A 55,733-nucleotide genomic window follows, 5' to 3' on the forward strand; every position below is an offset into this window, starting at 1 on the left:
GGGGTGCCGTCGCTGGCCGCGTGCACGGACGCCCACACGAACAGCGCGGTCTCCAGGCCCTCCCGGCCCACGGCGAGGAACGCGGTGGCGACCAGGGCGCCGGTGCCCATCGCGAGGGCCGCGTCGAGCTTGCCGTGCAGCTCCGACTTCAGGTGCCGGGCGGTGCGCCGCATCCAGAACACCATCCACGTCACCAGGCCGACCGCGATGACGGACAGCGACCCGCCGAGCGCCTCCTGCGCCTCGAACGTGAGCTCCTGGGAGCCGAATTCGAGCGCGCACCCGAAGCCCATGGCGATGAGCACGGCCACGCCGATACCGATCCAGATCGGCTTCAGGGCGTCCGTCCGCCCGGTCTTGACCAGGTAGGCGATGAGGATGCAGACGACGAGCGAGGCCTCAAGGCCCTCCCGCAGACCGATCAGGTAGTTGGAGAACACGGATCACGCCCCCTTGGCGGAATCGGAAGACACGGAAGACCTGGCGGACCCGGAAACCCCGGAAGACCCGGCGAACAGCGTCCGGCCCCACCAGTCGTGCTCGTCCCGGACGCCGGGCGGAACCGCGAAGACCGCCGAACCCACGTGCTGGATGTACTCGTTGAGCGCGTCGGAGGCGGACAGCTTGCGCTGCAGCGGGATGAACCCCTTGCGCACGTCACGCATGTAGGCGAGGAAGAACAGCCCGGCGTCCAGCCGCCCGAGCCCGTCGGTGCCGTCGGTGAACGAGTAGCCCCGGCGCAGGATGGTGATCCCGCCGTTGGAGTCGGGGTGCGCGAGGCGCACGTGGGCGTCGGGCTTCATCGCCTTCAGGAACGGCTCGTCGTGCTCCTTGGCCTTGCCGACCGGCGCGCCTTCGCCCTTGTCCCGCCCGAACACGTCCTCCTGCTCCTGGAGCGAAGCGCGGTCCCAGGTCTCGATGTTCATGCGGATGCGCCGGGCGACCAGGTACGACCCGCCGGTCATCCAGGCCGGGCCGTCCCCCTCCGCCGCCCAGACGAACTTGTCCAGCCGGTCGGTCTCGGTGCCCGCGATGTTGCGGGTGCCGTCCTTGAACCCCATGAGGTTGCGCGGGGTCTGCGCGTCCGGGGTGGTCGACGACGTCTTCCCGAAGCCGAGTTGGGACCAGCGGACGGCGACCTTGCCGAAGCCGATCCGGGCGAGGTTGCGGATGGCGTGCACGGCGACCTGCGGATCGTCGGCGCAGGCCTGGATGCACAGGTCGCCACCGGTCCGGGCCCTGTCGAGGTTGTCCCCGGGGAACTTCGGCAGGTCGACGAGGGCGGCCGGGCGCTGCCCGGCGAGCCCGAACTTCTCGAACAGGGAAGGGCCGAAGCCGATCGTCAGCGTCAGCCGGGACGGCTGGAGCCCGAGCGCCTCACCGGTGTCGTCCGGCGGCGCCTCGGCGAGCCCGCCGTACGCCCCCTCGCCGACCGCCTTCCCGGCGGTCATCCGGCGGGCCGCCGCGGTCCAGTCCTTCAGCAGCTGGACGAACGCGTCCCGGTCGTCGGTCTTCACGTCGAACGCGGCGAAGTGCAGCCGGTCCTGGACGGGCGTGGCGATGCCGGCCTGGTGGGCGCCGTGGAACCGCACCGCGCCCCCGCTCCCGGCGGCGCCCGCCGGGGCCGTGTCCTGGCCGGCCTCGGCCATCGTCACCGCGCCCCCGGCCACCGCCGCGCCGAGCGCGAGCCCGGCACCGCCCCAGCCGATGAGCGCCCGTCGTGAGGGGTTCGTCTTCTCGGTCGTCATGTCCGGCCCCTTACTTGACGACGGCCGCGGCGAGCTTGGACAGCGGCTCGGCGAGGGCGTTGACCGCGTCGGACAGCTCCTTGCGCTGGTCCTTGGTGACCTTGTCGTAGGAGACGAAGTCGTAGGACGTCCTGTCGGACCGGTACCTGTCGAGCAGCGTGTCCAGGGCGGCGAACTGCCGGTCGAGTTCGGCGGTCAGCGCCCGGTCGTTCTTCGCGGCGACCGGCTTGAGCAGCTCGTACGCCTTCTGGGCGCCCTCGACGTTGGCCTTGAAGTCGACCAGGTCGGTGTGGGAGTAGCGGTCCTCCTCGCCGGTGACCTTGCCGGTGGCGACCTCGTCGAGGAGCTCCTTGGCGCCGTTGGCCATGGAGGTCGGGGTGATCTCGGCCTTGCCGACCCGCTTCTGCCAGTCCGTCAGGTCGGCGACGAGCTGGTCGGCGAGCGCCGCCTCGGTGGCGCCGCTCTTCTTGTCGGCCCACAGGGACTTCTCGAGCCGGTGCCAGCCGGTCCACTTCTGGCCCTCTTCCAGGCCGTCGGCGCGGGTGTCGGTCTTCGGGTCGATGTCACCGAAGGACTCGGCGATCGGCTCGGTGCGCTCCCAGCCGAGCCGCGAGGGGGAGTACGCCTTCCGGGCGGCCTCCAGGTCCCCGGCCTTGACGGCGTCGGCGAAGGTCCGCGCGAGCGGCACGGTGGCGTCGGCCTGCTCCTGGGCGTACGCGCGGTAGTCGGCGACGGCCTTGTCGAGCGCCGGGTCGCGCTCGGCGACCGTGCCGGAGCCGGTGACGGTGAGCTTCTGCCGGATGCCGTGCCCCTTCATCCCGGGCCGGCAGGCTATCTCGTACGACCCGGCCTTCACCTCGGCGGTCAGCGTGTACTTGGTTCCCGGCCCGATGTTCTCCTTCTCGGAGACGATCCGGTCGTCGGGGAAGAGGATCTCGACCTCGGTGGCCTTGGAGCCCTTGTTCTCGATGGCGAGGGCGACGTGGCCGGCGGGCACCGACGTCGCCGAGGTCTCGCAGGTGGAGTCGGCGGCGGTCACCCGGATCGCGTCACTGCCCTTGGCGTCGCTCTTCGCCGTGCAGGCCGCAAGGGCGGTCAGAGCCGCCGCGGTGGCGGCGGCGGTGACGGTGAGTCGGACGGCACGCATGCAGGCTCCCGGCGAGACGGTGTGGTGAGGCTGCCCTAACTTACCTGAGGCTTACCTCACTCATACCCATGCGGGGTGTGATTCGCCAGACACAGGAAAATCACAGGCACGGCTTGATCTCGGCGGCCCCAAAGAGACGTCAAGCAATGGTAAAGGGGAGGTCAAGCGACTCCGGATGCTTCAATTCCGGAGTGACTGACTACGACGTGCTGCGTGTCTTCTGCGCGGCGAACGGCGGATACGGCAACGAACTCGGCGTCGTCCGCGACGGCTCGGCACTGCCCGAGCGCGAGGAGCGGCAGGCGCTGGCCGGGAAACTCGGGTTCAGCGAGACCGTGTTCGTGGACGACCCGGAGCGCGGGGTCGTCGACATCTACACCCCCACCCTGCGCCTGCCCTTCGCCGGGCACCCGTGCGTCGGCACGGCCTGGCTGCTGGACGTACCCGAACTGGTCACCCCCGCCGGGGTGGTCGGTGCCCGGCTGGACGGGGAGTTCAGCTGGATCGAGGCGCTCCCGGAGTGGGTCCCGCCGCGCACCCTGCGCCAGTACGCCACGGCCGCCGAGGTGGACGCGCTGCCGGTGCCGCCGCCGGGGGAGTGGGTCTACGCCTGGGCCTGGGAGGACGAGTCGGCCGGCCGGGTCCGCGCCCGCGGCTTCCCCGGCCGCGACGACGGGATCCAGGAGGACGAGGCGACCGGGGCCGCGGCACTGCTGCTCACCGACCGGCTGGGCCGCGCCCTGAACATCACCCAGGGCAAGGGCTCGCAGATCCTCACGGCACCGCAGCCGTACGGCTGGGTCGAGATCGGCGGGCGGGTCCTCCTGGAGGGCCCGGAGAAGCAGCCGGGGGCTCAGCCGGCGGTCGGCTTCCCGCCCCGGCCGCGCCGCGCGTAGTACCAGGCCATGTTGGACGACACACCCGTCAGCAGCACCCAGACCACGCCGACCGGCCAGCTGCCCTGGACGAAGGAGACGACGGCGGCGACGACGGCGAGGGCGCAGACGGCCAGGGCGTAAAGGGCGAGGCGGGGCATGGGGTCGCTTTCCTGACGGGCGCGGGATCGGGCGCGGGGACACTGCTGGCGTCCACCAGTGTCCCCCATCCGCTCACACGTCCGTGACGCGGAGCCCGGCGTGTGCCTTGTAGCGGCGGTTGACCGAGATCAGGTTCGCGACCAGCGACTCCACCTGGTGGGCGTTGCGCAGCCGCCCCGCGAAGACGCCCCGCATCCCGGCGATCCGCCCGGCCAGCGCCTGCACGGTCTCCACGTCGGCGCGCGCCTCGCCCAGCACCATCACATCGGTGTCGATCTCCTCGATCTCCGGGTCCTGGAGCAGCACGGCCGACAGGTGGTGGAAGGCCGCCGTGACCCGCGAGTCGGGCAGCAGCGCCGCCGCCTGCTCGGCCGCGCTGCCCTCCTCCGGCTTGAGCGCGTACGCGCCCTTCTTGTCGAAGCCGAGCGGGTTGACGCAGTCCACGACCAGCTTCCCGGCCAGTTCCCCGCGCAGCGACTCCAGCGTCTTGCCGTGCCCGTCCCACGGCACGGCGACGATCACGATGTCGCTGCGGCGCGCGCACTCGGCGTTGTCGGCGCCCTCGACGCCGTGCCCGAGCTCCTCGGCGGCGGCCCGCGCGCGCTCCGCGGCCCGGGAACCGATGATCACCTTCTGGCCGGCCCGGGCCAGCCGGTAGGCGAGGCCCTTGCCCTGCGGCCCGGTGCCGCCGAGCACACCCACGACCAGGCCGGAGACGTCGGGCAGGTCCCAGGGGTCCTTGGCGGGGGCCGGCTGCTGTGCACTGTCGGTAGAGGTCATGGGGCCGACTCTACGTCCGTGCGGGCGGCCGTACCCGGCCAGGTGAGCCGGTTCACCGGCACCCGGCGGAACGTGATCGTCGTGTACGCGCTGAAGTCACCGGTCTCGTAGAGCAGTCCGACGGCGTCCGGGTCGACGCGGGCCAGATCGGAGTAGGCCGCGGGCAGCCCGTCCACGGTGTACGCGGACCGCCAGGTGGTGCCGCCGTCGGCGGAGGCGCGGATCGTCATCAGGGCGCGGGCGGCCGGATCGGCGGGCCCGGAGTACAGCAGCAGGTCCGGGTCGCGGAGTTGGAGCACACTGGCCTCGCAGACGGGGGCGGTGAGTCCGGCCTGCGGCCGGAACGGCCGGACCAGGGTCCGCCCGCCGTCCTCCGAGTGCGCGTCGGCGCGGTTCCCGGGCGCCGGCGAGTCGTTGCGGGTGTTGAAGTAGACGCGCCCGTCGGGGAGTTCGGCGGCGGTGGTCTCGTTCACGTTGATGTAGCCGTCGGTGTTCTCGTCGACGTAGCCGAGGTACCACGTCGCACCGCGGTCGTCGCTGAGCAGGCAGTGCCCGCTGTTGTACTTCGCCTCGGTCCCGTCGTCGCCGCCCGTGGGCGGGACGGTGTGGTTGGCGGGTACGACGACCCGTCCCGAGCGCAGTTGGACGGCGTGTCCGGGGGTGGTCGCGTACCACCGCCACCCCGGCTTCTTCACGGACCCGGTGATCTCGACCGGGTCGGACCACGTCACCCCGTCGTCGTCGCTGTGCTGCACCCACACCCGCCGCCCGTCCGCGTCGGACACCTGCCCGCGCAGGACGGCGTCCTCGGTGGCGGAGGCGGCGCTGCGGACGTGCACCAGCAGGATCCGGCCGGTGTCCAGGACGACTGGGGCCGGGTTGCCGGCCAGATCGCTCCCGTTGCGCGCGGCGACCTGGAGCGCTCCCCAGGTACGGCCGCCGTCGCCCGACCTCTTCAGCACGATGTCGATGTGCCCGTGGTCGGCGGCGGAGTCCGCTCTCCCCTCGCAGAAGGCGAGCACCGTACCCGCCCGGGACACCACCACCGCGGGGATCCGGAAACTGGTGTAACCCTCGGTGCCCGCGTGAAAGGGGATGCTTGCCGCTGCGTCGCTCATGGGGCGCCTCCTCCCCGGGTCGGGCGAACTCGGGGTGAACACCGCGTCACGAGTGACCGATTGCGGCAGTATGCGGGGACATGGACGCCGTACGGGTCGCGTTGCTGCGCGAAGTGCTCGCCGGGACCGAGTGGTTGCAGGCCACGCGGAGATTCGCGGGGGTGCTGCGCGGCTCGGTGGTGGCCCACGGCGGCGGCCTGCTGCTGACCGGCACCCCCGGTCACGAGCCGTGGCATCTCGCGGCACACCTGGTGGACGAGGCGGCCTGGTCCGGTACGCCGGAACTGGCGCCGACCCTGGTACGGCACGACGCGCGCCCCACCGACCCCGCGCACCTCGCGGTCGGGCCCGGCCGCATCGAGGCCGCCCGCCGCGGCGAGACGCTGCTGCTGGTGACGCGGGGGGAGAGCCAGGCCCTGCTGGAACGGGTCCACACGGCCCGCCGCGCCGGCGTCACGGTCCTGACCCTGTCCACCACCGTCGGCGACGCGCTGACCGCGATGGCGCACGAGGCCCTCGTCGTCCCCGAGGGCGCGGAACTGGACCTCGACACGGTCCAGCACCTGGTCAGCGCGGCGACCGGCGAGAACGTGCCGTCCCCACGGGGGCGCCGCTTCCGGGACCGCCTGGCGAGGCTGGCGGAAACGCTGCTGGCCCCGCCGCCGGCTCCCTGATGTCAGGCCTCGTCCGAGGAGTCACCGGCCGGCGCGTCGTGCCACCGCGGGTCGTTCTCCCACTGGAGGTTGCGTTCGCGGGCGGTCTCCATGGCGTGCTCCGCCTCGGCCCTGGTGGCGTAGGGGCCGAACCGGTCCTTCGCGGGGCAGTCCGGTCCCTCCTCGACCTTCTTGTGCTCCAGGCAGTAGTACCACTCGCCCGCCTTAGCGACGGTCCGTTTCTTGAACAAGGCCATGACCGGCTCCTTTCGCCATCCACATGTTCCCGCATGTCCGCTGGTTAGACTCGCTGACATGTCTGGCCAGTCGCTGCTCGTACCAGGGGAGCTCTCTCCCACCCGTTCGGTACCCGGAAACATCCGCCGACCCGAGTACGTCGGCAAACCCGCGCCGACCCCGTACACCGGGTCCGAGGTACAGACCCCGGAGACCATCGAGGCGATGCGGATCGCCGGTCGTATCGCCGCGCAGGCGATGGAGGAGGCCGCGAAGATCATCGCTCCGGGGGTGACCACCGACGAACTGGACAAGGTCGCGCACGAGTACATGTGCGACCACGGGGCCTACCCCTCCACACTCGGCTACCGGGGCTTCCCCAAGTCGCTGTGCACCAGCGTCAACGAGGTGATCTGCCACGGCATCCCGGACTCGACCGTGCTCCAGGACGGCGACATCGTCAACCTGGACGTGACGGCGTACATCGGCGGGGTGCACGGCGACAACAACGCGACCTACCTGGTCGGGGACGTCGACGAGGAGAGCCGGCTGCTGGTCGAGCGCACCCGGGAGTCCCTGAACCGGGCGATCAAGGCGGTCCGGCCGGGCCGCCAGATCAACATCATCGGCCGGGTCATCGAGTCGTACGCCAAGCGCTTCGGCTACGGGGTGGTCCGCGACTTCACCGGGCACGGCATCAGCTCGTCGTTCCACTCCGGGCTGATCATCCCGCACTACGACAGCCCGCACGCGACGACCGTGATGCAGCCCGGGATGACCTTCACCATCGAGCCGATGCTGACGCTCGGGACGCACGAGTACGACATGTGGGAGGACGGCTGGACCGTCGTCACCAAGGACCGCAGGCGCACCGCGCAGTTCGAGCACACGCTGGTGGTGACCGACACCGGCGCGGACATCCTCACCCTGCCGTAGCGCCCCTCCGGCACCCCGCCCCGCACCGGGGCGGGGTGCCGGTCAGCCGGTGGCGGAGCAGTACTCGTTCGTGCCCTGCCAGAACCGGTACAGCTCCTGGCCGCAGTACTGCGAGAAGCCGTCGACGCCCAGGTGGCGCAGCAGCGCGTCGATCACGTCGAAGAACGCGCTGTTGATCGACGGCACCCACAGCAGCGCGAACACGAACAGCAGGCCGAACGGCGCGAAGGGCTCCACCTGCCGCTTCACGCCGTACGACAGCCAGGGCTCGATCACGCCGTAGCCGTCCAGGCCGGGCACCGGCAGGAAGTTCAGGATCGCGGCGGTGACCTGGAGCAGGGCGAGGAAGGCGAGGGCGTACCGGAAGTCGGGCGGCACGCCGTCCAGGGCGTCCAGCCAGAAGGGGGCGGTGCAGACGGCGGCGAACAGCACGTTCGTCAGCGGGCCGGCCGCCGAGACGAGGCTGTGCCGCCAGCGGCCGTGGATCCGGCCGCGCTCGATGAAGACCGCACCGCCGGGCAGACCGATCCCGCCCATGATCACGAACACCACCGGCAGCACGATGCTCAGCAGCGCGTGCGTGTACTTGAGCGGGTTCAGGGTCAGATAGCCCTTCGCGCCCACCGTGATGTCGCCGCTGTGCAGGGCGGTACGGGCGTGCGCGTACTCGTGCAGGCAGAGGGAGACGATCCACGCCGCCGTCACGAAGAGGAACACGGCGACGCCGGGCTGCTCGGCGAAACCGGACCAGGTGGCCCACCCGGTCACCGCGGTGACGGCCATGATCCCGACGAACACGGGACTGATCCGCCGGTCGCTGGGGCGGGTGGTGGTGGCGGTCATGGCGGGGGACTCCCGGGTCGCGTCGGTGGACGTGGCGGTGGCGGTAGCGTGCGGGGTCGACCGTACAGGTGACGTGGGAAGAACGTCATGCGCAGGGCCGCGGGTTCCGGCTCGCCGGTACGCATCCGAAACCCACGGGCGCCGCGGGGGCGTCCCCGGGGACAATGAACCCCGTGCGCTATCGGATCCTCGGCACCACCCAGGTACTCCGCCCCGACGGTACGGCCGTCCCCGTGGGCGGGGCGCGGCTGCGTGCCCTGCTGGCCGTGCTGGCGCTGCGGGCCGGCCGCCCGGTGCCCGCCGGGCTGCTCGTCGACGAGGTCTGGTGCGACGACCCGCCCGCCGACGCGAACGGTGCGCTCCAGGCGCTGGTCGGCCGGCTGCGACGGGTCCTCGGCGCGGACGCGATCGTGTCCGACGGCGGCGGCTACCGCCTCGCCGCCGCCCCCGACGACGTCGACCTGCACCGTTTCGAGCGGCTCACCGGCGAGGGCCTGCGCGCCCTCGCCGACGGCGACCCGGCCAAGGCGGCGACCGCCCTCGACGACGCCCTCGCCCTCTGGTACGGCCCGGCCCTCGCCGACCTGCCCGACCGCACCGCCGAGGCGGCCCGTGCCGACGTCCGCCGCCTGGACGCGCTGCGCGCCCGGCACACCGCCGCCCTCGCCCTCGGGCAGGCCGAGCAGTCCCTGCCCGAGCTGACCGCCCTGTGCGACGCCCACCCGCTCGACGAACCGCTCCAGGCCCTGCGCCTGCGCGCGCTGGCCGCCACCGGCCGCACCGCCGAGGCGCTGGCCGCCTACGACGGCGTACGGCACCTGCTCGCCGACCGCCTCGGCACCGACCCGGGACCCGAACTGCGCGCCCTGCACGCCGAGTTGCTGGACCCGATACCGGCGCCGACGGCACCGGCGCCGCGCCCGGGCAACCTGCGGGCCCGGCTCACCTCCTTCGTCGGACGCGAGGCCGACATCGAGACCATCCGCCGCGACCTCCGCGTCGCCCGGCTGGTCACCCTGCTCGGGCCCGGCGGGGCCGGCAAGACCCGGCTGTCGCAGGAGGCCGCCGAGACCGTGCGGTCCGCCGCCCCGGACGGGGTCTGGCTCGCCGAGCTGGCCCCGGTCGACGATCCCGCCGCCGTACCCGAGGCGGTGCTCAGCGCGCTCGGCGCCCGCGAGACCGTGCTGTACGGCGCGGGCGCCGAGGGCATGCGGGCCGCCGCCGACCGGCACGACGACCCGGTCGAGCGGCTCGTCGAGCACTGCGCCCGGCGCCGGCTGCTGATCATCCTCGACAACTGCGAGCACGTCGTCGACGCGGCCGCCGACCTCGCGGCCCGCCTCCTGGAGCGCTGCCCGGACCTGACCGTGCTGGCCACCAGCCGCGAACCGCTCGGCGTGCCGGGGGAGTTGCTGCGCCCGGTGGAACCGCTGCCCGATCCGGTGGCGCTGCGGCTGTTCGCCGACCGGGGCGCCGCGGCCCGCCCGGGGTTCACGGTGGACGCCGACGCGGGGACCGCGGCGGCCTGCGCCGAGATCTGCCGCCGCCTGGACGGACTGCCCCTCGCCATCGAACTGGCCGCCGCCCGGCTCCGGATGCTCACCCCGCGCCAGATCGCCGACCGGCTGGACGACCGCTTCCGCCTGCTCACCTCCGGCAGTCGTACCGTGCTGCCCCGCCAGCAGACCCTGCGCGCGGTCGTGGACTGGTCCTGGGACCTGCTCGACGCCGGTGAACGGGACGTCCTCGGCCGGCTCTCGGTCTTCGCGGGCGGCTGCGACCTGACCGCCGCCGAGGCCGTCTGCGGACCCGCCGCCCTCGACGCGCTCGGCTCCCTCGTCGACAAGTCCCTGGTGGTGGCGGCCCCTTCGACGGTGGACGGCGGGATGCGCTACCGGCTCCTGGAGACCGTCGCCGAGTACGCGGGCGAACGCCTCGACGAGAGCGGCGAACGGGCCGCCGCCGAACGCGCCCACCTGACGTACTACCGCGAACTCGCCCGCACCACCGACCCGTTGTTGCGCGGCTCCGGCCAGCGCGGCGCGCTGGCCCGGTTCGGGCTGGAGTACGAGAACCTGCGCACCGCCCTGCGGCACGCCGTCGCCGCCCGCGACGAGCAGGAGGCGCTGTGCCTCGCGCACTCCCTGATCTGGTACTGGCAGATGCGCGACCAGCGGATCGAGACCCGCACCTGGTGCGGCGAGATCATGGCCCTCGGCCCGGATCCCTTCGCCGAACCGGTCACCCCCGCAGAACCGGTCTGGCAGCGTCTGACCGCCGCCCCGCCGCCGTACACCGGCGAGGTGCTCACCGAGGCCCGGCGCGGCGTCCACGTGGCGCACATGGCCTGCATGGACACCGAGCTGGACGTCTGGCAGACCCCGGCCGCGCAGGCCAAACTGCGCGCCGTCACCCAGGTCTACCGTCCCGGTCTGCCGCAGACCTCCCGCGCCCCCGGCATGTTCTGGTTCTACGCCGTGATGCTGACCGGCGGCATGGACCGGCTGCGCACCATCGTGGACGACGGTGTCGACGTCTGCCGCCGCACACCCGACTACGAGTGGGAGCTGGCCGCCGCCCTCCAGATGCGGGCCAACGTGCTGGCCAACCGCGCCGCCTGGGCCGGTGGCGCCACCCGCGACGCCGACGAGTCGCTGGAGATCTTCCGCCGTCTCGGGGACGACTGGGGCACCGCCGAGGCCCTCTCCGCGCGCGCCGAGTCACTGGAGCGCAAGGGGGAGTTCCAGGCGGCCGCCGCCGACTACCGGGCCGCCGTCGAGCACGCCACCCGGCTCGGCGCCCACGCCCAGGTCAACGTGCTCCAGGCCCGCCTCGGCACCGTGCTGCTGGAGGCCGGCGACGCCGAGGGCGGCGAGCGGCTGCTGCGCGAGGTCCTCGAGCGTGCCGACGGCCCGACCAACGAGGCGAGGCCCGCCGCGCGGCTCTTCCTGTCCGGCTGGCTCATGCTGGACGGCCGGCTCACCGAAGCCCGCGAGCAACTCCGGCTGCTGCGCGAGGAGTTCAAGATCGCGCACTTCGTCGTCTTCGACGCCCTGATCCTCACCCAGGAGGGCTGGGTGGACGCCCTGGAGGGCTTCCACGCCGAGTCCCTGAGCCGGCTCCGGCAGGCGTTCCGGCACATCGCGGATCCGCTGACCGAGGCCATCGCCCCGCATCTGCGGTCCGTCTGCCTGACCGCCGCCGCGCTCGCCCTGGCCGGGCTCGACGGCGGTGCCCGCGCCGCGGACGCGGCCCGCTGCCTGGGTGCCGCCGAAGCCCTGCTGCCGCCCGGACACGTGCCGACCGGCAGCGAACGCACGACGCGCGAGCGGACGGAGGCCAGGGTCCGGGCCGCGGTCGGCGACGAGCGGGTCTACGCGTCGGCGTACGCCGAGGGCGGTGGCCTCTCCCTCGCGGAGGCCACCGCCCTGGTCTGAGGCCCTCCGGCGGACCTCAGCTCTTCGTGCGGAACCTGTGGATCGCGTACGGCGCCGCCACCGCGGTGATCCCGGCCGACCAGGCCAGCGTCACCCACAGGTCGTGCGCCACCGGTCCGCCGACCATCAGGCCCCGCGCGGCGTCGGCGAGCGTGGACAGCGGGTTGTAGTCGGTGAAGGACTGCAACCAGCCCGGCATCGAGTTCGTCGGCGCGAAGATCGACGAACCGAACTGGAGCGGGAACAGCACCAGGAACCCCATGGCCTGCACGGACTGGGCGTTCTTCAGGATCACGCCCAGGGTGAGGAACACCCACATGATCGAGGAGGCGAACACCGCGGACAGCCCCACGGCGGCCAGCAGCCCGGCCCAGTGGTGGATGTGGAACCCGACGAGCACGGAGACGATCATCAGCACGGCGGTCGCGAACAGCATCCGCACCAGTTCCACCGAGATCTTCGCGAACAGCACCGAGCCGCGCCCGATCGGCAGCGACCGGAACCGGTCCATCACACCGGAGTTGAAGTCCTGGCTGAACCCGGTGCCGACGCCCTGCGAGAGCGTCATGCTCATCATCGCGATCATGCCCGGGATGACGTACTGGACGTAACCCTCCTGGCCGCCGCCGAGGGCCTGCCCGATCGAGCCGCCGAAGACGTACACGAACAGCAGCGTGAAGACGACCGGCATCAGCAGCGCGTCGAACATCGACTCCGGGTCCTGCCGGATCCACAGCAGGTTGCGGCGGACCAGCGCTCCGGTGTGGCGCAGATGGGCGCGCAGCGGGATCGGGGCGTCGTCGGTGGGGACGGTGGTGGCGCTCATACGGCGACCTCCTGACGGTCGTCGGTGGGCTCGGGGTCCTGCGGGGCACTCGCCCGGTGGCCGGTGAGGGACAGGAACACCTCGTCCAGGCTGGGCAGTTCGGTGGCGATGGAGCTGATGGTGATACCGCGCGCGGTGACGGCGCCGACCACCGCGGTCAGCTGCTCGTCGCTGAGGATCGGCACCAGCAGGGTGCCGTTCTCCGTGTCCACGGTCGTCGAGGCGAGCCCGGTGATGCCCAGCTCGTCGATCATCTCGGCGAGCGGCCGCACCTGCAGCGGGTCGACGGGCCGCACCCGCAGCGTCCGGCCGCCGACCTTCGCCTTCAGCTCCTCCACCCGGCCGTTCGCGATGACCTTCCCGCGGTCCACGACGGTCAGTTCGGAGGCGAGCTGCTCGGCCTCCTCCATGTACTGGGTGGTCAGCAGCACGGTCACGCCGTCGCCGACCATGGCCTTGACCTCGGCCCACACCTCGTTGCGGGTGCGCGGGTCGAGACCGGTGGTGGGCTCGTCCAGGAAGAGCACCTGGGGGTGGCCGATCATCGAGGCGGCGAGGTCGAGGCGGCGCCGCATACCGCCGGAGTAGGTGGCGGCGGGCCGGCGCGCGGCCTCGGTCAGCGAGAACCGCTCCAGCAGTTCGTCGGCCCGGGCCCGCGCGTCCTTGCGGGACAGGTCCAGCAGCCGTCCGATCAGGTACAGGTTCTCCCAGCCCGGCAGCTTCTCGTCCACCGAGGCGTACTGACCGGTCAGCCCGATCACCCGGCGCAGCCGGCGGGGCTGGCGCAGCACGTCGTACCCGGCGACGACCGCCTCCCCGGCGTCGGGCCGCAACAGCGTGGACAGGATGCGTACGAGGGTCGTCTTGCCGGCCCCGTTCGGCCCGAGCACACCCATCACGGTGCCCTCGCGGACGTCCAGATCAACTCCGTCGAGTGCCTTGGTGTCGCCGTAGTGCTTCACCAGCCCCCGGACGGACACGGCGGTGTCGTCGATTCGCGTCATGGGAAGAACCGTGCCAGGCGCCACCGACAAACCACCGACAGCCCACCGACACGACCCGACACCCCGCCGACACACCCCACAGGACAGCCCGCCGACGGGGGAAGATCGGCGGGCTGTCCTCGGTGTTTCCGCAGTGGCTCTCTAGTGGACGGAGTGCTCCTCCAGGGGGAACGTTCCGCCGACCACGTCCTCGGCGTAGGCGCGCGCCGCGTCGCCCATGACCGTGCGCAGGTCCGCGTACTTCTTCACGAACTTCGGCATCCGGCCCGGGGTCAGGCCCAGCATGTCCGTCCACACCAGGACCTGCGCGTCGGTCTCGGGACCCGCGCCGATGCCGACCGTCGGGATGTGCAGCACCCGGGTCACCTCGGCCGCCAGCTCCGCCGGGACCAGTTCGAGGACGACCGCGAAGGCGCCCGCGTCCTGCACCGACTTGGCGTCCCGCAGCAGCTGCTGGGCCGCCTCCTCGCCGCGGCCCTGCACCCGGTAGCCCATCGCGTTCACGGACTGCGGGGTCAGGCCGATGTGCGCCATCACCGGGATGCCGGACTCGACGAGCAGCCGGATCTGGTCGTGCGAGCGCTCGCCGCCCTCCAGCTTGACCGCGCCGACGCCCGCCTCCTTCACGAGCCGGGTCGCCGAGCGCAGCGCCTGCACCGGGCCCTCCTGGTAGGAGCCGAAGGGGAGGTCGCCGACGATCAGGGCGCGCTGCGTGCCGCGCACGACCGCCGCCGACAGCATCGTCATCTGGTCGAGCGTGACGGGCACCGTCGACTCGTACCCGAGGTGGCAGTTGCCCGCCGAGTCACCGACCAGGAGGACCGGGATCCCGGCCTCGTCGAAGACGGAGGCGGTCATCGCGTCGTACGCGGTGAGCATCGGCCACTTCTCGCCGCGTTCCTTGGCGAGGGCGATGTCGCGGACCGTGATGCGGCGGGTGCCCTTACCCCCGTACAGCGTCCTGCTGCCGTCGGAGGAGTTGTGCTGCACAGTCTGGGCAGCCGGAAGCTGCGTCATGACAACGGCTCCTTCAAGTCATCTCGAGGCACCCTGACGGTGTCCCCGGACCGCTTCCATGGTGGCACCTCGTGCCGTCCGCGGCCAGGGGACCCCCGTGTGATCCATCGAGCACCGTGATCCACCGGCGCCGCCGCGTGTCCGGGTCGTCTGTCCGGGCCGCGCGTTGGGTAAGGCCTGGGTAAAGGAATTAAGATACGAGACGGTGCCGTATTGAAATGGGCCTAGGCTCGACGGCATGACAACTCCTGCCGACCACGCTCCACCCGGCCCCCGGATACCCGAGGCCGTGCACCGCCGCCGCTGGGCCATCCTCGGCGTCCTGATGCTCAGCCTGCTGATCGTGGTGCTCGACAACTCGATCCTCAACGTCGCCGTCAAGACCATCTCCACCCCGGCCCCGACCGGCCTCGGCGCCACCCAGAGCCAGCTGGAGTGGGCGATCAACGCCTACACCCTGGTCTTCGCCGGACTCCTGTTCAGCGCCGGTCTCGTCGGCGACCGGCTCGGCCGCAAGAAGGTGCTGATCGCCGGCATCGTCGTGTTCGGCATCGGATCCGCGCTGGCCGCCGAGTCCGGCTCACCGGGCGAGCTGATCGCCTTCCGCGCGCTGATGGCCCTCGGTGCCGCCTTCGTGATGCCCGCCACCCTCGCCGTCCTGATGAACGTCTTCGAGCGCCAGGAACAGCCCAAGGCCATCGGCATCTGGGCCGGCGGCGTCGGCCTCGCCATCGCCATCGGCCCGATCACCGGCGGTCTGCTGCTCGACCACTTCTGGTGGGGCTCGGTCTTCCTCGTCAACGTGCCCATCGTGATCATCGCGCTCGTCCTGATGGTGTGGCTGGTGCCCGACTCCCGCGACCCGCGGCCCGGCAGGATCGACCCGGTCGGCGTGCTGCTGTCCGTCGTCGGCCTGGTCCTGCTCGTCTACGGCATCATCAAGGGCGGCGAGCTCGCCGACTTCACCGACGCCAAGGTGCTCGCCACCATCGCCGCCGGACTCGTGGTGCTCACCGCCTTCGTGCTCTTCGAGAAGCGCAGCGACCACCCGTCCCTGGACGTCACCTACTTCAAGAACAAGGTCTTCTCGGCCGCCATGGCCGCCATCGCGCTGGTGTTCTTCGCGCTGATGGGCGTCACCTTCTTCTCCGTCTTCTACACCCAGAGCGTGCGCGGCTACTCGCCGTTGCAGTCCGGTCTGCTGATGCTGCCGCTGGCCGCCGCACAGATGATCTTCGCGCCGCGGGCCCGGCTGGTCGTCGAGCGCCTGGGCAACAAGGTCACGACCGGCGGCGGTCTGGTGCTGCTCGCCGGCACCCTGGCCGCGTTCGCCACCTTCCAGGCCGACACCCCCATCTGGCTCCTCGAAGTCGTCTTCTTCCTGATGGGCCTCGGCATGGCGCACGTCATGACGCCGACCTCGGTCGTCATCATGCAGGCGCTGCCCCGCGAGAAGGCCGGTTCCGCCTCCGCGCTCAGCAACACCTTCCGCCAGGTCGGCGGCGCCCTCGGCATCGCCGTCCTCGGCTCGGTGCTCTCGACGTCGTACCGCAACGGCATCGAGGGCAAGCTCGACGCGCTCCCGCCCGGGCTGCGCGCGACCGCCGGCGAGTCCATCGAGGCCACCCTGGGCGTCGCCCAGAAGCTCGGGGCGCAGGGCAGGGCCCTGGTCACCCCGGCCAACGACGCCTTCCTGCACGCCATGCACCTCACCGCCCTGTGCGGCGCGGGTGTCGCACTCATCGGTGCCCTGGTCACGGCCCTGTACCTGCCGGGCAGGCCGCCGGCCGGTCAGCAGGGCGACCGGGAGCAGGAGTTGGTCGTCGCGGGGGAGTGAACGACCGGACACGACAGAGGGGGAACCACGGGTGAGGCTTCGGCTGCGGGAGAATTCCCGCAGCCAGTGAGAGGACGGTACGACGTGACACTTGCCGACAGCGGTCCCCGGTCCGCGGGCCCGGCCAGGGGACGCCCCCGCAGCGAAGCGGTGGAGAGCGCCATCCTGGAGGGCGTGATGAAGCTCCTGGAGGACGGCGTTCCGCTCGCCGAGCTGTCCATCGAGCGGATCGCGCGCACCGCGGGCGTCGGCAAGGCCACCATCTACCGCCGCTGGAACGGCAAGGAGGAGCTCTTCGTCGACGTGATGCGGGCCGCCGAGCCCCCCGACCCCGAACTCCCCGGCACCTCCATGCGCGACGACCTCGTGGTCCTCCTCGAATCGGTGCGCCGACGCGGCCTGCGCAACCGTTCGTCGGCGATCCTGCACAACGTGTACGCCCAGATGAAGAGCAGCCCCCGGCTCTGGGACGCCTATCACTCCAGTGTGGTGAAACCCCGCCGTGAACTCGGCAAGCGGGTGCTGCGCCGCGGCCAGCGCAACGGCGAACTCCGCGCCGACATCGACATCGACCTGGCCAACGACCTGTTCACCGGCCCCATGCTGCTCAGGGCCGTCTGGCGTCAGGACGCGGAACTCCCCGAGGGCCTCGCCGAACAGATCGTCGACCAGGTGCTGGCCGGCCTACGGCCCGTCAGTTCCCCGGAGTCGTAGCGGGAGTGTGCGCGTTCTGTCACAGTGCCCGGCGGCCCCGTGGGGACCGGAACCCCGCCCTGCGCCCCGTTCGTCCTCGTCTCCCGTACGGCCGTCATGCGGCCGTCATGTGTACGGCCGTCATGTGACGGCGGGAACGAGGCCGATCATCCCCTAGGGTCGTACGCGGGGGACGACGGTGTGCACGGCAGGTTGTGAGGCAGGCGGTATGGCGCAGCAGGCGTACATGACGGAAGCGGACCACGGCGGCTCGGGACCCGAGCGCGGCAGAGACCGGTTCCGGCGCCTGGTGAACCGCTTGCTGTCCGGCTGGCGCGACGACCCGCGGATCTGGCGCCGGGGTCTCGTCCTCGCCGCCGTCGCGCTGCTGCTGGCCGGAGTGATGCTGATGCACTCCCGCATCCCGAACGCCGTCGGCAACCTGGGCAGTCTCACCGAGACCTTCCTGCCCTGGCTGGGCCTGCTGATCCCGGTGCTGGTACTGCTCGGCCTGGTACGGAAGTCGGCGACCGCGCTGATCGCCGTGGTGCTCCCGGCGATCGTCTGGCTCAACCTGTTCGGCGGGCTGCTCACCGACAAGTCGGGCACCGGCGGCGACTTCACGGTGGCCACCCACAACGTCAACGCCGACAACCCCGACCCCACCGGTACGGCCGCTCGACTGGCCTCCTCGGGCGCCGGGGTGCTCGCCCTGGAGGAGCTGACCGCGTCGGCCGTACCGACGTACGAGAAGGCGCTCGCCCCGACGTACAAGTACCACGCGGTCGAGGGCACGGTCGGCCTGTGGAGCAAGTACCGGCTCACCGGGGTGAAGGCCGTCGACATCAAACTGGGCTGGGTACGGGCGATGCGCGCCACGGTCGCCACACCCGAGGGTCCGGTCGCCGTCTACGTCGCCCATCTCCCGTCCGTCCGCGTGAAGATGAACGCCGGGTTCACCGCCCGGCAGCGTGACAAGAGCGCGGACGCGCTGGGCGAGGCCATCGTCGACGAGAGCCTGCCGCGGGTGATCCTCCTCGGCGACCTCAACGGCACGATGAACGACCGTTCCCTCAACGGCGTCACCTCCCAGATGCGCTCCACCCAGGGCGCTGCGGGCAGCGGCTTCGGGTTCAGCTGGCCGGCCGCGTTCCCGATGGCCAGGATCGACCAGATCATGGTCAAGGGGGTGGAGCCGGTGAGCTCGTGGACCCTGCCGCGGACGGGCAGCGACCACCTGCCGATCGCCGCACGCGTGAACCTGACCACATCGGGTTCCTGAGCTCCCTCGGCGGAAATACCGGGCCCGGGCGACTTTGTTCCGTAACTGAACTTAGTGGTACTCAGTACATACGGAACCCTGCTCCCCCTGAAAGGCGACGTTCTTCATGCCCCTGGCCCTGCTCGCCCTGGCCGTCGGCGCCTTCGGTCTCGGCACCACCGAATTCGTGATGATGGGCCTGCTGCCCGACGTCGCCGGCGACCTGCACCTCTCCCTCCCCACCGCCGGCCACCTGGTCTCGGCGTACGCGCTGGGCGTCGTCATCGGCGCCCCGCTGCTGGCCGCGCTCACCGCGCGCCTGCCCCGCCGCACGGTCCTCGTCTCCCTGATGGCCCTGTTCGTCGCGGGCAACGCGCTCTCGGCCCTGGCCCCCGGCTACGACTCCCTGCTCGCGGCCCGCTTCCTCAGCGGCCTCCCGCACGGCGCGTTCTTCGGCGTGGGCGCGGTCGTCGCCACCAACCTGGTGGCGCCGGAACGCAAGGCCCGCTCGGTCTCCCTGATGTTCATGGGCCTGACCGTCGCCAACATCGCGGGCGTCCCCGTCGCCACCCTCATGGGCCAGCACCTCGGCTGGCGGGCGACCTTCCTGGGCGTGAGCCTGATCGGCGTGGCGGCGATGGCGGCGGTGTTCCTCCTGATCCGCCCCGCGCACACGCCCGCCCCCGCCACCGGCCTGCGCGGCGAACTCACCGCCCTGCGCTCCCTGCCCGTCTGGCTGGCCCTCGCCACGACGGTCGTCGGCTTCGGCGCCCTGTTCTCGGCGTACAGCTACATCACGCCGATGCTGACGGCGTCCGCCGGGTACACCCAGGGCAGTGTGACCCTCCTGCTCGCCCTGTTCGGCGTCGGCGCCACGATCGGCAACCTGATGGGCGGCCGCCTCGCCGACCACGCGATGCGCGGGACCCTCTTCGGCGGCCTGGCGTCGATGGTCGCGGTGCTGCTCCTCTTCCCGGTCCTGATGCGGGCGGAGTGGAGCGCGGCGGTCGCCGTCGTCCTGCTCGGCGTCGCGGCCTTCGCCACCGGCTCCCCGCTCCAGCTGATGGTGATGGAACGCGCGGCCGCGGGCCCCTCCCTCGCCTCCTCCGCCAACCAGGCCGCCTTCAACCTCGCCAATGCGGGCGGCGCCTGGATCGGCGGCATCGCGCTGGCGGCGGGCTTCGGCGTGACGTCCCCGGCGCTGGCGGGCGCTGCCCTCGCGGTCCTCGGCCTGGGCGTGGCGAGCGTGGCGTACGCGGTGGACCGGCGCAGGGCGGTGCCGGCGCCGGGCCGCGAACGCGTGATCGCCTCCCACGTCCCTGCCGACCTGGTGCGTTCCTCCTCCTGACGGCCGGTGTCCCGGCCGGGGCGGTGATCTCTTTCGGGTGAAGCGTTCCGAAGGGCGCACCGACGGTCCGACCTGCCCCCCAAGATTCTCCCGACACCGACCCCTGGGGAGTGCCATGTCCGCCGCAGCAGTCGTCGAGCAGCCCTCCGAAGACGAGTCGTTCTCGCTCGCGGCGATCGCCGACGAGATCACGGAGCGCCATCCGGGCTACCGCGTCGAGATCATCGGAGGCCACCTCCTGGTGTCTCCGCTCAGGGACGCCCGTCACGCGTGTGTCCTGACCGACGTCATGTGCCTCTTCATCGACGCAGGTCTGCACGGAGAGGAAACAGAGGTCCTCCAGAACGTCGGCCTCCGGCTGCCCACCGGAGCCGAGGACTACGCCATCCCCGACCTCGCGATCGTGGACGCCGACATCGACGACCACCTGGTCGAGAACAACGCGTACGACCCGGTCTGCTTCCGTCTCGTCCTGGAGGTCACCTCCGGCAACTGGAAGGACGACCTGAAGACCAAGGCCGTCGCCTACGCCCAGGCCAAGGTCCCGGTCTACGTCATCGTCGACCGCAAGCACCAGCGCGTCCACGTGCTCACCGAGCCCAGTGGGGAGAAGTACGAGCACCACAGGCCGTACTCGCCCGGCGAGACCGCCATGCTGCCCGACTCGATCGGCGCCAAGGTCGCCCTCGACGTCGACCAGATCCTCAAGGCCGCCCAGAGGAAGACCGACTGATCGGCTCGCGTCGGCTCGCGTCGGATCAGGACGCGTCCGCCGCGCCCGCGTACGTGACACCGAAGGCGAAGGTGCGGCTTGCGCCCGGTGCGAGGGCGAGGGCGGCGGTCTGGTCCGGGCGGTTGAAGGCGTCGGTCATCGCCTCGACGGGTTCGAGGGCGATGGCGGCGCGGCGGTCGCGGGCCAGGGTGTCGCCGGTGAAGACGTGCAGGTAGCCGCTGTGCTGCCAGACGTGCAGTTCCTCGCCGGTCGCGGGATCGGCCAGTACCGTCTCGATCCGGCCGCCGGGGCCGGGGGTGAGGTCCGCGTAGCAGGCGTCGATGACCGCGCCGCCCAGTCGTCTCGGCGTCCGGAAGTCCATGTCGGGACGGTCGTCCAGGGGGACGCGGGCGTCCTCGCCGGGCAGCGGGATGAGGGAGGCGTCGGTGCGGATCAGGGTCTGCGCGGGGATGCGCAGGGTCAGGTCGTCGACGGGGCGGGACAGGGTGAAGTACGGGTGCCAGCCCGTCGCGTAGGGGGCGGTGGTGTCGCCCACGTTCGTCGCACGGACGTCGACGCTCAACTCGTCGGCGGTGAGCGTGTACTCGACCGTGAGGTCGATCGCGAAGGGGTAGCCGCAGTACGCGCCCGGCCGGATGGCCGTGGTGCGCAGCAGCAGGCGGGCCAGGTCCGGTGTCGTGTCGGCGTGGGTGAGTTCGAAGGCCGACTCGCGGACGAAGCCGTGGTAGATCAGCCGGTCGCCGTGGTGGCCCGGGAGCAGGTCGTGGTCGTGGCCGGCGTAGCGGTAGCGGGCGTCGGCCACGCGGTTGGGGAAGGGGGCCAGCAGGCCGGCGCGGACGCCGTCCTGCGCCAGGAGTTCCTTCTCGTCGCGGTAGCCGTCGGTCAACTCCTTCAGCCCGCCGGTGACTTCGCTGCGGACCTGCCAGCTCAGCAGTGTCGCGCCGCGCAGGGCGAGGACGGCGCGTGCGCGGTCGTCCGGTGCGGTGACGACGAGGGTGGGTTCGCCGCCGAGGCGGCTCTCGGTGATCCGGTACTCGGCGGTCATTCCCGTGCCGTCCCTTTCAGCTCGCTTCGGGGGCGAGCTTCTTCGCGCCCGTCATGATGGCCACCGCGTCCTCCATGGAGTGCGACTTCGGGGTGATGACGCCGGCGCAGGCGCCGAGGCGCTGGATGTGGATGCGGTCGGCGACCTCGAAGACGTTGGGCATGTTGTGGCTGATGAGGATGACGCCGAGACCCTGGTCGCGCAGGTCGCGGACGAGCTTGAGGACCTGCCCGGTCTCGCGGACGCCGAGCGCGGCGGTGGGCTCGTCGAGGATCACCACCCGGCCGCCGAAGGCGGCGGTGCGGGCGACGGCCACGGACTGGCGCTGGCCGCCGGAGAGGGTCTCCACGGCCTGGTTGATGTTCTGGAGGGTGCCGATGCCGAGCCGTTTGATGTGGTCGGCGGCCTGCTTCTTCATCTCGCCGGTGTCGAGCATGCGGAACACCGAGCCGAGGACGCCCTTGCGGCGGATCTCGCGGGCGAGGAAGAGGTTGCTGGCGATGTCCAGGGCGGGGGCGACGGCGAGGGTCTGGTAGACGGTCTCGATGCCGGCGTCGCGGGCGTCCTGGGGGCGTTTGAAGTGGACCTCCTTCCCGTCGACCAGGATGCTTCCCTGGTCGGGGACGAGGGCTCCGGACAGGCACTTGATCAGGGTGGACTTGCCGGCGCCGTTGTCGCCGATGACGGCGAGGACCTCGCCGGGGTGGAGGGTGAGGTCGACGCTGTTCAGGCCGACGACCCTGCCGAAGAGCTTGACCAGGCCCTTGGCCTCGAGAACGGGGGCGGTGGCGGTCGTCACGACTTCACACTCCGGATCCACTGGTCGACGGAGACAGCCGCGATCACCAGGATGCCGACTGCGAGGACTTGGTAGTTGGGGTCGATGCCGGCCAGCGCGAGGCCGTTGACGAAGACCTGGACGATGAGCGCGCCGATCAGCGAGCCGAAGACCACCCCGCGGCCGCCGAACAGGCTGGTGCCGCCGATCACCACGGCGGTGATGGACTGCAGGTTGGCGTTGAGACCGCTGTTCGGGTCACCGCCGCCGACCCGGCCGACCAGGATCCAGGCGCCCACGGCGATGGCGAAACCGCCCACCATGTAGGCGCTGAGCAGGACCCGGTTGACGGAGATGCCGGCCAGCCGGGCGGCCTCGACGTCGTCGCCGACGGCGTAGAGGTGACGGCCCCAGGCGGTGTAGCGCAGGGCGTATCCGATCACCGCGTACAGGGCGATCATGAGGAGCACGCCGTACGTGAGGTTCAGCTGTCCGAGCGAGACGGTCTGGCCGCTCCACAGCAGGATGTTGCCCGGCTGCAGGGCGACGGTCTGGCCCTTGGCGTAGATGAGGGTGATGGCGGTGAAGACGCTGAGGGTGCCGAGGGTGACGATGAACGGCGGCAGCTTGATCTTGGTCACCAGCAGGCCGTTGACGGCCTGGGCGGCGATCGCGACGACCGCCCCGGCCAGCAGGGCGAACACGCCGGGCCAGTGGTTGTCCGCGACGAGCTTCGACATCAGCAGGGAGGACAGCACCATCACCGCGCCGATCGACAGGTCGATGCCCGCGGTGAGGATGATGACCGTCTGGCCGACGGCGAGCGAACCGATGACGGCCACCTGCTGGGCGACCAGCGAGAGGTTCTGCAACGCGTAGAAGCGCTCGTTCACCAGGGAGAACACGATCGCGGCGAGCACCAGGACGATGGCCGGGCTGAGGGCCGGCTGGCGGTGCAGCACCGAGTGGATGCGCTGGCTGAGGGTGGCGGGCCTGTTGAGGAACTCCTCCGCCGGTGCCGGTGTGGCTTGGTCCACGTGGGTGGTCACAGGGGGTCCTTCCGGTGTTTTCCCTGGTACGGGCTCATGGGCTCGTGGAGTACGGGTGCGGCGCCGGTGCCTTTGTCACGGTTCCCGGCGCCGCACCCGGCGGGTGTCAGCTGCCCCAGCAGGCGGAGGCGGCCTGCGACGGGGACTGCACGGTCAGGCCGTTCAGGGACTTGGCGGCGACCAGGGCGGTACCGGTGTCGTAGAAGGACTTGCCGTCGGTCACGCTGGGCTTGCTGCCGCCGCGGGCCAGCTTGGCGATCGAGGTGACACCGAGGGCCGCCATCTTGCCCGGGTACTGCACCGCGTCGGCGGCGAACTCCCCGCTGGTCACGTTCTTCAGGCCGGAGCAGCTGCCGTCGATCGCGTAGATCGCGGCCTGCTTCTCCTTGCCGGCCGCCTTCAGCGCGTTGTACGCGCCCTCACCCGCGGGCTCGTTGATGGCGTAGACGACGTTGATGTCCGGGTTGGCCGACAGGCAGTTCTCCATCGCGGTGCGGCCGCCGTCGATGGCGCCCTGGGTGGGCTGGTGACAGACGACCTTGTACGTGCCGCCCTTGCCGCCGGTGTACTTGCCGGACTTGGCTTCCTTGCCGTTCTCGGTCTTGCTGCCCGGGTCGATGCCCATGCCTTCGAGGAAGCCGTGGTCGCGGTTGATGTCGACGGAGACGACCTGGTTGTTGAACAGGTCGAGCATGGCGATGACGGCCGGCTTGCCGCCGAGGGCCGCCGCCGCGTACTGCCCGATGAGCTTGCCCGCCTGCTCGTTGTCGGTGGCGTAGGTGATGTCCGCGGTGCTGGCCGGGTTCGGCGCGGTGTCCAGGGCGATCACGAACAGGCCGGCCTGCTTGGCCCGCCCCAGGGCCGCGTTCACCGCGTCGCCGTTGGTGGTGATGAGGATGCCCTTGTCGCCCCGGGCTATCGCGTTGTCGATGGCGGTGATCTGGGTCTGGGTGTCGCCGTCGCTGGTGCCCGCCGCCACCGTGAGACCCACGTTGTCCTTGGCGGCCTGGGCCTTGGCGTCCTTCTCCATGCTGACGAAGTACGGGTTGGTGAGGGTCTTCAGGATCAGCGACACACCCACCTTGCCACCGCCCCCCGAGGCGGACGAGGAGGCGCTCCCGTTCGAGGAACCGCAGGCCGCGAGCGTCGCGCCGAGGCAGACCGTGACGCCGATCGCCATCGCCCGGGTGCGCCGGCCGGAGCGGCTAGACAGGTGACTGGTGGAGAAGTTCATGGCTCGATCCCTTTCGGATCCGTCCCTTGGCCGACGCTGAGACAACGTTGACTGGGCGAGATACTGGGCCTCTATGGACGAGCGCGTCAAGACGCTGATAGACATGCGTCCGCAACGAGTAGGTAACGCGAATCCGGTTGGAGACAACGATGACTCAGGGCGAGGCGCCGCCCCGGTCCACCCGCAGCCGCCCCACCATGCGTGAGGTCGCGGCGCTGGCCGGAGTCGCCATCAAGACGGTCTCGCGCGTGTTCAACGGCGTCCCCACCGTCGATCCCGCGATCGTCGCCAGGGTCCGCGAGGCCGCCGACCAACTGGGCTACCGTCCCAACCTCACCGCGAGCAGCCTGCGCCGCGGCGACGGCCGTACCGCCACCATCGGCATGCTCGTCGAGGACGCCGCGAACCCCTTCTCGGCCGCCCTGACCCGCACCGTGGAGAACGTGGCCCGGGACCGCGGGGTCCTGGTGCTGGTCGGCAGCGTGGACGAGGACCCGGCACGCGAACGGGAGCTGGCCCAGGCGCTCGTGGACCGCCGGGTGGACGGGCTGGTCATCGTCCCGGCGGGACGCGACCAGAGCTACCTGATCAGCGAACAGCGCTCCGGCACCCGCATGGTCTTCGTCGACCGCGAGGCCGGACTCCTGGACGCGGACGCGGTCGTCTCCGACAACCGGCAGGGCGCCGTCACCGCCGTCAACCACCTGCTCAAGGCCGGCCACCGCCGGATCGCCTACCTCGGCGACCGCGCCTCCATCCCGACCGCCGCCCAGCGCTTCGACGGCTACCGGCACGCGCTGGAGGTCGCGCACCTCCCGTACGACGACGAGATCGTGCGGCACGTGCCGGCCAGTGAGGAGGCCGCCGTCGCCGCCACCAAGGAGCTGCTGGAGCTGCCGGATTCGCCCACGGCACTGTTCACCAGCCAGAACCTGGTCACCATCGGCGCCCTGCGGGCCCTGCGCGCGCTCGGCTTGCAGCACACCGTCGCCCATGTGGGCTTCGACGACTTCCCGCTGGCCGACATCCTCGACCCGGGCGTCTCCGTCATCGCCCAGGACGTCGAGGAGGTGGGCAGGACCGCCGCCGAGATGCTCTTCCACCGTCTGGACGGCGACGATTCACCCACCCGCACCGTCACCGTGCCGACCCGGCTGATCGAGCGGGGCTCCGGCGAGATCCCGGCCGAAGGACCCCGCCATGACTGAACCCGTACCAGCCGCCGCACAGCCCCCGGCCGTGACCGTGATCGGCGAAGCCCTCATCGACCTGGTCCAGCTCGACGCCCCCGGCGACTACCGCGCCCGGCCCGGCGGCAGCCCCTTCAACGTCGCCATCGGCCTCGCCCGGCTCGGCCACCGCACCGCGCTCATGGCACGGCTGGCCGACAACACCTTCGGCCGGCTGCTGCGCGCGCACGCCGCCGCCGAGGGCGTCGACCTGACCTCGGCCCCGGCCGCCGCCGAACCCACCACCCTCGCCGTGGTCTCCATGGACGCGCAGGGCCGGGCGAGTTACGACTTCTACCTGGACGGCACCGCGGACTGGCAGTGGAGCGAGGCGGAGACCGCCCGCGTCCCCCGGGACACGGCCGTCCTGCACTTCGGCTCCGTCGCCTCCTGGACGTCCCCCGCCGACCGGCACATCCACTCCGTGGCCCGCCGCCTGCGCGCCGAGGGCACGACGCTGATCAGCTACGACCCGAACGTCCGCCCCGCCCTCCTCGGCGACCCGGAGCGCGGCAGGCAGGCCGTCGAACGCAGCGTCGGCACCGCCCACCTGGTCAAGGCGAGCCGCGAGGACGTCGAGTGGCTCTACCCCGACACGCCGATCGAGAAGACCGCCGCCCGCTGGCTGGAACTCGGCGCCCTCCTCGTCGTCGTCACCGACGGCCCCGACGGCGCCCACGTCTACTCCGGCGCGGGGAGCCTGAGCCGTCCCGGACGGAAGGTCGCGGTGGTGGACACCGTCGGCGCGGGCGACGCGTTCACCGCGGGACTGCTGGGCGCGCTGACCCGGCACGGACTGCACGGCCCGCGGACGCTGGCCGCGGCCGACCCGGGCGCCCTGCGGATCGCCGTGGACGACGCGATCCTCGTCTCCGCGCTCACCTGCGAACGCCTGGGCGCCGACCCACCCACCGCCCTGCCCCGCCCCGCCTCGGCCGCCCAGGCACCCCTGAAGCCGACGGACCTGACGTTCCCCGACGACAACCGCGGCACGGGCACGGAGGGTTCGGCCCAGCGGCCGATGCAGCCGGCCGGGAGCTGACTCCGACGGACGCGGGTCTCCCTGCCCAGGGGGCGCCAGGTGCCGGAGCCCCGGCGCCCCCCTCCGGAAGGCCGGTCACTTCCAGATGGACGCCAGTTGCCACGCCTTCGTCCGGCCGAGCGTCGCGGTGCCGTTGTCGGCGAAGACGTCGACGCCGGTACTGGAGGGATCGGGGAAGATCTGGTCGGTGAGGACGACCTGTTCGCCGGAGGCGTTCTCGGCGTAGACCTCGACCGAGGACGCGTCGACGAGGACGTGCAGACGCAGCGGCTTGCCGTCCAGGGCCAGGGGAGCGCGCTCGGTACTGGCGAAGGCCGGGTCGAAGTCGGTCGCGCCGGAGGCGGTGCGGTCCAGGTAGACCTCGCCGGTGGTGGTGTCGTAGCCGATCCGGGTGCGCTGGGCACCGCCGGTACGGACGTCGAGACCGAAGCGCTCAGCGGTGCCCGCGGTGAGAGTGGCCTGGAGTTCCAGGGTGCTGCCACGCACGCCGAGCGGCTCGGTGCCGTCGGTGACGGTCGTGGCGGGGACGCCGGTGGCGGTCCCGCGGAGTGTCTTCAGCTCCTCTACCGGCTCCTGGACCAGGTGGACCTTGCCGTTGACGGTCCGCAGGGCGAGCCGGCGGGGGAAGGTGTCGGCGCTGCGCCATGGGCTGGTGGGGATGGTCTGCCCGTAGTCCCAGTTGTTCATCCAGGCGATCATGATGCGCCGGCCGCCCGGAGCGTCGTTGTAGGTGTTGGCGGCGTAGAAGTCCCGGCCGTGGTCGAGCCAGTGGGCGCGCTGGAGGACGGACAGGGCGGGTTTGTCGGCGACGCTGAAGTCGTCGGCAAGGACGTGTCCCCAGCCGCCCGTGTTCGCGTCGACGATCTGGATCTGGACCTTCCTGCCCTGGTAGGCGGTGGTGTTGAAGGAGGCCCAGTCGAGGTGCTCGGAGTCGGACCCCGTGGCGCTCTGCACGACTTTGCCGCCGACGAGCAGGTTGACGCCGGTCTCGGCGGAGCGCGGCTGGGCCTGGGTGTCGGAGAGGACGACCTGGTCGAGGTTGATGTGGCCCCAGCCGCCGGTGTTGGCGTCCACCACCCTGATCCGGGCCTGCTTGCCCCGCAGCTCGGACAGGTCCCACGAGGTCCAGTCCAGGGCCTCGGCGTCGGCGCCGGTGGCGGAGCGGACCACCTTGCCGTCGACGACGAGCTCGACGGCCGTGGGAGCGCCCGAGCTGACGCCGTGGTAGCCGCCGCCGACGAGGAAGTCCAGGTACTTCTTGTCGATCGTGAAGGCCGGTGAGGTGAGGGTGCCGGTGGCGGCGTCGCCGTGCAGATAGCTGTTGACCAGCCCGTGGCCGAGGTAGCCGGAGACCTGCTGCTGGTCGGGCAGGGTGCCCTGGGCCGGTCCGGAGCCGAAGGCGTCGCCGGTGGTGGTCCAGTCGCCGATGGGGCTGGAGTAGGTGCCGCCCTCGAAGTCGGCCAGTGTTTCGCCGGTCGGTGTCGGCTCGTCGCCCAGGACGGAGCCGGACCGGTAGGGGTGGTTGCCGCCGCCGACCTTGAAGTTGATGTAGGCGCCGGTGACGGTGAACGCGGGGGAGGTCAGCGTGCCGGTGGCGGCGTCACCTCCGTGGTAGCTGTCGGCGAAGGCCTGGCCGTCGAAGCCGGTCACCGCGCTCTGACCGTCCACGGCTCCCGTCGCCGGGGCGCCGCCGAACGCGCTGCCGGCGGCCGTCCAGTCCCCGAACGAACCGGACTCGAAGTCCTGCACGACGGTGCCGCTCGGGGCGGTGTACGCCCCGCTGTCGTCGGCGGTGAACTTCGTGCCGTCGAAGTCGCCCACGAAGTACTGGGCGCCCGAACCGCCGGAGACGGCACCGGGGTTGAGGTTGACCGCCAGCACCCACCTGGTCTTCTTCGCGTCGCCGTCCACCGGCAGCGGGAACAGGTCGGGGCACTCCCACACCCCGCCGGTCGCCCCGGCCGGGCCGAAGTCGCTCAGGTGGGACCAGCTCTTGAGGTCGGGCGAACGGTAGAAGGAGATCTTGTGCTGGTCGGAGAGGGCGACCGCCATCAGCCAGCTCTTGGTGGGCGCGTACCAGAACACCTTCGGGTCGCGGAAGTTGGTCGAACCGAGGTCGAGGACCGGGTTGCCGGAGTACCTGGTCCAGGTGGTGCCGCCGTCGGTGCTGTAGGCCAGGGACTGCCGCTGGACGCCGGTGGACTTCACCAGGCTGGTGTAGACGGCGACCAGCGGCGGGTTCCGCGTGCTTCCGAGGCCGGAGGTGTTGCCCTTGTCCAGCACCACGCTGCCGGAGAAGACCATCTCGTCGTCGTCCTGCGGGATGGCGACCGGAAGTTCCTTCCAGTGCACCAGGTCGGTGCTGACCGCGTGCCCCCAGGACATGTTGCCCCAGGTGTCGCCGGACGGGTTGTACTGGAAGAACAGGTGGTACCGACCCTTGTACCAGATCAGGCCGTTGGGGTCGTTCATCCAGTTCCGGGCCGGGGTGAAGTGGAACTGCGGCCGGTACGGCTCCTGGTGGAGCGTGGCGGCCGAGGCCGGGGAAGCGACGAGCAGGCCGAGCCCGGACAGGGCCGCCAGCGCGGTGCGCAGTCGGCGGCGGGGGCGAGTCGTTCTGGACATGGTGCTCCTTACCCGCCCGTCGGAGGAGCGCTGCGTCGAGGGCTTCCGACGGCCGACCTTGGAAACGTTTCGCCGCACCGTATGACCGCCCCGAGTCTCTGTCCAGACTCTGTGCGGCGATTGGCAGGCATGCGAAAATGGCGTACGACCGCACGGTCCCGCCGCCCGGAGGTGAAAACGTTGCCAGATTCGGAGCGCGGCGCAGGTCGGCGGTCGGCGACGATGCGGGACGTCGCGAGCATGGCCGGGGTCGGCATCGCCACCGTGTCCCGGGTCGTCAACGGCAAGCCGGGGGTCACTGCGGACCTCGCGGAAAAGGTGACGCGGGCCGCCGAGTTGCTCGGGTACCGGCATGATCTGACGGCCAGCAGCCTGCGCAGGGCCGACCGCCGCACCCACACCCTCGGGCTGATCCTGGAGGACGCCGCCAACCCCTTCTCCGCCGCCCTGCACCGCGCGGTCGAGGACACCGCCGCCGAGCGCGGTGTACTGGTCCTGGCCGGTTCCACCGACGAGGACCCGGTCAGGGAACGCGGCCTCGTGCGCACCTTCACCGCGCGTCGGGTCGACGGCCTCATCGTCGTCCCCACCGGACTCACCGACACGGATCTCGACGCGGCCCGCGACGCAGGCACACCCGTGGTGTGTGTGGACCGTCCCACGACCGTACGGCAGGTGGACACCGTGACGGTGGACAACCGCGCGGGCGTGCGCGCGGCGGTGAAGAGACTGCACGCGGCGGGGCACCGGCACATCGCCTTCCTCGGAGACCTCCCCGCGATCTGGACCGCCGAAGAGCGTTACGCCGGATTCGTGTCAGGGCTCGCGGAGACGGGATGCGTCCTGCACCCCACGTCGGTACGGCGCGGCGTGCACGGTGTCGAGGCCGCCCAGCAGGCCGCCCGGGAACTCCTCGCCCTCCCTCAGCCGCCCACCGCGCTGGTCTCCGCCCAGAACCTGGTGACCGTCGGCGTGCGCAAAGCCCTCCAGGAACTCCGTCTGCAGCACGCTGTGGCACTGATCGGCTTCGACGACCTGCCCTTCGCCGACCTGCTCGACCCGGGCATCTCGGTGATCGCCCAGGACCCCGTCGCCATCGGCCGGCAGGCCGCGGCCCTGCTGTTCGACCGCCTCGACGGCGAGCCCGGCCCCGCCCGCCACCGCGTGCTGAGCACGCGCTACCTGGCCCGCGGCTCCGGCGAACTGCCCGGCCCCGCCGACGTGTGACTCGTTCCTGACGAGCGCCGTTGCGTGTCCCTCAGCGGCGTCTCCGCACAAGCCGTTACGTCTGCCGCCTCTCGAACAGCTCGTTGAGGACCGACATCTTGTCGGGTCGTGCCTCCAGCAGGATGAGGCCGAGCACGGCAACCGGGTCGAGCGCGGGGTCGCTGCGGGTGACGTATGTGTGGACCGTGCGGTCGGGCCGGGACGTCTCCCTGACATCAAGCACGGTCCGTTCACCGGAGGTTACGGAGAAGCGCAGCTTCCTGCGGAATCGAGCACGGCGGATGCGGTACTCCGCTTCCCACAGCAGCACGGTGTTCCCCTGACGCTCTCCCACCTGCTGTCCATGTGCCGACAGCAGGGGCTGCCCCTCATTGAAGTCGACGAGCAGACGCGGGTCGTCGCCGACTCGGTCCGTGCTGCCCAACACATGCTGACGACCAGGGCCGGCCTGCGACGCGAACGCTCCGACGGGTTCACCGTCCAGTTGGAAGAACGAACTGACCATCCACATCATCGACTGGCCCGGTCGAAGCCCACCGCTCGTCGTCACCGGCGCCTCACCCAGTTCCTGTCAAGCACATCGTCGTTCCGCACATGGTCGCTGAGCCCCCATCGGCTGCTGGAACACGACATTCACCAACGGAGACGTGAGCATCCCCGACGCGGTTCTTGCACTTGCCCCTGAACTGGTCATCAGTCACGACAGGCACCGTTGCGGTACTACGCTCGGCGCGTGGATCCCGTCGCGCTCGCGTGTGCCGTCGTCTCCGTCACAGTCCTGCTGTACGGGGTGCCCGTCGTGCGCGACCGCCTGCGCGCGTGGCTCCCTGCCGCACCCGTCGACCCCTATCGCGCGGCCGCCGGTCGCTCGTTGACCGAGGACGACATCCAGGCGGCCGCCGCCCGGCTCCTGCTGGACGGCTTGGTCACCATCAACCATCGCGGCAATCTCGCACTGACCGGCACTGGCGCGGACGTGGCGCGTACCGCCGGGCACCCCCTACCGGACGCCCTGCTCGCTGCGCTGCGCCGGCGTACCGCCGCCACGACGCTCGGCATCATCGCCTCCCGCGACCTCGCCTTTCGGGCCACCCGCTCCGAGTTCCATGGCGCGGCCCGCGCCCGTCGGGCGGCCGTCGTCCGGGATTGTCTGGCGGTCGCCGGGGTGCTGCTTCTTACCGGGGAGCTCGCATTCGTGCTCGTGGCGCTGGTCGACCGCCTACCCCAGGGGTCTGCGCAGTGGGCCGCGACCGGGGCCACCGGCCTCGCTTCTCTGGCCCAGGTCCGTTTCCTGGCGCGCTACGGCGGCAGGCCCGGCGCGGGCGGCCACCGTGTCGCGGCCTCCGAACCCTACGTCCCGCCCGCCCCGCATCCGGCTCTCGTGGAACTGTCCGAGAAGGCCCCGGAGGACGCGGCCCGGCTGCGTGCGGGACGGCTGCGCACGACCCGTCGCCGCAACCGAGGACGCCGACGACGCCGTGGGCGCGGAACGGCCGCCGCGCGGATGGCCTAAGAATCCCTATCGAAATGATCTTCAAGGTGGTTGGGTCATTCCGGGACTGATAATCCGGCGTGCGGGGCGGTTCGGCTGCAGCCCTGGCAAGGCGAGAACGAGTTGTAGGCGGTGCACGCCAAGCCGCGGAGAACTTAAATATGTCGACAGCGCCCCTCGGCACCCGCCACAGTGGCCACCCGTGACGAGCAGTGAACTGTGGACCCGCGCGACCGCCGACCGCTACGACGCCGAGGAAGCCGAATTGTCCTCGGCTGCCGTTCTCGGCCCGACTATCGCCTTCCTCGCCGAACTCGCCGGAGACGGCCGGGCACTGGAGTTCGCCATCGGAACCGGACGAGTGGGCGTCCCGCTCCGGGAACGCGGCGTGCCCGTTGTGGGCATCGAACTGTCCGAGCACATGGCAGCGGTCCTGCGGCGCAAGATCGACGAGGACATGCTCCCCGTCGCCATCGGAGACATGGCCACGACGGTCGTCCCCGGCGAGTTCACCCTGGTCTATCTCGTCTACAACACGATCACGAACCTCCTCACGCAGGACGAGCAGGTCGAGTGCTTTCGCAACGCCGCACGTCACCTGACGCCTGGCGGCCGATTCGTCATCGAGCTGAGCGTGCCGCCACTGCGATTCCTGCCGCCCGGGCAGGTCGCGGTGCCGTTCGATGTCTCCGACCGGCATCTCGGCTTCGACACCTTCGACCTGGTCGAGCAGATTCTCGTCTCGCACCATCTCACCCGAGACGGTGAAGACGGCCGCTACCGCCGTGGCAACTCCCGGCACCGGTACGCGTGGCCATCGGAGCTCGACCTGATGGCGCGGATCGCTGGGCTCGAACTGGAACGCCGCGTTGCGGACTGGGACGGGTCTCCGTTCACCCAGGACTCCGCGAAGCACATCTCCGTGTGGCGCAAGCCGGCCTGAGGTCGGCACCAGGCCATCAACGTTGGCCGTGCCTCGGTCCCGCCCTCATCCTCCCGGCCACCGTCTGGGCGCCCTTCGTCGCTTCCCTCAAGTAGGCCCCCAACCCGCAGGTGGCTCGTGCCCGGCCAGGTGTGCCCGGCACTCGTCGAGAGCATGCGCCACGGTCTCACGCTCATCTCGGTCGGCCGGATCGAGGAGTTCCCCAGCACTCACAAGGGCTTCCCAAAACTCCGCCGGTCGACCGCGGGTGGCATGCGGACCGATGCGCGCAAGAGAACAGAACACGCTTGCCAACTCACCCATGACAAACCAACGGGAGAGGCCCAGACCGTGACCGCTCGCCACGCCACCCATGGCACCCATCGCGGACCGTAGGTGCTTCGCGATCACCAGCTCCCTCTCGTCGAGTTCCTTGGCGACATCGAACACGCCAACCGTCTCCAGAAGCTCGCCGTAAAGGTTCTCCTCACCCTGCCGGAACTCACTCTGCACCTGGTCCGGCTCACTGTGGAGGCGCCGCAGCAATTCCGCCTCCGGGATTCCCATCGCCTGACCGACGGCCAGCGCCGCGTCCCACCACCATCGCGTCTGCTCGGCGAGTTCGCCGCAGACCACAGCCGGTGCCGCCCCCGCCCGCAGCCTCTCCCGGGCCGCCGTGCTCATGGCTTCGATGACATCGCCACCGCCGCTCGACATCGCACCACCTCTCCAAGGCCCTCCGGGCGCGTCACGACCCATGCCGATCGTCGGCCTGACCCGGCATGAGGACGGAACCAGGACGGTTCAAGGATGGGCGTCCGTAGCGTCCCCACGGGGTCACTGACGCACTTCATGCTTTCGCTCGGGACTCAGCTCAGGTCCAGGAGGCCTCCGAAGGCACCCCGGGGAAACAGGGACACGCACACGATCGGAGTCTGAAGATGGCACGAATGCGGATGCGGGCCAGAAGCCTCGCCACGGTCCTGGCCGTAGGCGTAACCGCCCTCACCCTCAGCATGCAAAGCGCGAGCGCAACCCTCAACATCCCGAGCAGCACCCTGAAGAACAACGCCAGCGGCAACTGCGTCATCGAACGCAACTCCTCGGCGGCCGGCATAGGCGACTCCTGCGGCTACGCCGGCACGTACTTCCACATCATCAGCGCCGCCCCCGACGCCGGAGGCGCCGCCTACGTGCAGATCCAGACCACCTCAGACGACCCGAGCGGCCCCAACTACTGCCTGTACGCCGTTGGACAGGGCACCGGCCCCTCCGGCGCCCCTGCCGGTTCCTCCGACGTGGAACTGATCCCCTGCTGGTACGACGACCCCCGTGCCATATGGGCTGTGGCCAGGGGCGGACCCACCGTCAACGGCATCACTCCCGAGACGTTCTTCGCCTTCGACGGACGCGTCTGCCTGGACGGCGGTTTCGGGACCCTGTACGCCTATCGCGAGGAGGGCTGCAACGGCGGCAACGCCTGGCAGAGGTGGGACGTGTACACCGGCTGACGAGCGAGGACGTCAAGTAGGCCCAGCGCAAAGGGGCGTGCGGTCCGTGAGGACCCCACGCCCCTTCGTTCAGCGGATCACCGCGTCAGCGGGTCAGTGCTTGCGGTGCGCCTTCGCCGGCTTGTACGAGTCGACGTAGCCGGCCGCCGGGGTGCCGACGCCGGTGACGTCGTCGTAACCCTTGACCGCGGACAGGGAGCTGTCCTTGCCGAGGCTGCGGACCGAGGTCAGCAGGCCCTTGGTGGCGTCGTAGCCGTTGGCGAAGTCGACGCGGGCGACGGCGAGGCCGCTGCCGGTCGGGTTGTCGGTGACGTCGTGGAAGACGCCCGCCTTCCCGTACTTGGCGTAGATCGCCGGGTTGGCGAAGCCGAGCGCGTTGCCGCCGTTCGCCTCCTGCGCCAGCGCCTGGACCGCGGCGATGACCGGCGCGGCCAGCGACGTGCCGCCGATGCGGTACTCGCTGTACGCCTCGGTGCCGTCCGCCTGGGTCTGGGTCTGGCCCACCAGGAAGCCCGTGTTCGGGTCGGCGATCGCCGAGATGTCCGGGACCACGCGGTTGCCGGTGCTGCTGTTGGCCTTCGCGAGGGAGTCCGGGACGACGCCCTTCTGGTAGTACGGCTCGTTCACCGTCTTGCTGGTGCCGCCGCCCGCGCCCGAGGTGAACGCGCCCGGGAAGCCGGTCCAGCTCTTGCCGTCGGCCGACAGGGCGGCCTTCTCGGTGCCCCAGCCGGTCTCCCACTGGTACGTGTCGCCCTTGCCGACGGCGAGGGACGTACCGCCGACCGCGGTCACCCAGGCCGAGTTGGCGGGGGTGTCGACCTGCTTCGTACCGGTGTGGGCGACCTCGTCGCCGTTGTCACCGGAGGAGAAGTAGAAGCCGATGCCCTGCACCGCGCCCAGCTGGAAGACCTGGTCGTAGGCGGCCGCGAGGTCCGGGGTCTGGTTGGCCTCGATGTCGCCCCAGGAGTTGGAGACGATGTCGGCCAGGTGGTTGTCGACGACCTTGCTGAGGGCGTCCAGCAGGTCGTTGTCCAGGCAGGACGCGGCGCCCACGTAGGTGACGTCGGCGTCCGGCGCGACCGCGTGCACCGCCTCGACGTCGAGGGTCTCCTCGCCGTACCAGCCGGAGGCGTCGCACTCGTCGGCGCCGGTGTTCGTGTAGGCCGGGGGCAGCGCCTGGTGCAGCTGGCTCGTCTTCCACGCGGCGTCGCCGTTCGTCTTGGCGTAGGTGCCGGCGTCGAAGGCGATGGTCGGCGAGGCGTACGCGTCGGTGATGGCGACGCGGACGTGCTTGCCGGTGTACTTGCCGGCGCCGTAGGCGGCCCGCAGCTGCTTGCCGGTGTAACCCTTGATCGCGTACGGGATCTTGCTGCCGTACGCGCTCGGCAGGGTGCTCGCGGTGTTCGAGCCGTAGTACGACGAGAACGGCCCGGCGTTCTTGAACACGGCACCGGGGGGCGGCAGCGTGTCGTCGTGGTTCGCCTTGTGCGGCGCGTTGTCCAGGCCGGTGACGGTCAGGACGGCGGAGCTGACGGCGGCCGGCACCGACGCGGTCTTCGCCGGGGCGTGGTACGTCTTCGAGCCCTTGGCGTAGTTGTGCAGCTGGGTCGCGAAGGCACGCTCGACGGCGGACACGTCGCCGGAGACGGCGATGTAGTGCGCGGTGACCGCGGTGACCGTCAGGCCGGAGCCGGTCAGCCAGGACTTGACGGCCTTCACCTGGGCCTTGGTGGCGCCGTAGCGGGCCTGCACCTGCTGGGCGCTGAGGTACTTGCCGTACTGCGGCGAGCTGGGGTCGGACACCGCCTTCGCGTACGCCGCGAGGCCCTTGGCGTCCCGGCCGGCCAGGTAGACCCGAACGGCCTTGACCTGCGCGCTGTTCGAGGTGGCGCCCTTGTCCGCCTTGGCCGTGGCCCACAGGGGCTTGGTGCCCTTGAGGGCGTCACGGGCCGGGTTGTCCGCGGCGTGCGCCGCGGGTATGCCGAGCGCGAGCGCGCCGGCGATCATCGGCAGTGTCGCTGCCAAGCTCACACCGGCCCGCACCTTGGCACGGTTCGATCTCATACTGCCCCCTGCTATGCGGTTCGTCGCATGGAGTGGTCGGTCATGCGTGATCACCGGGAGGCCAGCGGCGGAACGGCCCGTGAATGGATCACGCGGTGAACGTCACTCTTTCGGTGAACTGTTCATGCCAGGGGAATGAGAAACCCAAGGAAGTCCCAAGTGGGAGTTGATTAGGGGCTTTTGGACCCCTTTCGACCGCGCGCAGAGCATTACAGATCGGTTGCGATTGTTGTTGAATGCTTGCGGTACCGTTAAGTCGACAAATCCCCCATCTTGTACGGCAGTTCAGTCGCGTGGCTTCGCGCCCCGCTCCTTCAGCATCTGCTGCATCGTGGTCAGCTCCGACTGCTGCGCGTCCACCATGCCCTGGGCGAGGTTCTTCTCCACCGCGACGGTGCACTTGGCCACACAGCCCTCGGCCATGTGGATCCCGCCCTTGTGGTGGTCCGTCATCAACTGGAGGTAGAAGATCTCCGCCTGCTTGCCGTTCAGCGTCCCCAGCTTCGCCAGCTCGGCGTCGGTCGCCATGCCGGGCATCAGCGAACCGTCCCCGCGCTCCGGCATGTCACCCATGCCCATCCAGGACATCGGCGGCTTCGCCGACACCTTCGGCAGGTCCCACAGGTCCAGCCAGCCCAGCAGCATGCCGCGCTGGTTGGCCTGGGTCTGCGCGATGTCGTAGGCGAGCCGCCGCACTTCCGTGTTCTTCGTGCGGTCGCGGACGATGTACGACATCTCCACGGCCTGCTGGTGGTGGACCGCCATGTCCCGCGCGAACCCCGCGTCCGCCCCGTCGGCGCTCGGGACGCTCCCGCCGGAGCCGCCACCGCCGTCCTCGGCGACCGCGTAGGTGATGGCGCCGGCCGCGACCAGCGCGGCCGCCGTCGCTCCGGCGATCCAGCCGATGTGTTTCCTCACGTCACATCGTCCCGCCCGTGCACGAGGCACCCGGCTCCGGGGTCTGCTTGCCCTGCACATAGGTCTCGAAGAACGTGCCGACCTTCGGGTCGTCCGCGCTCTTCACGCTCATCTGGTGTCCCCACGCCGACAGTTCGATCGGCGAGGACTGGTCGGCGTACGGACTCATCAGCGAGTACGGGGTCTGCTTCACCTTCGCCGCCAGCTTGTCCACGTCGGACTTGCTCGCCTTGTCGGTGTACGTCACCCAGACCGCGCCGTGCTCCAGGGCGTGCACGGCGTTCTCGTCCTTCACGGGCTTGGTGTAGACGTTGCCGTTGCAGTTGAGCCACACCGGGTTGTGGTTGCCGCCGACCGGCGGGTGCATCGGGTACTTCACGGTCCCGGCGACATGCGTACGGGACAGCTTGCCCGTCCAGGTCCGCACCCCGTCGCTGCCCGTGACGAAGTGCCCGGAGTCCCCGGAGTCGCCGCCCTTGGCGTCGCTCGCGCTGTCGCTCTTGTGCGACTGGGAGTCGACGAGCACGACACCGCCGACGACCAGACCCACCACGACCACGACGCTCGCGCCGATCGTCAGGATCCGGTTGCGTCGCTCGCGCGCCTGCTCCGCGCGCCGCATCTGCTCTATGCGCGCCTTGCGTTCGGCGTTGCCGGCCTTGTTCTTCGCGGAACCCATGAGGTGTGTCCTTCTGGGGGAAAGGGACGTGGAGGGTGGGGCTCGCTGATCGTAAGGGGGGAGATGGGGCCAGACGTAGGCAGGGCACGGGAAAGAGCCGGTAAGTCCCGGGATCCGACAGGAAACCGATAATTTGAACGGCGGATGCGTATTACTTACGCTGGCCGGTATGCGGCTGCTGCGCTCCACCGATCTCGCCCTGCGGCTCCTGATGCGGCTCGCCGTCGCCGGCGAGTCCAGTCCTACGACCCGTGAGGTCGCCGGCGACATGGAGGTGCCGTACACGCACGCGGCGAAGGTGGTCGCCGAGCTCCAGCACCGGGGACTGGTCGACGCCCGCCGCGGCCGGGGCGGCGGGCTCACGCTGACCGAGAAGGGGCGGGGTGCCTCGGTGGGGGCGCTGGTGCGCGCCTTCGAGGGCGAGGGTGACGTGGTGGACTGCGAGGGCGGTGACCGGCCCTGCCCGCTGAGCTCCGGCTGCCGTCTCAGGGGGGCGCTGCGCCGGGCCCAGGAGGCGTTCTACGCGGCCCTGGACCCGGTGACGGTGGCGGACATGGTGGGGGAGCCGACGGGGCCGTTGCTGCTGGGTATTTCCAGGAGGCCGGGGGTGGGTTAGGGGCCTACGGGGGTGCCGCGTCCGTTGCGAGGCGACTGCGGGTAATTCGTGGCTTGTCGCGCAGTTCCCCGCGCCCCTGACGGGGCGCTCTCCTTGCGGCGCGTTTTCAGGCCGCTGCCTGCCACAGGTCCGGGCCGAAGACCTCGTAAAGGATGTCGGCCGGGGACACGCCCTTTTCGATCAGCTGGGTGCGGATCGCGCGCATGAAGGGGAGGGGGCCGCACAGGTACGCGCGCGTGCCGGGTGCCACCTCGATGTCGGAGAGGTCGACCAGGCCGGTGCGGGTGCCCGGAGCGGCGTCGCGCTCGTAGAAGAAGTGGACGGCCGCGTCCGGCAGCTTCTCCGCGTACGCGGTGTGGTCGGCGCGCAGGGCGTGGTCCGCGGGGGAGCGGTCGCCGTGCACGACGGTGACCGGGGCGCGGTGGCCGTCGGACGCGAGCGCGGCGAGCATCGGGACCATCGGGGTGACGCCGATGCCGGCGGAGGCCAGGAGGAGGGGCCGGCCGGCGGTGTCGCCGAGGACGAGGTCGCCGTACGGTTCCGACAGCTCCAGGACGTCGCCTTCGCGCACGCGCGCGTGCAGGTGGTTCGAGACCTCGCCGTCGGGCGTCGCGGCGTCACCGGGCACCCGCTTGACGCTGAACTGGCGGAGCGACCCGCCCGGCGCGCCGGAGAGGCTGTACTGGCGTATCTGGCGGGCCCCGTCGGGGAGCGTGACGCCCACGGAGACGTACTGCCCGGCGCGGAAACCGCGCACCGCCCCGCCGTCCGCGGGCCGCACCCGGAAGGTCACGACGTCGGCCGTCTCGGCGACCCGTCCGACGACCTCCCAGGGCCGGAAGCCGGTGGACCCGCTCTCCTCGTACAGCCGCTTCTCGACGGCGATCAGGGCGTTGGCCATCAGCCAGTAGACCTCGTCCCAGGCGGCCGCGACCTCGGGGGTGACGGCCTCGCCCAGCACCTCGACGATGGCGGCGAACAGGTGGTCGTGGACGACCGCGTACTGCTCGGGGGCGACCCCGAGGGAGGCGTGCTTGTGGGCGATGCGGCCCAGCAGGGCGTCCGGGCGCCGGTCCGGGCGGTCCAGCAGGTGGGCGGCGAACGCGGCGATGGAGCCGGCGAGGGCCTGCCGCTGGGTGCCGGCGGCCTGGTTGCCGCGGTTGAAGAGGTCGCGCAGCAGCTCGGGGTGGGCGGCGAAGAGCCGGGCGTAGAAACGCTCGGTGATCTCGCCGATGGCCGCGCCGACGGCCGGGAGGGTGGCGCGGACGGTGACGGCTGACGGTTCGGACAGCATCGGGGCTCCTTGGGGCTCGCCGAACGGATCGACGCCTCACGCTATTAAAACTTGCATCTGAGATTCAAATTTTGGGCTCATGGTGTCGGTCACTCCCGATCCCGGTCCGCCATTACGGATGTCGGTGCGAGCAGGCAAGATGGGCGGGAGCGCAGTACACCTGCGGTACGAGAGCCGTTCAGGCCGAGGACGCCGACGCGATCAAGGTCCGCAACGCGCATGAAATGCTGTTGTGGTGTGATGCCCGGGTGCCCGACCGCCTCCTGTGGGACCGGGAGCAAGGCGGCCTGACCAGCAAGGATGGGGAAGCGGAAGATGGACAAGCAGCAGGAGTTCGTGCTCCGGACCTTGGAGGAGCGCGACATCCGGTTCGTACGCCTGTGGTTCACGGACGTGCTGGGCTTCCTCAAGTCCGTCGCCGTGGCCCCGGCCGAGCTTGAACAGGCCTTCGACGAGGGCATCGGTTTCGACGGCTCCGCGATCGAGGGCTTCGCCCGGGTCTACGAGTCCGACATGATCGCGAAGCCGGATCCGTCGACCTTCCAGGTCCTGCCGTGGCGCGCGGAGACCCCCGGTACGGCCCGCATGTTCTGCGACATCCTGATGCCGGACGGCTCCCCGTCCTTCGCGGACCCGCGGTACGTGCTCAAGCGTGCCCTGGCCCGCACCTCCGACCTCGGCTTCACCTTCTACACCCACCCCGAGATCGAGTTCTTCCTGCTGAAGGACCGCCCGCTGGACGGCTCCCGCCCCACCCCGGCCGACAACTCGGGCTACTTCGACCACACCCCGACCAACGTCGGCATGGACTTCCGCCGCCAGGCGATCACCATGCTGGAGTCGATGGGCATCTCGGTGGAGTTCTCCCACCACGAGGGCGCGCCGGGCCAGCAGGAGATCGACCTCCGCTACGCGGACGCGCTCTCCACGGCCGACAACATCATGACGTTCCGGCTGGTCATGAAGCAGGTGGCGCTGGAGCAGGGGGTGCAGGCGACCTTCATGCCGAAGCCGTTCTCCGAGCACCCCGGCTCCGGCATGCACACCCACCTCTCCCTCTTCGAGGGCGACCGCAACGCGTTCTACGAGTCCGGCGCCGAGTACCAGCTCTCCAAGGTGGGCCGCTCCTTCATCGCGGGCCTGCTGCGGCACGCCGCCGAGATCTCCGCGGTCACCAACCAGTGGGTGAACTCCTACAAGCGCATCTGGGGCGGCTCCGAGCGCACCGCGGGGGCCGGCGGCGAGGCGCCCTCGTACATCTGCTGGGGTCACAACAACCGCAGCGCGCTGGTCCGGGTCCCGATGTACAAGCCCGGCAAGACCGGCTCCGCGCGCGTCGAGGTCCGCTCCATCGACTCCGGCGCCAACCCCTACCTGGCCTACGCCCTCCTGCTGGCGGCCGGCCTGAAGGGCATCGAGGAGGGGTACGAGCTGCCGCCGGGCGCCGAGGACGACGTCTGGGCCCTCTCCAACGCCGAGCGCCGCGCCATGGGCATCGAGCCCCTCCCGCAGAACCTCGGCGAGGCCCTGACCCTCATGGAGGGCAGCGACCTGGTCGCCGAGACCCTCGGCGAACACGTCTTCGACTTCTTCCTGCGCAACAAGCGCCAGGAGTGGGAGGAGTACCGCTCCGAGGTGACCGCCTTCGAGCTGCGGAAGAACCTGCCGGTGCTGTAGGGCGCGTCATCCGACGAACGCCGGGGAGACCGCCGAGACGCTGATGCGTCGCGGTTTCCCCGTGCCGTCCGCCGGCATCTCGTACAGGTCCGCGCCGTAGTCGCCCGGCAGCGCGTACACGAGCGTGCGGGCGTCCTTCCACACCGCCTGGTCGTCCACGCTGCGGGTCTCGGCGAGCGGGGTCTCGCGCAGCGTCCGCAGGTCGAGTACGTACAGGCGCCAGGGGGCGTCCTTCGGGAGTCCCGGCACCCGTTTCTTGTAGGCCACGCGGGTGCCGTCGGGAGAGAGGGACGGGCATTCGACGTTCGGGTGGACGGTGGTGAGGGTACGGCCGCGCAGGCTGCCCCGGACCAGGTACGTCGACCCCTTCGTGGCCAGCGTCGCGTAGAAGGTGTCGTCGTCCGGGGCGAAGGTCACACCCCAGAAGTTGACGTCCGCCGCGTGGTAGGTCCTGCCGTCCCTGAGGACGCGGAAGGCCTCCAGGGACGGGATCAGGGTGCCCGTACGGGTGTCCACGATCGCCGTACGGGTGGAGAAGTTCGTGCCCGCGTACGAGTCGCCGCCCACGAACGCCGTCCAGGCCGCGTAGTGGCCCGTCGGGGAGACCCGGGCCCGGGACGGGATGCCCGGGACGTCGTAGTGCGCCCTCGGGTGCAGACGGGCGTCCAGGATCACGGCCCGGTACGTGTCCGAGACCGGGCCGTGGACGGCTTGCAGGCACACGCCGGTGCCGGCCGCGGCGTAGAAGCGCAGGCACTTGACGCCGGAGGCGGTACGGGGGCCGGAGGGGGCCGACGCGGGCGTCGTGGTCAGTTCGTCGCGGTGCGGGCCCCAGGCCATGTTGCGGAAGACCATGCGGCCGGGGGCGGTGAGCGTCACCGTCCCGGGGGTGACCTGCGCGGCGCCCGCCCGTGGGTGGTCGCGGCGTTCCGCCCGGGCCGACGCGTGCAGGACGGAGGCCAGGGCGATCGCCCCCAGCACGGCGAGGGCGGACGCCAGGATCAGGACGCGGGACCTCAGGGTCATACGGCTGCCTCCCGGGAGGGGCGGAGGGTGAGGGCGTAGGCGGCGCAGACCGCCAGCGCACCCGTGGACGCCAGCAGCGCCGTACGGTCGCCCCACAGCGTCCACGCCGCGCCGAACGCCAGCGAGCAGACGAAACGCGCGCCCGCCTGGCCCGTCTGGACGAGCGCCAGGCCCGACGAGCGCAGCTCCTGGGGCACGCTGTCCGACGCGACCGCCATCAGGACCCCGTCGGTCGCCGCGTAGAACGTGCCGTGCAGGGCGAGGACCGCGTACGGGAGCGCCGTGCCGTGCCAGGACGTGAGCAGCAGGGCGTAGGCGAGCAGCAGGGCCGCGTGGCCCGCGAGGAACATCCGCCGGCGGCCCCAGCGGTCCGCCAGCCTGCCGAGCGGGACGGCCAGGAGGAGGAACGCGGCCGCCGTGCCGAGGGGGAGCAGGGCGAACCAGCGGTCCGGGACGCCGAGGCGCCGTTGCAGCAACAGGTACACGAACGAGTCGCTCACCGTGGCGAGGCCGAGGAGCAGCGCGCAGACGGTGATCCGCCGCAGGTCACGCCGGCCCAGCAGCCCGACCGCCGCCCACACCGTGGGCCGCGCCCCCGCAGCCCCGGTCCCGCGCCCACCGCCCGGCGCGGGTTCCGCAGCGCCGGCCCCGCATGGGCTGCCCGGCACCGGTCCGGACGTGCCGGTCCCGCGCCCGATGTCCGCCACCGGTCCGGACGTGCCGGTCCCGCGTCGGCCGCCCGGCAGCGGCTCCGTGGTGCCGGTTGCGTGCCCACCGCCCGGCACGGGTTCCGGCGTGCCGGTTGCGTGCCCGCTGCCCGGCGTCGGTCCCGGCGTGCCGGTCCCGCCGCTCGGTACGAACAGCGCCAGGACCAGTACGCCCAGCACCGCCACGCAGAAGCTCACCGTGAACACCGCGTCGTAGCCGTCCACCGTCGCCCGCAGGATGAGGAAGGCGGCCAGGGGGCCGAGCAGCGCGCCCGCCGTGTCCATCGCGCGGTGCACGCCGAAGGCGCGGCCCCGGGTCTCCGGGGTGCTGGAGAGCGAGATCAGGGCGTCCCGGGGAGCCGTGCGCAGCCCCTTGCCGGTGCGGTCCGCGGCCAGGACCAGGCCGATGGGGGTGAGGGTGTGGGCGACCAGCAGGAGGGGCTTGCACAGGGCCGACAGGGCGTAGCCCGCACCCGCCACCCACTTGTGGCGGCCGCCGCCGCGGTCGGCGAGGTGGCCGCCGACCAGGCGGACGACCGCCGAGAAGCCGTTGTAGACGCCGTCGAGGAGGCCGAAGCCCAGGGGCGACAGGCCGAGGCCCGTCACCAGGTACAGCGGGAGGACCGCGGTGACCATCTCGGAGGAGACGTCCGTGATCAGGCTGACGGTGCCCAGGGCGAGGACGGTGGGGGCGATCGTGGTGCGGTACCGCCCGGCCGTCACCGGCCGGACGGTACCTGCCACGGACGCCGTCGGGTCGCTCGCGCGGCTGTCCGCTACGTACACGTCAGGACGCCCAGATCCCGGTGATGTCGGAGGAGGACGCCGCGTTGCCCGCGTGCGCGGACAGGCCCTGGCCGTCCTCCAGGGTGCGCAGCAGGTCGTAGTGGTCGTACGTGGTGGACGAGGTCGAGCCCGGGGTGACCGGCTGGCCGTACAGGACGGTCGGGATGCGGTTGCCGGCCAGGCGGTTGTCCTCGTCCATGGTGACGACGAGCAGGCTGTTGTGGGTCTTGGCCCAGGTCGCGTACGCGCCCAGGTTGTTCTTCAGCCAGGTGTCACCGGTGGACACCGAGCAGTCGTGCATGTCGCTGCACAGGTTGGGGGTGACGAAGGACAGCTGGGGGAGGGTGGAGTAGTCGGTCGGGAACTGGGCGAACGTCTTCGCGGTCGACGTCGGCACGTTGCTGAAACCGAACCACGGGTTGTGCTTCTGCGCGTAGTTGCCGCTGCTGCACGTGGTCGAACCCTGGCTCGGCAGGCTCTCGTTGTAGCTGGCCCAGGTGCGGCCGGCCGCGAGCTGCTCGGAGGCCAGGTTGGCGGCCGAGGAGAAGCCGGGCTTCACGCAGCTGTCGTCGGTGATGCCCTGGGTGGAGCCGGAGAACAGGGCGTAGTAGTTGGGCTGGCTGGGGTGGGTCTCGGCGTACATCTGGGTCAGGTTGGCGCCGCCGGTGGCCAGCGAGTTGATGTACGGGGCGCTGGAGGAGCCGATGACCTGGCTGTAGGCGTGGTTCTCGAAGACCACGACGATCACGTGGTCCGGGGTCGGTACGGCACTCGCGGCGTGCGCGGACGTGCCGCCGAGCCCGGTCCACAGGCCGATCGCGGCCGCGGTGAAGGCGGTCGCCGAGGCCACCGCCGTACGGGCGCGGCGAAGCATCGCCGAACGTGCGGAACTGCCGGACACATCAACCTCCGGGGGAGAGGACGGAGTTGCAGGGCTGGCGGTGCGGACAGAGCATGCACACGCCAAGACTCCCACGTCTCACGGGATTCGACCCCGGGGGTGAAGAGCCGGTGAACGCCGGGTACGTGCGCCCCATGGCACGCATCCTCGTGGGCACCTGCGGCTGGACCGACCGGGCTCTGGTGACGAGCGGCTGGTACCCGCCCGGCCGGCGCGACCCGGAGGGCCGGCTGCGGCACTACGCCGGCCGGTTCCCGGTCGTGGAGGCCGACTCCCCGTACTACGCCCTCCCGGCCGCCCGCACCACCCGGCTCTGGGCGGACCGCACCCCGGACGGCTTCCGCTTCGACGTCAAGGCGTTCTCCCTCCTCACCGGCCACCCCACCCGCCCGGCCGCCCTCCCCGCCGACCTGCGCGGCCGCCCCCGCGACGAAGGCCTGCGCGCGGAGGTCTGGGCCCGCTACGCCGAGGCCGTCGACCCGCTGCGCGGCTCCGGCCGCCTGGGCACCCTCCTCTTCCAGTATCCGCCGTCCCTGGCCCCCGGCCCCGACGCGGAGGCCGCCGTCAGGGCCGCCAGGGAACGCGCCCGCGACTGGCCGTTCGCCGTGGAGTTCCGCCACCCCGACTGGTGGCGCAGCGCGCGTACGACGGCCTTCCTGCGGGACCTGGACGCCACCGCCGTCGCCGTGGACACCGCCCGGGGACTGCCCGGCTCCCTCCCTCCGACGGCCCAGGTCACCACCCCCCGCCTGGCGGTCGTCCGCTTCCACGGACGCAGCCCCCTGTGGGGCACCGGCAGCAAGGAGGACCGCTTCCGCCACGCCTACACCGTCCCCGAGCTCACCGAGTGGCTGCCGCGCCTGCGCACCCTGGCCGAGCAGGCCGAAGAGGTCCACGTCCTGTTCAACAACTGCTGCGCGGACAGCGCCGCGCAGGCGGCCCGGACGATGACGGAACTGCTCGCCCCGCACCTGCCGCACCAGCGCCACGTCCCGTCCGCCACGCCGTCGGCCCGTCTCACCGACCGCGCGCCCGAGGCCGGTCCGGGCCGCTCCGGTTAGTCTCGTCTGACCAGGACCGTGATCCCAGGGGAGGCCGCAGATGACGCCGGGGCGCAGGAGCAGTACCTTCACGCGACTGCTGCGGCACGGCTTCACCGATGCCTCGGCCGCCGAGCGGCTGCTGGACAGCGCCGAGCTGGCCGCCGTACGCGACGACCCGGTGCTCCTCGAAGCCCTCGGCGCCACCGCCGACCCGGACCTCGCCCTGCACGGCCTGGTACGGCTCCTGGAGGCCCAGCCGGGGCCCACCGCCCGCCGTGAGCTGCTCGACACCCTGATAGCCGCCAAGCCGCTGCGGGACCGCCTGCTGGGTGTCCTCGGCGCCTCCGCCGCCCTCGCCGACCACCTCGCCCGGCACCCCCGCGACTGGGAGGCCCTGGTCACCTACGAGCCCCGTGACCTGCACCCCGGCGTCGCCGAGTTCGAACGCGGCCTCGCCGAGGCCGGCGATCCCGTCTCGCTCCGGGTCGCCTACCGGCGCTGCCTGCTGTCCATCGCCGCCCGCGACGTCTGCGGCACCACCGACGTCGCCGAGACCGCCGCCGAGCTCGCCGACCTCGCCACCGCCACCCTGCGCGCCGCCCTCGCGCTCGCCGAGAGCGCCGCGCCCGAGGACGCCGCCCGCTGCCGGCTCGCGGTGATCGCCATGGGCAAGTGCGGCGGCCACGAACTGAACTACGTCTCCGACGTCGACGTCATCTTCGTCGGCGAGGCCACGGGCGAGACCGACGAGGCCAAGGCGCTGCGCTCCGCCACCAAGCTGGCCTCGCACCTGATGCGGATCTGCTCGGAGACGACGGTGGAGGGCTCCATCTGGCCCGTCGACGCCAACCTCCGCCCCGAGGGCCGCAACGGACCCCTCGTCCGCACCCTCAGCAGCCACCTCGCCTACTACCAACGCTGGGCCAAGACCTGGGAGTTCCAGGCCCTGCTCAAGGCCCGCCCGGTCGCCGGCGACCTCGACCTCGGCGCGGAGTACGTCGCCGCGCTCGAACCCCTGGTCTGGAAGGCCGCCGAGCGCGAGAACTTCGTCACCGACGTGCAGAAGATGCGCCGACGGGTGGTGGAGAACATCCCCGCCGCCGAGATCGACCGCGAGCTGAAACTCGGTCCCGGCGGCCTCCGCGACGTCGAATTCGCCGTCCAGCTCCTGCAATTGGTGCACGGCAGGGCGGACGCCTCGCTGCGCTCCGGCACCACCCTGGACGCGCTCCACGCCCTCGCGTCCGGCGGCTACGTCGGCCGCGAGGACGCCGCCCGCCTCGACGAGGCCTACCGCTTCCTGCGCTCCATGGAGCACCGCATCCAGCTCTACCGGCTGCGCCGCACCCACCTGGTCCCCGAGGGCGAGGCCGACCTGCGCCGCCTCGGCCGCTCGCTCGGCCTGCGCACCGACCCGGTGACCGAGCTGACCCGCGAGTGGAAGCGGCACGCGGGCGTCGTACGGCGCCTGCACGAGAAGCTCTTCTACCGCCCGCTGCTCGACGCCGTCGCCCAACTCGCGCCCGGCGAGACCAGGCTGAGTGCCGAGGCGGCCCGGGAACGCCTGGTGGCGCTCGGCTACACCGACCCGGCCGCCGCCCTGCGCCACCTGGAGGCGCTCGCCTCCGGCGTCACCCGCAAGGCCGCCATCCAGCGCACCCTGCTGCCCGTCCTGCTGGGCTGGTTCGCCGACTCCGCCGACCCGGACGCGGGCCTGCTGAACTTCCGCAAGGTCTCCGACGCGCTCGGCAAGACCCCCTGGTACCTGCGGCTCCTGAGGGACGAGGGGGCCGCCGCGGAGAACCTCGCGCGCGTGCTCTCCGCCGGCCGCCTCGCCCCCGACCTGCTGATGCGCGCCCCGGAGGCGGTGGCCCTGCTCGGCGACGGCGACGGGGGCGGCCTGGAGCCGCGCGGCCGGGGCCCGCTGGAGCAGGAGATCCTGGCCGCCGCCGGCCGCGCCGACAACGCCGAGGACGGCGTGCGGGCCGCGCGCGGGGTGCGCCGCCGGGAGCTGTTCCGTACGGCCGCCGCCGACATCGTCGACTCCTACGGCACCGAGACCAAGCCCGCCGAGGCCGATCAGGGCGCCCTGGTCGACCGGGTCGGCGCGGCCGTCTCCGACCTGACCGCGGCCACCCTCGCCGGCACCCTGCGCGCGGTCGTCCGCGACGGCTGGGGCGACACCCTGCCCACCAGGTTCGCCATGATCGGCATGGGCCGCTTCGGCGGCCACGAACTCGGCTACGGCTCCGACGCGGACGTCGTCTTCGTGCACGAACCGCAGGAGGGCGTGGACGAACGGGAGGCCGCCGACGCCGCCAACAAGGTCGTCGCCGAGATGCGCAGGCTGCTCCAGATCCCCAGCGCCGACCCGCCGTTGCTCATCGACGCGGACCTGCGCCCCGAGGGCAAGTCCGGGCCGCTGGTGCGCACGCTGAAGTCCTACGAGGCGTACTACCGCCGGTGGTCGCTGGTGTGGGAGTCGCAGGCCCTGCTGCGCGCCGAGCCCGTCGCCGGGGACGAGGAGCTGGGGCGTCGGTTCGTCGAGCTGATCGACCCGCTGCGGTATCCGGCGCGGGGGCTCGGCGAGGACGCGGTCCGCGAGATCCGGCGGCTGAAGGCACGCATGGAGTCCGAGCGGCTGCCGCGCGGCGCCGACCCGAAGCTGCACACCAAGCTGGGGCCGGGCGGACTGTCCGACGTCGAGTGGACCGTGCAGCTGCTGCAACTGCGGCACGGCTGGGCCGAGCCGGGGCTGCGGACCACCCGGACCCGGGCGGCGCTGGCCGCGGCGGAGGCGGCGGGGCTGCTGGGGACCGAGGAGGCCGGGATCCTGGACGAGGCGTGGGTGCTGGCGACGCGGGTGCGCAACGCCGTGATGCTGGTGCGGGGGCGGGCGGGGGACACGTTTCCCACCGAGAGCCGGGAGCTGGCCGCGGTCGGGCGGTACCTGGGGTACGGCGACGGGCACGCGGGGGACATGCTGGACGCGTACCGGCGGACGGCGCGCAGGGCTCGGGCGGTCGTGGAGGAGCTCTTCTACGGGGCGTAGGCGGGCTCAGGGGGAGCCCCGCGCCCTCAACGGGGCGCCGCGAGCAACGCTCTCGCGTGGTTCATGAGGCCCGTCAGACCCACCTCGAAGGCCCGGTCCGCGCGGCCGTCGCCCACCGCCGCCAGTGCCTGCGCCAGGTGCGGGGTGGGGGTCCGGGCCGTCAGTTCCCACATCGCCTCCGGGGCCGACAGGTCCAGCGCCGAACCGAGGACCAGGTTCTCCACGGCGATCAGCAGCGGCATCACGTCCGCCGCGGCGAAGCCCGCCGCCAGCAGCACCGTGACCGCGCGCTCGTACTGCTCCAGGACCCGGGGCGCGCGCACCGGTGACGTCATCAGGAGCGGGATCGCCCGCGGGTGCGCGGCGAACGCGGCCCGGTAGGAGCGGGCCCATGACTCCAGGGCGGCGTCCCAGGGGGCCAGGTCCAGGGTCGACGGGTCGATCGCGGAGGCGACGCGTTCCCGCAGCAGTTCGACGATGCCGTCCCGGCCCTCCACATGGTGATACAGCGAGCCGGTCTGCGTGCCGAGCCGCTTCGCGATCGCCGGGACGCTGAAATCGCCCTGCTCGTCCACGAGTTGCAATGCGGTCGTGGTGATCCGCTCCCGGTCGAGGAGCGGGGTGCGCGGCCGTCCCATCGGTGTGTCCTCCCCCGAAGGTGTGAAACGGGTCTTCCCGGATGTCCAGGAGGAGGCTACATTGCCAAAACCGAAAGGCTTTAGATTTACGGGTCCGGGGCAGCCCCTGCCCCGGTAGCGCCGGTCACCCCGCACGCCCGGAACCCTCCCGTCCGCTGCGCTCGAAGGGCTCCCCTCCATGTCCGTCACCGCTCGCGAGGAGACCACGCCGCCCGCCACGGCGACCCTCCGCTCCGGCTCGCTCGGCACCGCCGACATCGCCTTCTTCGTCATCTCCGCCGCCGCCCCGCTCACCGTGATGGCCGGCGTCGCCCCCCTCGCCGTCCTGCTCGGCGGCATCGGGGCCCCGGCCGGCTACCTCGTCGCCGGCATCACCCTCGCCGTCTTCGCCGTCGGCTTCACCACCATGAGCCGGCACATCAGGAGCGGCGGCGCCTTCTACGCCTACATCACCCGCGGCCTCGGCCGCCCCGTCGGCATCGGCGCCGCCCTGCTCGCGCTGATCGGCTACAACGGCATGGAGATCGGCGTCTACGGCCTGCTCGGCAGCGCCGGCCGGGACACCGCCGAGGCCCTCTTCGGCGTCGACGTCCCCTGGCTGCCGATCGCCCTCGCCGGACTGCTCCTCATCGGCTACGGCGGCTACCGGTCCATCGAGTTCGGCGCCAAGGTGCTGGGCGTGCTGCTGGTCGCCGAGACCGGGATCCTCGTCCTGCTCGCGGGCGGGGTGCTGGTCAAGGGCGGCGCGCACGGACTGTCGGCCGCCTCCTTCGCCCCGGACCACGTCTTCGTCTCCGGCACGGCCGTCGTCCTCGCCTTCGCCTTCGCCGCCTTCACCGGCTTCGAGTCCACGGTCATCTACCGGCGCGAGGCCCGCGACCCCGAGCGCACCGTGCCGCGCGCCACCTACGTGGCCGTCGCGTTCCTCGGCCTCTTCTACGCCTTCATGGTGTGGATCGTCATCCAGGCCTTCGGCGACCGGGACGTCGTCGCGGCCGCCGCCAAGGACCCCGGCGGCCTCTTCTTCAGCGCCATCACCCGCTACGCCGGCGGCTGGGCGGCCGACCTGATGCACGTCTTCATCGTCACCAGCATCATCGCCTCCCTCCTCGCCTTCCACAACGCGATCAACCGGTACGCCCTGGCGCTCGCCGAGGAGGGCGTGCTGCCGGGACGGCTGGGCACGATCCACCCCCGCCACCGCTCCCCGTACCTGGCCGGCATCGCCCAGACCGTGGTCGGCCTGGTGGTCGTGGTCGGCTTCTGGGCGGCCGGCGCCGACCCGTACGACCAGCTGCTGCTGTGGGTCAACACCCCCGGGATGATCGGCCTGTTCGTGCTCCAGCTGCTCGCCGCGATCGCCGTGCCCTGCTACTTCCGGCGGGTCCGGCACCAGGAGGGCGTGGTGCGCACCGTGCTCGCCCCGACCGTCGCCGCCGTCCTGCTCGCCACCGCCATAGGCCTGGTCATCACCCACATCGACCTGTTCACCGGCGCGTCGGACACGGTCAACACCCTGCTGATCCTGATCGCGCCCGCCGTCTTCGTCGCCGGTCTCGGCCTCGCGTGGTGGCTGCGCCGCGAACGGCCCGCCGTGTACGCGGACTTCGCGGCCGAGCCCGCCGACGCCACCGAATGACCGTACCGAGCCAAGGAGCCCGCCCCGCCATGACCACCGCCCCCGACCTGGTCCTCACCGGTGCCGAGGTCCGCACCCTCGACCCCGCCCGGCCCCACGCCACCGCCGTCGCCGTACGCGACGGACTGATCGCCGCCGTCGGCGACGAACGGGACGTGCCCGACTGGCGGGGGCCCGGCACCGAGGTCGTGGACCTGGGCGGCGCCCATCTGGTGCCGGGGCTGGTGGACGCGCACAGCCACCCCGTGTGGGGCCTGGACATGGCGGCCGGCGCCGACCTGTCGGGGGTCACCGGCCTGGCGGCCCTGCGGGCGGCGCTCGCCGGGGCCGACCGCGTCGACGGCTGGGTGATCGGCTTCGGCCTCGACCACAACGCGTTCGAGGGACGACCGGTGGACCGCGCGCTCGTCGAGGACGTACTCGGCGGCGCACCCGCCTTCCTGCGGCTGTACGACGGGCACTCGGCGCTCGCCACCGGCGCGGCGCTGACCGCGGCGGGGGTGACGGGTGCGCGGGCCTTCGAGCAGCGGTCACGGATCGTGTGCGACGCCGACGGCCGCCCCACCGGGCACCTGATCGAGCACGCGGCGATGCAGCTGGTCGAGCGGGTGATGCCCCGGCTGTCCCACGCGGTCCGCCGGCGGAGGCTCGTGGAGCTGCTGGCCGCCATGGCCGCGACCGGGCTGACCGGGGCGCACGTCATGGACGCGGGGGACGCCGAGCTGGTCGGGGCGGTGGCCGAGGAGACCGTCCTGCCGTTGCGGCTGCGCTTCGCGCCCTGGTGCATGCCGGGCGTCGACGAGGCGGGGCTGGCGGAACTGGTCGCGGCCCAGGGACGGGGCGGCCGGCACTGGACGGTCGGCGGGGTGAAGTTCTTCATGGACGGCACCGTGGAAGGGGGGACCGCCTGGCTGGACCACGCGGACTGCCACGGGCAGGGGACGGCGGCCTTCTGGCCCGACCCGGACGCCTACGCGGCCGCCGTACGGCACCTGCACGCGGCCGGGGTGCGCACGGCCACGCACGCGATCGGGGACGCCGCGGTACGGCACGTCCTGGACGTGGTGGCGGGGCTGGGGGCGGGCGCGGCGGGCCGGCACCGCATCGAGCACATCGAGACGGCGCCGGACGACCTGCTGCCCCGGTTCGCGGAGCTGGGGGTGGCCGCGTCCATGCAGCCGCCGCACACCGCGTACACCCGGGCCGACGGCACCGACGAGTGGTCCCGCCGGCTGGGCGCCGCCCGCGCCGGGCACGCCTGGCGGCTGCGCGACCTGCGTGACGCGGGGGCGACGGTCGCCCTCGGCTCGGACTGGCCGATCGCCCACTACGACGCACGGGTGGTCATCGCGACCGCCCGCGCGCCCCGCGGAGCGGCGTCGGCACGGGCGGGGCTGACGGCCCTGGAGGCCCTGGAGGGCTGCACGACCCACGCGGCGCGCGCGGCCGGGGAGACGCGGACCGCGGGCCGCATCACACCGGGCTACCGAGCCGACCTGACCGCACTCGCCCTGGACCCCCTGACAGCCCCACCGGACGAACTCACCGAGGCACCGGTACGCCTGACGGTGACCGGCGGACACGTGGCGCACCGGTACAAGTGAGCCACAGCAGCGGCTCCGTCTCGGCTGCGCGCCGTGGTGGTGGGTTGGGGGCGGGGGTTGGTTTGGGTTGGTGGGCTGGGCGGACTCTGGCACCGCCGGTTGCCGCCGTTTCGGCTGAGCGCCGTGGCGGCGGTCGAAGGGGCGATGGTCCGAGGGGCCGGCCGTCGGAAGGCCGGCGGTCGGAGGGGCGGTGGTCGGTAGGGGCGGGGGTCGGGAGAGTCTGCGGGGGTGTGGCCCGCGGTTTCACCCGGGTGGGTGGTTTCGGGTTCCGGCTGATTGCGGACCGCCGGTTCCCTCGCCGGTCTCCTTCTCGCCGGCGCGACGGTGCTCGGCCACGACGGTGGATCCCGGGGGTGCCGTACCGGCCGGGCTTCGGGGCAGGCTGTAGGGCCACACGCCGTACCAGCCGCGGGACAGGGTGAAGCCGAAGGCCAGACAGAGGGCTCCGCCCACCGCGTCCAGCCAGAAGTGGTTGGCCGTGGACACGATCACCAGCAACGTCGCCGCCGGGTAGAGCAGACCCAGGACCCGCACCCACGGCACCGATGCCAGGGCGAAGATCGTCAGGCCGCACCACAGGGACCAGCCGATGTGCATGGACGGCATCGCGGCGTACTGGTTCGACATGTGCTTCAGGTCGCCCGAGGCCATCGAACCCCAGGTGTGGTGGACGGTCACCGTGTCGACGAAGCGGCCGCCGTTCATGAGCCGGGGCGGGGCGAGCGGGAACAGGTAGTAGCCGAGCAGGGCCACCCCCGTCGTCGCGAAGAGCGCGAGGCGGGCCGCCGCGTACCGGCCGGGATGGCTGCGGAAGAGCCACACCAGCACCCCGAGCGTCACCACGAAGTGCAACGTCGCGTAGTAGTAGTTCATGCCGATGATCAGCCAAGTCACCGAGTTCACGGCATGGTTGACCGACTCCTCGACGGCGACGCCCAGCCGGTGCTCGGTACGCCAGATCCAGTCGGCGTTCCGCAGGGCCTGCGCCTTCTGCTCCGGTACCGCGTTGCGGATCAGCGAGTACGTCCAGTAACTCACCGCGATCAGCAGGATCTCGAACCAGAGCCGGGGCCGCCGCGGACTGCGCAGTCTCCCGAGGAGACGCCGCCCGCCCTCGCTCGTGACGGTCCGCGGAAGGGTCTGTTGTTCGCGACCTTCCGGCTGTGTCACGGTCGAGTCACTCATAGGCACAGAGTCTGCCAGAAAAGACGTCTTCGACAGATCATCCCAAGGTCGGGTGCACGACGCATGTTCTACGGCGTGGCGACTACTGCGCAGGTATCGGAACCCGGTCAGGCCCGGTGGGCGCGCTCCCCCGGAGCCGACGCGGTGGACCCCCGTACCACCAGTTCCGGCATGAAGACGAACTCGCTGTGCGGGGCGGGCGTACCGCCGATCTCCTCCAGCAGCGTGCGCACCGCCGCCTGCCCCATCGCGGGGACCGGCTTGCGGATGGTGGTGAGGGGCGGGTCGGTGAACGCGATCAGCGGGGAGTCGTCGAAGCCGACGACGGAGACGTCCCGGGGGACGTCGAGGCCACGCTGGCGGACCGCCCGTATCGCCCCGAGGGCCATCATGTCGCTGGCGCAGACGATCGCCGTGCAGGAGCGCTCGATCAGCGCCGTGGCGGCCGCCTGACCGCCTTCCAGGGTGTACAGCGAGTGCTGGACGAGATCCCTCTCGACCTCCTCCGCGCCCAGCCCCAACTGGTCCTGCACCGCCCGTACGAAGCCGTCGATCTTGCGCTGCACGGGCACGAACCGCTTCGGGCCGAGGGCGAGGCCGATCCGGGTGTGGCCCAGGGAGACGAGGTGGGTGACGGCGAGCGTCATCGCGGCCCGGTCGTCGGGGGAGATGAACGGCGCCTGCACCTTCGGCGAGAAACCGTCCACCAGGACGTACGGCACGCCCTGCGCCCGCAGCCGCTCGTAGCGCTGCATGTCGGCGGTGGTGTCCGCGTGCAGCCCCGAGACGTAGATGATGCCGGCGACCCCGCGGTCCACCAGCATCTCGGTCAGCTCGTCCTCCGTGGACCCGCCGGGGGTCTGGGTGGCGAGCACGGGGGTGTAGCCCTGCCTGGTCAGCGCCTGCCCGATGACCTGGGCCAGGGCCGGGAATATCGGGTTCTCCAACTCGGGGGTGATCAGGCCCACCAGGCCCTCGCTGCGCTGGCGCAGCCGTACCGGACGCTCGTAGCCGAGGACGTCCAGGGCGGCGAGCACGGACTGGCGGGTGGTGGCGGCGACGCCCGGCTTCCCGTTCAGGACCCGGCTCACCGTC

49 protein-coding genes (2 of these 49 running past the window's edge) are annotated in these 55,733 nt (G+C 71.7%); 21 read left to right on the plus strand and 28 right to left on the minus strand.

The window, feature by feature from the left end; all coding sequences use genetic code 11:
* The 3 genes in view from efeU to efeO are tightly spaced (at most 10 nt apart) and all read right to left on the minus strand, a layout consistent with a single transcriptional unit that may run on beyond the window.
* A protein-coding gene (gene efeU, locus ACZ3KP_RS30680; protein ID WP_467503330.1) for an iron uptake transporter permease EfeU crosses the window boundary here: on the minus strand, window positions 1–440 show its 5' portion. The gene continues 445 nt to the left of window position 1, outside the view; only the first 440 of its 885 coding nucleotides appear in the window; it begins with the start codon at window positions 438–440; its stop codon lies off the left edge, out of view.
* A 3-nt stretch (window positions 441–443) separates the two neighbouring features.
* Entirely contained in the window at window positions 444–1,748 is a 1,305-nt protein-coding gene (gene efeB, locus ACZ3KP_RS30685; protein WP_467503332.1) for an iron uptake transporter deferrochelatase/peroxidase subunit, read from the minus strand.
* A 10-nt stretch (window positions 1,749–1,758) separates the two neighbouring features.
* Window positions 1,759–2,895, minus strand: a complete 1,137-nt coding sequence (efeO, locus tag ACZ3KP_RS30690) for an iron uptake system protein EfeO (RefSeq protein ID WP_467503334.1) — start codon at window positions 2,893–2,895, stop codon at window positions 1,759–1,761.
* 191 nt (window positions 2,896–3,086) lie between these two features.
* Between efeO and ACZ3KP_RS30695 the strand changes: the two genes are divergently transcribed.
* Window positions 3,087–3,791: a PhzF family phenazine biosynthesis protein gene (locus ACZ3KP_RS30695; protein ID WP_467503336.1), complete on the plus strand. Its 705-nt coding sequence runs from the start codon at window positions 3,087–3,089 to the stop codon at window positions 3,789–3,791.
* On the opposite strand, the gene ACZ3KP_RS30700 is transcribed toward ACZ3KP_RS30695, so the two are convergent.
* From ACZ3KP_RS30700 to ACZ3KP_RS30710, 3 genes are all read right to left on the minus strand, one after another.
* Entirely contained in the window at window positions 3,749–3,931 is a 183-nt protein-coding gene (locus ACZ3KP_RS30700) for a hypothetical protein (RefSeq protein ID WP_467503337.1), read from the minus strand. The genes ACZ3KP_RS30695 and ACZ3KP_RS30700 overlap by 43 nt on opposite strands.
* A gap of 73 nt (window positions 3,932–4,004) precedes the next feature.
* Complete coding sequence (gene npdG / locus ACZ3KP_RS30705) at window positions 4,005–4,712, minus strand: NADPH-dependent F420 reductase (RefSeq protein WP_467503339.1); 708 nt, start codon at window positions 4,710–4,712, stop codon at window positions 4,005–4,007.
* Window positions 4,709–5,830 carry a sialidase family protein gene (locus ACZ3KP_RS30710; RefSeq protein ID WP_467503341.1) on the minus strand — a complete coding sequence of 374 codons (1,122 nt, stop codon included), beginning with the start codon at window positions 5,828–5,830 and terminating at the stop codon, window positions 4,709–4,711. The genes npdG and ACZ3KP_RS30710 overlap by 4 nt, the downstream gene beginning before the upstream one ends.
* Before the next feature lie 80 nt (window positions 5,831–5,910).
* Between ACZ3KP_RS30710 and ACZ3KP_RS30715 the strand changes: the two genes are divergently transcribed.
* Window positions 5,911–6,504, plus strand: coding sequence for a hypothetical protein (locus tag ACZ3KP_RS30715; protein WP_467503343.1), 594 nt, complete (start codon window positions 5,911–5,913; stop codon window positions 6,502–6,504).
* A 2-nt stretch (window positions 6,505–6,506) separates the two neighbouring features.
* On the opposite strand, the gene ACZ3KP_RS30720 is transcribed toward ACZ3KP_RS30715, so the two are convergent.
* Window positions 6,507–6,740, minus strand: a complete 234-nt coding sequence (locus tag ACZ3KP_RS30720; protein WP_467503345.1) for a hypothetical protein — start codon at window positions 6,738–6,740, stop codon at window positions 6,507–6,509.
* Between the two features lie 58 nt (window positions 6,741–6,798).
* On the opposite strand from ACZ3KP_RS30720, the gene map reads away from it, so the two are divergent.
* Window positions 6,799–7,656 (plus strand): type I methionyl aminopeptidase, encoded by an 858-nt coding sequence (gene map, locus ACZ3KP_RS30725; protein ID WP_358970445.1) that lies wholly within the window; start codon window positions 6,799–6,801, stop codon window positions 7,654–7,656.
* 42 nt (window positions 7,657–7,698) lie between these two features.
* Here map and ACZ3KP_RS30730 read toward each other — a convergent pair whose 3' ends face one another.
* Complete coding sequence (locus ACZ3KP_RS30730; protein ID WP_467503346.1) at window positions 7,699–8,499, minus strand: site-2 protease family protein; 801 nt, start codon at window positions 8,497–8,499, stop codon at window positions 7,699–7,701.
* Window positions 8,500–8,663: 164 nt separating this feature from the next.
* Between ACZ3KP_RS30730 and ACZ3KP_RS30735 the strand changes: the two genes are divergently transcribed.
* Window positions 8,664–11,936: a BTAD domain-containing putative transcriptional regulator gene (locus ACZ3KP_RS30735; RefSeq protein ID WP_467503347.1), complete on the plus strand. Its 3,273-nt coding sequence runs from the start codon at window positions 8,664–8,666 to the stop codon at window positions 11,934–11,936.
* Between the two features lie 16 nt (window positions 11,937–11,952).
* Here the strand turns inward: ACZ3KP_RS30735 and ACZ3KP_RS30740 are convergent, their stop codons facing one another.
* From ACZ3KP_RS30740 to panB, 3 genes are all read right to left on the minus strand, one after another.
* Window positions 11,953–12,762 (minus strand): ABC transporter permease, encoded by an 810-nt coding sequence (locus ACZ3KP_RS30740; RefSeq protein WP_467503349.1) that lies wholly within the window; start codon window positions 12,760–12,762, stop codon window positions 11,953–11,955.
* The gene (locus ACZ3KP_RS30745) at window positions 12,759–13,766 is read right to left on the minus strand and encodes an ATP-binding cassette domain-containing protein (RefSeq protein WP_467503351.1); all 1,008 of its coding nucleotides are present in this window, start codon (window positions 13,764–13,766) and stop codon (window positions 12,759–12,761) included. Before ACZ3KP_RS30745 ends, ACZ3KP_RS30740 begins: the two co-directional genes overlap by 4 nt.
* 141 nt (window positions 13,767–13,907) lie before the next feature.
* Complete coding sequence (panB, locus tag ACZ3KP_RS30750) at window positions 13,908–14,783, minus strand: 3-methyl-2-oxobutanoate hydroxymethyltransferase (protein WP_467503353.1); 876 nt, start codon at window positions 14,781–14,783, stop codon at window positions 13,908–13,910.
* Window positions 14,784–15,021: 238 nt separating this feature from the next.
* Between panB and ACZ3KP_RS30755 the strand changes: the two genes are divergently transcribed.
* The 5 genes from ACZ3KP_RS30755 (at window position 15,022) to ACZ3KP_RS30775 (ending at window position 20,655) form a co-directional block, all read left to right on the plus strand.
* Window positions 15,022–16,620 carry an MFS transporter gene (locus ACZ3KP_RS30755; RefSeq protein ID WP_467503355.1) on the plus strand — a complete coding sequence of 533 codons (1,599 nt, stop codon included), beginning with the start codon at window positions 15,022–15,024 and terminating at the stop codon, window positions 16,618–16,620.
* Window positions 16,621–16,704: 84 nt separating this feature from the next.
* Window positions 16,705–17,334 carry a TetR/AcrR family transcriptional regulator gene (locus tag ACZ3KP_RS30760; protein WP_467503357.1) on the plus strand — a complete coding sequence of 210 codons (630 nt, stop codon included), beginning with the start codon at window positions 16,705–16,707 and terminating at the stop codon, window positions 17,332–17,334.
* Between the two features lie 208 nt (window positions 17,335–17,542).
* On the plus strand, window positions 17,543–18,595 hold the full coding sequence (locus tag ACZ3KP_RS30765) for an endonuclease/exonuclease/phosphatase family protein (protein ID WP_358970422.1): 1,053 nt from the start codon (window positions 17,543–17,545) through the stop codon (window positions 18,593–18,595).
* 106 nt (window positions 18,596–18,701) lie between these two features.
* On the plus strand, window positions 18,702–19,922 hold the full coding sequence (locus tag ACZ3KP_RS30770; protein WP_467503359.1) for an MFS transporter: 1,221 nt from the start codon (window positions 18,702–18,704) through the stop codon (window positions 19,920–19,922).
* A gap of 115 nt (window positions 19,923–20,037) precedes the next feature.
* On the plus strand, window positions 20,038–20,655 hold the full coding sequence (locus tag ACZ3KP_RS30775) for a Uma2 family endonuclease (RefSeq protein WP_467503361.1): 618 nt from the start codon (window positions 20,038–20,040) through the stop codon (window positions 20,653–20,655).
* Window positions 20,656–20,680: 25 nt separating this feature from the next.
* Here ACZ3KP_RS30775 and ACZ3KP_RS30780 read toward each other — a convergent pair whose 3' ends face one another.
* The 4 genes from ACZ3KP_RS30780 to ACZ3KP_RS30795 all read right to left on the minus strand — a co-directional run bounded on the left by ACZ3KP_RS30780 (window position 20,681) and on the right by ACZ3KP_RS30795 (window position 24,761).
* Window positions 20,681–21,700 (minus strand): aldose epimerase family protein, encoded by a 1,020-nt coding sequence (locus ACZ3KP_RS30780; RefSeq protein ID WP_467503363.1) that lies wholly within the window; start codon window positions 21,698–21,700, stop codon window positions 20,681–20,683.
* Window positions 21,701–21,716: 16 nt separating this feature from the next.
* Window positions 21,717–22,499, minus strand: coding sequence for an ATP-binding cassette domain-containing protein (locus ACZ3KP_RS30785; RefSeq protein WP_467503365.1), 783 nt, complete (start codon window positions 22,497–22,499; stop codon window positions 21,717–21,719).
* Window positions 22,496–23,527 (minus strand): ABC transporter permease, encoded by a 1,032-nt coding sequence (locus tag ACZ3KP_RS30790; RefSeq protein WP_358970408.1) that lies wholly within the window; start codon window positions 23,525–23,527, stop codon window positions 22,496–22,498. The genes ACZ3KP_RS30785 and ACZ3KP_RS30790 overlap by 4 nt, the downstream gene beginning before the upstream one ends.
* Before the next feature lie 106 nt (window positions 23,528–23,633).
* A complete protein-coding gene (locus tag ACZ3KP_RS30795) occupies window positions 23,634–24,761 on the minus strand; it encodes a substrate-binding domain-containing protein (RefSeq protein ID WP_358970405.1) in 1,128 nt (375 codons plus the stop codon).
* Window positions 24,762–24,910: 149 nt separating this feature from the next.
* On the opposite strand from ACZ3KP_RS30795, the gene ACZ3KP_RS30800 reads away from it, so the two are divergent.
* Window positions 24,911–25,969, plus strand: coding sequence for a LacI family DNA-binding transcriptional regulator (locus ACZ3KP_RS30800; RefSeq protein ID WP_467503368.1), 1,059 nt, complete (start codon window positions 24,911–24,913; stop codon window positions 25,967–25,969).
* Window positions 25,962–27,032, plus strand: coding sequence for a carbohydrate kinase family protein (locus ACZ3KP_RS30805; RefSeq protein ID WP_467503370.1), 1,071 nt, complete (start codon window positions 25,962–25,964; stop codon window positions 27,030–27,032). Before ACZ3KP_RS30800 ends, ACZ3KP_RS30805 begins: the two co-directional genes overlap by 8 nt.
* Window positions 27,033–27,107: 75 nt before the next feature.
* Here the strand turns inward: ACZ3KP_RS30805 and ACZ3KP_RS30810 are convergent, their stop codons facing one another.
* Window positions 27,108–29,657 (minus strand): GH32 C-terminal domain-containing protein, encoded by a 2,550-nt coding sequence (locus ACZ3KP_RS30810; RefSeq protein WP_467503372.1) that lies wholly within the window; start codon window positions 29,655–29,657, stop codon window positions 27,108–27,110.
* A gap of 180 nt (window positions 29,658–29,837) precedes the next feature.
* Between ACZ3KP_RS30810 and ACZ3KP_RS30815 the strand changes: the two genes are divergently transcribed.
* The gene (locus ACZ3KP_RS30815; protein ID WP_467503374.1) at window positions 29,838–30,884 is read left to right on the plus strand and encodes a LacI family DNA-binding transcriptional regulator; all 1,047 of its coding nucleotides are present in this window, start codon (window positions 29,838–29,840) and stop codon (window positions 30,882–30,884) included.
* Between the two features lie 55 nt (window positions 30,885–30,939).
* Here the strand turns inward: ACZ3KP_RS30815 and ACZ3KP_RS30820 are convergent, their stop codons facing one another.
* Window positions 30,940–31,434, minus strand: a complete 495-nt coding sequence (locus ACZ3KP_RS30820; RefSeq protein ID WP_467503376.1) for a hypothetical protein — start codon at window positions 31,432–31,434, stop codon at window positions 30,940–30,942.
* Window positions 31,435–31,617: 183 nt separating this feature from the next.
* Between ACZ3KP_RS30820 and ACZ3KP_RS30825 the strand changes: the two genes are divergently transcribed.
* Entirely contained in the window at window positions 31,618–32,397 is a 780-nt protein-coding gene (locus ACZ3KP_RS30825) for a hypothetical protein (RefSeq protein WP_467503378.1), read from the plus strand.
* A 181-nt stretch (window positions 32,398–32,578) separates the two neighbouring features.
* A complete protein-coding gene (locus ACZ3KP_RS30830; protein ID WP_467503380.1) occupies window positions 32,579–33,319 on the plus strand; it encodes a class I SAM-dependent DNA methyltransferase in 741 nt (246 codons plus the stop codon).
* An 87-nt stretch (window positions 33,320–33,406) separates the two neighbouring features.
* Here ACZ3KP_RS30830 and ACZ3KP_RS30835 read toward each other — a convergent pair whose 3' ends face one another.
* Window positions 33,407–34,015, minus strand: a complete 609-nt coding sequence (locus tag ACZ3KP_RS30835; RefSeq protein WP_467503382.1) for a hypothetical protein — start codon at window positions 34,013–34,015, stop codon at window positions 33,407–33,409.
* 299 nt (window positions 34,016–34,314) lie between these two features.
* Here ACZ3KP_RS30835 and ACZ3KP_RS30840 point away from each other — a divergent pair, with 299 nt between their 5' ends.
* The gene (locus tag ACZ3KP_RS30840; protein WP_467503383.1) at window positions 34,315–34,809 is read left to right on the plus strand and encodes a hypothetical protein; all 495 of its coding nucleotides are present in this window, start codon (window positions 34,315–34,317) and stop codon (window positions 34,807–34,809) included.
* Between the two features lie 93 nt (window positions 34,810–34,902).
* Here the strand turns inward: ACZ3KP_RS30840 and ACZ3KP_RS30845 are convergent, their stop codons facing one another.
* From ACZ3KP_RS30845 to ACZ3KP_RS30855, 3 genes are all read right to left on the minus strand, one after another.
* Complete coding sequence (locus ACZ3KP_RS30845) at window positions 34,903–36,873, minus strand: S53 family peptidase (protein ID WP_467503385.1); 1,971 nt, start codon at window positions 36,871–36,873, stop codon at window positions 34,903–34,905.
* A gap of 285 nt (window positions 36,874–37,158) precedes the next feature.
* Window positions 37,159–37,791, minus strand: a complete 633-nt coding sequence (locus tag ACZ3KP_RS30850) for a DUF305 domain-containing protein (RefSeq protein ID WP_467503387.1) — start codon at window positions 37,789–37,791, stop codon at window positions 37,159–37,161.
* Between the two features lies 1 nt (window position 37,792).
* Entirely contained in the window at window positions 37,793–38,470 is a 678-nt protein-coding gene (locus tag ACZ3KP_RS30855; protein ID WP_467503388.1) for a DUF3105 domain-containing protein, read from the minus strand.
* 169 nt (window positions 38,471–38,639) lie between these two features.
* On the opposite strand from ACZ3KP_RS30855, the gene ACZ3KP_RS30860 reads away from it, so the two are divergent.
* Window positions 38,640–39,086 carry an RrF2 family transcriptional regulator gene (locus ACZ3KP_RS30860; RefSeq protein WP_467503390.1) on the plus strand — a complete coding sequence of 149 codons (447 nt, stop codon included), beginning with the start codon at window positions 38,640–38,642 and terminating at the stop codon, window positions 39,084–39,086.
* A gap of 106 nt (window positions 39,087–39,192) precedes the next feature.
* Here ACZ3KP_RS30860 and ACZ3KP_RS30865 read toward each other — a convergent pair whose 3' ends face one another.
* Window positions 39,193–40,380 carry a globin domain-containing protein gene (locus ACZ3KP_RS30865; protein ID WP_467503392.1) on the minus strand — a complete coding sequence of 396 codons (1,188 nt, stop codon included), beginning with the start codon at window positions 40,378–40,380 and terminating at the stop codon, window positions 39,193–39,195.
* Between the two features lie 315 nt (window positions 40,381–40,695).
* Between ACZ3KP_RS30865 and glnA the strand changes: the two genes are divergently transcribed.
* Window positions 40,696–42,057, plus strand: a complete 1,362-nt coding sequence (glnA, locus tag ACZ3KP_RS30870; protein WP_358970375.1) for a type I glutamate--ammonia ligase — start codon at window positions 40,696–40,698, stop codon at window positions 42,055–42,057.
* Window positions 42,058–42,063: 6 nt separating this feature from the next.
* Here the strand turns inward: glnA and ACZ3KP_RS30875 are convergent, their stop codons facing one another.
* From ACZ3KP_RS30875 to ACZ3KP_RS30885, 3 genes are read right to left on the minus strand one after another with little or no spacing between them, the layout of a single operon-like run.
* Window positions 42,064–43,083: a TolB family protein gene (locus ACZ3KP_RS30875; protein ID WP_467503394.1), complete on the minus strand. Its 1,020-nt coding sequence runs from the start codon at window positions 43,081–43,083 to the stop codon at window positions 42,064–42,066.
* Window positions 43,080–44,576: an MFS transporter gene (locus ACZ3KP_RS30880; protein ID WP_467503396.1), complete on the minus strand. Its 1,497-nt coding sequence runs from the start codon at window positions 44,574–44,576 to the stop codon at window positions 43,080–43,082. Before ACZ3KP_RS30880 ends, ACZ3KP_RS30875 begins: the two co-directional genes overlap by 4 nt.
* Before the next feature lies 1 nt (window position 44,577).
* Window positions 44,578–45,450 (minus strand): alkaline phosphatase family protein, encoded by an 873-nt coding sequence (locus ACZ3KP_RS30885; RefSeq protein WP_360564057.1) that lies wholly within the window; start codon window positions 45,448–45,450, stop codon window positions 44,578–44,580.
* Between the two features lie 161 nt (window positions 45,451–45,611).
* Here ACZ3KP_RS30885 and ACZ3KP_RS30890 point away from each other — a divergent pair, with 161 nt between their 5' ends.
* Both ACZ3KP_RS30890 and ACZ3KP_RS30895 read left to right on the plus strand, forming a co-directional pair.
* Window positions 45,612–46,538 carry a DUF72 domain-containing protein gene (locus ACZ3KP_RS30890; protein WP_467503398.1) on the plus strand — a complete coding sequence of 309 codons (927 nt, stop codon included), beginning with the start codon at window positions 45,612–45,614 and terminating at the stop codon, window positions 46,536–46,538.
* Between the two features lie 40 nt (window positions 46,539–46,578).
* On the plus strand, window positions 46,579–49,572 hold the full coding sequence (locus ACZ3KP_RS30895) for a bifunctional [glutamine synthetase] adenylyltransferase/[glutamine synthetase]-adenylyl-L-tyrosine phosphorylase (protein WP_467503399.1): 2,994 nt from the start codon (window positions 46,579–46,581) through the stop codon (window positions 49,570–49,572).
* 26 nt (window positions 49,573–49,598) lie between these two features.
* On the opposite strand, the gene ACZ3KP_RS30900 is transcribed toward ACZ3KP_RS30895, so the two are convergent.
* Window positions 49,599–50,210 (minus strand): TetR/AcrR family transcriptional regulator, encoded by a 612-nt coding sequence (locus ACZ3KP_RS30900; RefSeq protein WP_467503401.1) that lies wholly within the window; start codon window positions 50,208–50,210, stop codon window positions 49,599–49,601.
* Window positions 50,211–50,388: 178 nt separating this feature from the next.
* Between ACZ3KP_RS30900 and ACZ3KP_RS30905 the strand changes: the two genes are divergently transcribed.
* Both ACZ3KP_RS30905 and ACZ3KP_RS30910 read left to right on the plus strand, forming a co-directional pair.
* Complete coding sequence (locus ACZ3KP_RS30905; protein WP_467503403.1) at window positions 50,389–51,849, plus strand: APC family permease; 1,461 nt, start codon at window positions 50,389–50,391, stop codon at window positions 51,847–51,849.
* Window positions 51,850–51,878: 29 nt separating this feature from the next.
* Window positions 51,879–53,453, plus strand: coding sequence for an amidohydrolase (locus tag ACZ3KP_RS30910; RefSeq protein WP_467503405.1), 1,575 nt, complete (start codon window positions 51,879–51,881; stop codon window positions 53,451–53,453).
* A gap of 243 nt (window positions 53,454–53,696) precedes the next feature.
* On the opposite strand, the gene ACZ3KP_RS30915 is transcribed toward ACZ3KP_RS30910, so the two are convergent.
* Window positions 53,697–54,638 (minus strand): phosphatase PAP2 family protein, encoded by a 942-nt coding sequence (locus ACZ3KP_RS30915; RefSeq protein WP_467503407.1) that lies wholly within the window; start codon window positions 54,636–54,638, stop codon window positions 53,697–53,699.
* A 107-nt stretch (window positions 54,639–54,745) separates the two neighbouring features.
* On the minus strand, window positions 54,746–55,733 hold the 3' portion of the coding sequence (locus ACZ3KP_RS30920) for a LacI family DNA-binding transcriptional regulator (protein WP_358970341.1). Its footprint extends 50 nt past the window's final position; the window shows 988 of its 1,038 coding nt (coding positions 51–1,038); its start codon lies beyond the right edge, outside the window; it ends in the stop codon at window positions 54,746–54,748.

This window comes from Streptomyces sp. NPDC020958, assembly GCF_055562175.1.

Excerpts from the sequence above, each read along its gene's own strand:
- ACZ3KP_RS30845 (WP_467503385.1), bottom strand. The coding sequence starts at position 36,873 with ATGAGATCGAACCGTGCCAAGGTGCGGGCCGGTGTGAGCTTGGCAGCG.
- ACZ3KP_RS30885 (WP_360564057.1), bottom strand. The coding sequence starts at position 45,450 with ATGCTTCGCCGCGCCCGTACGGCGGTGGCCTCGGCGACCGCCTTCACC.
- ACZ3KP_RS30715 (WP_467503343.1), top strand. The coding sequence starts at position 5,911 with ATGGACGCCGTACGGGTCGCGTTGCTGCGCGAAGTGCTCGCCGGGACC.
- ACZ3KP_RS30860 (WP_467503390.1), top strand. The coding sequence starts at position 38,640 with ATGCGGCTGCTGCGCTCCACCGATCTCGCCCTGCGGCTCCTGATGCGG.
- efeB (WP_467503332.1), bottom strand. The coding sequence starts at position 1,748 with ATGACGACCGAGAAGACGAACCCCTCACGACGGGCGCTCATCGGCTGG.
- glnA (WP_358970375.1), top strand. The coding sequence starts at position 40,696 with ATGGACAAGCAGCAGGAGTTCGTGCTCCGGACCTTGGAGGAGCGCGAC.
- ACZ3KP_RS30745 (WP_467503351.1), bottom strand. The coding sequence starts at position 13,766 with ATGACGCGAATCGACGACACCGCCGTGTCCGTCCGGGGGCTGGTGAAG.
- ACZ3KP_RS30840 (WP_467503383.1), top strand. The coding sequence starts at position 34,315 with ATGCAAAGCGCGAGCGCAACCCTCAACATCCCGAGCAGCACCCTGAAG.
- ACZ3KP_RS30775 (WP_467503361.1), top strand. The coding sequence starts at position 20,038 with ATGTCCGCCGCAGCAGTCGTCGAGCAGCCCTCCGAAGACGAGTCGTTC.
- ACZ3KP_RS30805 (WP_467503370.1), top strand. The coding sequence starts at position 25,962 with ATGACTGAACCCGTACCAGCCGCCGCACAGCCCCCGGCCGTGACCGTG.
- ACZ3KP_RS30735 (WP_467503347.1), top strand. The coding sequence starts at position 8,664 with ATGAACCCCGTGCGCTATCGGATCCTCGGCACCACCCAGGTACTCCGC.
- ACZ3KP_RS30755 (WP_467503355.1), top strand. The coding sequence starts at position 15,022 with ATGACAACTCCTGCCGACCACGCTCCACCCGGCCCCCGGATACCCGAG.
- ACZ3KP_RS30700 (WP_467503337.1), bottom strand. The coding sequence starts at position 3,931 with ATGCCCCGCCTCGCCCTTTACGCCCTGGCCGTCTGCGCCCTCGCCGTC.
- ACZ3KP_RS30795 (WP_358970405.1), bottom strand. The coding sequence starts at position 24,761 with ATGAACTTCTCCACCAGTCACCTGTCTAGCCGCTCCGGCCGGCGCACC.
- ACZ3KP_RS30835 (WP_467503382.1), bottom strand. The coding sequence starts at position 34,015 with ATGTCGAGCGGCGGTGGCGATGTCATCGAAGCCATGAGCACGGCGGCC.
- ACZ3KP_RS30895 (WP_467503399.1), top strand. The coding sequence starts at position 46,579 with ATGACGCCGGGGCGCAGGAGCAGTACCTTCACGCGACTGCTGCGGCAC.
- ACZ3KP_RS30740 (WP_467503349.1), bottom strand. The coding sequence starts at position 12,762 with ATGAGCGCCACCACCGTCCCCACCGACGACGCCCCGATCCCGCTGCGC.
- ACZ3KP_RS30905 (WP_467503403.1), top strand. The coding sequence starts at position 50,389 with ATGTCCGTCACCGCTCGCGAGGAGACCACGCCGCCCGCCACGGCGACC.
- ACZ3KP_RS30900 (WP_467503401.1), bottom strand. The coding sequence starts at position 50,210 with ATGGGACGGCCGCGCACCCCGCTCCTCGACCGGGAGCGGATCACCACG.
- npdG (WP_467503339.1), bottom strand. The coding sequence starts at position 4,712 with ATGACCTCTACCGACAGTGCACAGCAGCCGGCCCCCGCCAAGGACCCC.
- ACZ3KP_RS30810 (WP_467503372.1), bottom strand. The coding sequence starts at position 29,657 with ATGTCCAGAACGACTCGCCCCCGCCGCCGACTGCGCACCGCGCTGGCG.
- ACZ3KP_RS30875 (WP_467503394.1), bottom strand. The coding sequence starts at position 43,083 with ATGACCCTGAGGTCCCGCGTCCTGATCCTGGCGTCCGCCCTCGCCGTG.
- panB (WP_467503353.1), bottom strand. The coding sequence starts at position 14,783 with ATGACGCAGCTTCCGGCTGCCCAGACTGTGCAGCACAACTCCTCCGAC.
- ACZ3KP_RS30890 (WP_467503398.1), top strand. The coding sequence starts at position 45,612 with ATGGCACGCATCCTCGTGGGCACCTGCGGCTGGACCGACCGGGCTCTG.
- ACZ3KP_RS30865 (WP_467503392.1), bottom strand. The coding sequence starts at position 40,380 with ATGCTGTCCGAACCGTCAGCCGTCACCGTCCGCGCCACCCTCCCGGCC.
- ACZ3KP_RS30710 (WP_467503341.1), bottom strand. The coding sequence starts at position 5,830 with ATGAGCGACGCAGCGGCAAGCATCCCCTTTCACGCGGGCACCGAGGGT.
- ACZ3KP_RS30800 (WP_467503368.1), top strand. The coding sequence starts at position 24,911 with ATGACTCAGGGCGAGGCGCCGCCCCGGTCCACCCGCAGCCGCCCCACC.
- ACZ3KP_RS30915 (WP_467503407.1), bottom strand. The coding sequence starts at position 54,638 with ATGAGTGACTCGACCGTGACACAGCCGGAAGGTCGCGAACAACAGACC.
- efeO (WP_467503334.1), bottom strand. The coding sequence starts at position 2,895 with ATGCGTGCCGTCCGACTCACCGTCACCGCCGCCGCCACCGCGGCGGCT.
- ACZ3KP_RS30770 (WP_467503359.1), top strand. The coding sequence starts at position 18,702 with ATGCCCCTGGCCCTGCTCGCCCTGGCCGTCGGCGCCTTCGGTCTCGGC.
- ACZ3KP_RS30855 (WP_467503388.1), bottom strand. The coding sequence starts at position 38,470 with ATGGGTTCCGCGAAGAACAAGGCCGGCAACGCCGAACGCAAGGCGCGC.
- ACZ3KP_RS30780 (WP_467503363.1), bottom strand. The coding sequence starts at position 21,700 with ATGACCGCCGAGTACCGGATCACCGAGAGCCGCCTCGGCGGCGAACCC.
- ACZ3KP_RS30910 (WP_467503405.1), top strand. The coding sequence starts at position 51,879 with ATGACCACCGCCCCCGACCTGGTCCTCACCGGTGCCGAGGTCCGCACC.
- ACZ3KP_RS30765 (WP_358970422.1), top strand. The coding sequence starts at position 17,543 with ATGGCGCAGCAGGCGTACATGACGGAAGCGGACCACGGCGGCTCGGGA.
- ACZ3KP_RS30720 (WP_467503345.1), bottom strand. The coding sequence starts at position 6,740 with ATGGCCTTGTTCAAGAAACGGACCGTCGCTAAGGCGGGCGAGTGGTAC.
- ACZ3KP_RS30730 (WP_467503346.1), bottom strand. The coding sequence starts at position 8,499 with ATGACCGCCACCACCACCCGCCCCAGCGACCGGCGGATCAGTCCCGTG.
- map (WP_358970445.1), top strand. The coding sequence starts at position 6,799 with ATGTCTGGCCAGTCGCTGCTCGTACCAGGGGAGCTCTCTCCCACCCGT.